This is a genomic window from Citrobacter sp. RHB21-C05 (assembly GCF_013889015.1).
Lineage (GTDB): Bacteria > Pseudomonadota > Gammaproteobacteria > Enterobacterales > Enterobacteriaceae > Citrobacter_A > Citrobacter_A sedlakii.
Window position 1 is genome coordinate 3383693 of record NZ_CP057611.1, and the last position, 57671, is coordinate 3441363.

At 56.7% G+C, this 57671-nt stretch carries 51 protein-coding genes and 1 pseudogene (1 of these 52 cut by a window edge); 20 read left to right on the top strand and 32 right to left on the bottom strand.

The window, feature by feature from the left end:
- Positions 1-39: the start of a fructokinase gene (gene mak, locus HVX72_RS16230; RefSeq protein ID WP_042286021.1), read on the bottom strand. It extends 870 nt beyond the left edge of the window; 39 of the gene's 909 nt are visible here — the first part of the coding sequence; the start codon lies at positions 37-39; its stop codon lies off the left edge, out of view.
- A gap of 127 nt (positions 40-166) precedes the next feature.
- Here mak and rdgC point away from each other — a divergent pair, with 127 nt between their 5' ends.
- Positions 167-1078 (top strand): recombination-associated protein RdgC, encoded by a 912-nt coding sequence (gene rdgC / locus HVX72_RS16235; RefSeq protein ID WP_042286024.1) that lies wholly within the window; start codon positions 167-169, stop codon positions 1076-1078.
- 66 nt (positions 1079-1144) lie between these two features.
- Here rdgC and ppnP read toward each other — a convergent pair whose 3' ends face one another.
- The 5 genes from ppnP to HVX72_RS16260 form a co-directional block, all read right to left on the bottom strand.
- Positions 1145-1429 carry a pyrimidine/purine nucleoside phosphorylase gene (gene ppnP / locus HVX72_RS16240; RefSeq protein ID WP_042286027.1) on the bottom strand — a complete coding sequence of 95 codons (285 nt, stop codon included), beginning with the start codon at positions 1427-1429 and terminating at the stop codon, positions 1145-1147.
- A 70-nt stretch (positions 1430-1499) separates the two neighbouring features.
- Entirely contained in the window at positions 1500-2177 is a 678-nt protein-coding gene (locus HVX72_RS16245; protein ID WP_042286031.1) for an AroM family protein, read from the bottom strand.
- Positions 2178-2436: 259 nt separating this feature from the next.
- On the bottom strand, positions 2437-2628 hold the full coding sequence (gene yaiA, locus HVX72_RS16250; protein ID WP_042286035.1) for a protein YaiA: 192 nt from the start codon (positions 2626-2628) through the stop codon (positions 2437-2439).
- A 27-nt stretch (positions 2629-2655) separates the two neighbouring features.
- Positions 2656-3201, bottom strand: coding sequence for a shikimate kinase AroL (gene aroL, locus HVX72_RS16255; protein WP_181821885.1), 546 nt, complete (start codon positions 3199-3201; stop codon positions 2656-2658).
- Between the two features lie 192 nt (positions 3202-3393).
- A complete protein-coding gene (locus HVX72_RS16260) occupies positions 3394-3843 on the bottom strand; it encodes a YaiI/YqxD family protein (protein ID WP_042286041.1) in 450 nt (149 codons plus the stop codon).
- A 148-nt stretch (positions 3844-3991) separates the two neighbouring features.
- On the opposite strand from HVX72_RS16260, the gene proC reads away from it, so the two are divergent.
- Entirely contained in the window at positions 3992-4801 is an 810-nt protein-coding gene (gene proC / locus HVX72_RS16265; RefSeq protein WP_042286044.1) for a pyrroline-5-carboxylate reductase, read from the top strand.
- A gap of 15 nt (positions 4802-4816) precedes the next feature.
- On the opposite strand, the gene adrA is transcribed toward proC, so the two are convergent.
- The 5 genes from adrA to HVX72_RS16290 form a co-directional block, all read right to left on the bottom strand.
- Positions 4817-5917 carry a diguanylate cyclase AdrA gene (adrA, locus tag HVX72_RS16270; RefSeq protein ID WP_181821886.1) on the bottom strand — a complete coding sequence of 367 codons (1101 nt, stop codon included), beginning with the start codon at positions 5915-5917 and terminating at the stop codon, positions 4817-4819.
- 114 nt (positions 5918-6031) lie between these two features.
- Positions 6032-6352: a phosphate starvation-inducible protein PsiF gene (gene psiF, locus HVX72_RS16275; protein ID WP_060569081.1), complete on the bottom strand. Its 321-nt coding sequence runs from the start codon at positions 6350-6352 to the stop codon at positions 6032-6034.
- Between the two features lie 546 nt (positions 6353-6898).
- The gene (iraP, locus tag HVX72_RS16280) at positions 6899-7159 is read right to left on the bottom strand and encodes an anti-adapter protein IraP (protein ID WP_042286052.1); all 261 of its coding nucleotides are present in this window, start codon (positions 7157-7159) and stop codon (positions 6899-6901) included.
- 254 nt (positions 7160-7413) lie between these two features.
- The gene (locus HVX72_RS16285) at positions 7414-8619 is read right to left on the bottom strand and encodes a multidrug efflux MFS transporter (protein WP_181821887.1); all 1206 of its coding nucleotides are present in this window, start codon (positions 8617-8619) and stop codon (positions 7414-7416) included.
- 167 nt (positions 8620-8786) lie between these two features.
- Positions 8787-9470, bottom strand: coding sequence for an extensin family protein (locus HVX72_RS16290; protein WP_042286057.1), 684 nt, complete (start codon positions 9468-9470; stop codon positions 8787-8789).
- 105 nt (positions 9471-9575) lie between these two features.
- Between HVX72_RS16290 and ddlA the strand changes: the two genes are divergently transcribed.
- On the top strand, positions 9576-10670 hold the full coding sequence (gene ddlA / locus HVX72_RS16295; protein WP_181821888.1) for a D-alanine--D-alanine ligase: 1095 nt from the start codon (positions 9576-9578) through the stop codon (positions 10668-10670).
- Positions 10671-10724: 54 nt separating this feature from the next.
- Here ddlA and HVX72_RS16300 read toward each other — a convergent pair whose 3' ends face one another.
- Positions 10725-10943, bottom strand: coding sequence for a DUF2754 family protein (locus HVX72_RS16300; RefSeq protein WP_042286062.1), 219 nt, complete (start codon positions 10941-10943; stop codon positions 10725-10727).
- Positions 10944-11201: 258 nt separating this feature from the next.
- On the opposite strand from HVX72_RS16300, the gene HVX72_RS16305 reads away from it, so the two are divergent.
- Positions 11202-11510: a YaiY family protein gene (locus tag HVX72_RS16305; RefSeq protein ID WP_012904778.1), complete on the top strand. Its 309-nt coding sequence runs from the start codon at positions 11202-11204 to the stop codon at positions 11508-11510.
- A gap of 36 nt (positions 11511-11546) precedes the next feature.
- Here HVX72_RS16305 and HVX72_RS16310 read toward each other — a convergent pair whose 3' ends face one another.
- Both HVX72_RS16310 and sbmA read right to left on the bottom strand, forming a co-directional pair.
- Positions 11547-12641, bottom strand: coding sequence for a DUF1615 domain-containing protein (locus tag HVX72_RS16310; RefSeq protein WP_181821889.1), 1095 nt, complete (start codon positions 12639-12641; stop codon positions 11547-11549).
- Positions 12642-12655: 14 nt separating this feature from the next.
- Positions 12656-13876, bottom strand: coding sequence for a peptide antibiotic transporter SbmA (gene sbmA / locus HVX72_RS16315; protein WP_042286065.1), 1221 nt, complete (start codon positions 13874-13876; stop codon positions 12656-12658).
- A gap of 342 nt (positions 13877-14218) precedes the next feature.
- Between sbmA and ampH the strand changes: the two genes are divergently transcribed.
- The gene (gene ampH / locus HVX72_RS16320) at positions 14219-15376 is read left to right on the top strand and encodes a D-alanyl-D-alanine-carboxypeptidase/endopeptidase AmpH (RefSeq protein ID WP_042286067.1); all 1158 of its coding nucleotides are present in this window, start codon (positions 14219-14221) and stop codon (positions 15374-15376) included.
- Here the strand turns inward: ampH and iprA are convergent, their stop codons facing one another.
- Positions 15377-16003 carry a hydrogen peroxide resistance inhibitor IprA gene (iprA, locus tag HVX72_RS16325; protein WP_181821890.1) on the bottom strand — a complete coding sequence of 209 codons (627 nt, stop codon included), beginning with the start codon at positions 16001-16003 and terminating at the stop codon, positions 15377-15379.
- A 91-nt stretch (positions 16004-16094) separates the two neighbouring features.
- Positions 16095-19016, bottom strand: a pseudogene (ehaB, locus tag HVX72_RS16330) (autotransporter adhesin EhaB).
- A gap of 512 nt (positions 19017-19528) precedes the next feature.
- On the opposite strand from ehaB, the gene hemB reads away from it, so the two are divergent.
- Together hemB and HVX72_RS16340 are read left to right on the top strand one after the other, a co-directional pair.
- Positions 19529-20503 (top strand): porphobilinogen synthase, encoded by a 975-nt coding sequence (hemB, locus tag HVX72_RS16335; protein WP_060569091.1) that lies wholly within the window; start codon positions 19529-19531, stop codon positions 20501-20503.
- A 120-nt stretch (positions 20504-20623) separates the two neighbouring features.
- Entirely contained in the window at positions 20624-22324 is a 1701-nt protein-coding gene (locus tag HVX72_RS16340; protein ID WP_042286075.1) for a GNAT family N-acyltransferase, read from the top strand.
- 9 nt (positions 22325-22333) lie between these two features.
- On the opposite strand, the gene tauD is transcribed toward HVX72_RS16340, so the two are convergent.
- From tauD to tauA, 4 genes are read right to left on the bottom strand one after another with little or no spacing between them, the layout of a single operon-like run.
- Positions 22334-23185, bottom strand: coding sequence for a taurine dioxygenase (gene tauD / locus HVX72_RS16345; RefSeq protein WP_042286076.1), 852 nt, complete (start codon positions 23183-23185; stop codon positions 22334-22336).
- Positions 23182-24009, bottom strand: coding sequence for a taurine ABC transporter permease TauC (gene tauC / locus HVX72_RS16350; RefSeq protein ID WP_060569094.1), 828 nt, complete (start codon positions 24007-24009; stop codon positions 23182-23184). Before tauC ends, tauD begins: the two co-directional genes overlap by 4 nt.
- Complete coding sequence (gene tauB / locus HVX72_RS16355; protein ID WP_181821891.1) at positions 24006-24773, bottom strand: taurine ABC transporter ATP-binding subunit; 768 nt, start codon at positions 24771-24773, stop codon at positions 24006-24008. The genes tauC and tauB overlap by 4 nt, the downstream gene beginning before the upstream one ends.
- 11 nt (positions 24774-24784) lie before the next feature.
- Positions 24785-25747 carry a taurine ABC transporter substrate-binding protein gene (gene tauA, locus HVX72_RS16360; protein ID WP_060569096.1) on the bottom strand — a complete coding sequence of 321 codons (963 nt, stop codon included), beginning with the start codon at positions 25745-25747 and terminating at the stop codon, positions 24785-24787.
- Positions 25748-26008: 261 nt separating this feature from the next.
- Between tauA and HVX72_RS16365 the strand changes: the two genes are divergently transcribed.
- From HVX72_RS16365 to fbpC, 6 genes are all read left to right on the top strand, one after another.
- On the top strand, positions 26009-26638 hold the full coding sequence (locus HVX72_RS16365) for a response regulator transcription factor (RefSeq protein ID WP_042286212.1): 630 nt from the start codon (positions 26009-26011) through the stop codon (positions 26636-26638).
- Positions 26638-28179, top strand: coding sequence for an MASE1 domain-containing protein (locus HVX72_RS16370; RefSeq protein WP_181821892.1), 1542 nt, complete (start codon positions 26638-26640; stop codon positions 28177-28179). The genes HVX72_RS16365 and HVX72_RS16370 overlap by 1 nt, the downstream gene beginning before the upstream one ends.
- 83 nt (positions 28180-28262) lie before the next feature.
- Positions 28263-29567: an MFS transporter family glucose-6-phosphate receptor UhpC gene (gene uhpC, locus HVX72_RS16375; RefSeq protein ID WP_181821893.1), complete on the top strand. Its 1305-nt coding sequence runs from the start codon at positions 28263-28265 to the stop codon at positions 29565-29567.
- Positions 29564-30595: an ABC transporter substrate-binding protein gene (locus HVX72_RS16380; RefSeq protein ID WP_181821894.1), complete on the top strand. Its 1032-nt coding sequence runs from the start codon at positions 29564-29566 to the stop codon at positions 30593-30595. Before uhpC ends, HVX72_RS16380 begins: the two co-directional genes overlap by 4 nt.
- Before the next feature lie 74 nt (positions 30596-30669).
- On the top strand, positions 30670-32748 hold the full coding sequence (locus HVX72_RS16385; RefSeq protein ID WP_181821895.1) for an iron ABC transporter permease: 2079 nt from the start codon (positions 30670-30672) through the stop codon (positions 32746-32748).
- Between the two features lie 11 nt (positions 32749-32759).
- Positions 32760-33806, top strand: coding sequence for a ferric ABC transporter ATP-binding protein (gene fbpC / locus HVX72_RS16390; protein ID WP_042286092.1), 1047 nt, complete (start codon positions 32760-32762; stop codon positions 33804-33806).
- Positions 33807-33842: 36 nt separating this feature from the next.
- On the opposite strand, the gene mmuM is transcribed toward fbpC, so the two are convergent.
- The 9 genes from mmuM to HVX72_RS16435 all read right to left on the bottom strand — a co-directional run bounded on the left by mmuM (position 33843) and on the right by HVX72_RS16435 (position 43778).
- Positions 33843-34775: a homocysteine S-methyltransferase gene (gene mmuM, locus HVX72_RS16395; protein ID WP_181821896.1), complete on the bottom strand. Its 933-nt coding sequence runs from the start codon at positions 34773-34775 to the stop codon at positions 33843-33845.
- On the bottom strand, positions 34762-36165 hold the full coding sequence (gene mmuP, locus HVX72_RS16400; RefSeq protein WP_181821897.1) for an S-methylmethionine permease: 1404 nt from the start codon (positions 36163-36165) through the stop codon (positions 34762-34764). Before mmuP ends, mmuM begins: the two co-directional genes overlap by 14 nt.
- Positions 36166-36242: 77 nt before the next feature.
- Positions 36243-37442, bottom strand: coding sequence for a 3-(3-hydroxy-phenyl)propionate transporter MhpT (gene mhpT / locus HVX72_RS16405; protein WP_181821898.1), 1200 nt, complete (start codon positions 37440-37442; stop codon positions 36243-36245).
- A 69-nt stretch (positions 37443-37511) separates the two neighbouring features.
- A complete protein-coding gene (mhpE, locus tag HVX72_RS16410) occupies positions 37512-38525 on the bottom strand; it encodes a 4-hydroxy-2-oxovalerate aldolase (RefSeq protein ID WP_181821899.1) in 1014 nt (337 codons plus the stop codon).
- Positions 38522-39472 (bottom strand): acetaldehyde dehydrogenase, encoded by a 951-nt coding sequence (gene mhpF, locus HVX72_RS16415; protein WP_181821900.1) that lies wholly within the window; start codon positions 39470-39472, stop codon positions 38522-38524. Before mhpF ends, mhpE begins: the two co-directional genes overlap by 4 nt.
- Positions 39469-40278: a 2-keto-4-pentenoate hydratase gene (mhpD, locus tag HVX72_RS16420; RefSeq protein WP_181821901.1), complete on the bottom strand. Its 810-nt coding sequence runs from the start codon at positions 40276-40278 to the stop codon at positions 39469-39471. The genes mhpF and mhpD overlap by 4 nt, the downstream gene beginning before the upstream one ends.
- A 9-nt stretch (positions 40279-40287) precedes the next feature.
- Complete coding sequence (gene mhpC / locus HVX72_RS16425; protein ID WP_181821902.1) at positions 40288-41154, bottom strand: 2-hydroxy-6-oxonona-2,4-dienedioate hydrolase; 867 nt, start codon at positions 41152-41154, stop codon at positions 40288-40290.
- 16 nt (positions 41155-41170) lie between these two features.
- Positions 41171-42115, bottom strand: coding sequence for a 2,3-dihydroxyphenylpropionate/2,3-dihydroxicinnamic acid 1,2-dioxygenase (gene mhpB, locus HVX72_RS16430; RefSeq protein WP_060569105.1), 945 nt, complete (start codon positions 42113-42115; stop codon positions 41171-41173).
- Between the two features lies 1 nt (position 42116).
- Positions 42117-43778, bottom strand: coding sequence for a bifunctional 3-(3-hydroxy-phenyl)propionate/3-hydroxycinnamic acid hydroxylase (locus HVX72_RS16435; protein ID WP_181821903.1), 1662 nt, complete (start codon positions 43776-43778; stop codon positions 42117-42119).
- A 190-nt stretch (positions 43779-43968) separates the two neighbouring features.
- On the opposite strand from HVX72_RS16435, the gene HVX72_RS16440 reads away from it, so the two are divergent.
- The 7 genes from HVX72_RS16440 (at position 43969) to lacA (ending at position 52977) form a co-directional block, all read left to right on the top strand.
- Positions 43969-44781 carry a DNA-binding transcriptional regulator gene (locus HVX72_RS16440; RefSeq protein WP_072014967.1) on the top strand — a complete coding sequence of 271 codons (813 nt, stop codon included), beginning with the start codon at positions 43969-43971 and terminating at the stop codon, positions 44779-44781.
- 168 nt (positions 44782-44949) lie between these two features.
- Positions 44950-45726 (top strand): MBL fold metallo-hydrolase, encoded by a 777-nt coding sequence (locus tag HVX72_RS16445; protein ID WP_181823286.1) that lies wholly within the window; start codon positions 44950-44952, stop codon positions 45724-45726.
- A gap of 18 nt (positions 45727-45744) precedes the next feature.
- On the top strand, positions 45745-46698 hold the full coding sequence (locus HVX72_RS16450) for a helix-turn-helix domain-containing protein (protein ID WP_181821904.1): 954 nt from the start codon (positions 45745-45747) through the stop codon (positions 46696-46698).
- A 27-nt stretch (positions 46699-46725) separates the two neighbouring features.
- Positions 46726-47811 carry a LacI family DNA-binding transcriptional regulator gene (locus HVX72_RS16455; RefSeq protein ID WP_131729027.1) on the top strand — a complete coding sequence of 362 codons (1086 nt, stop codon included), beginning with the start codon at positions 46726-46728 and terminating at the stop codon, positions 47809-47811.
- A gap of 125 nt (positions 47812-47936) precedes the next feature.
- Positions 47937-51020 carry a beta-galactosidase gene (locus HVX72_RS16460; RefSeq protein ID WP_181821905.1) on the top strand — a complete coding sequence of 1028 codons (3084 nt, stop codon included), beginning with the start codon at positions 47937-47939 and terminating at the stop codon, positions 51018-51020.
- Between the two features lie 51 nt (positions 51021-51071).
- Positions 51072-52325: an MFS transporter gene (locus HVX72_RS16465; protein WP_042286109.1), complete on the top strand. Its 1254-nt coding sequence runs from the start codon at positions 51072-51074 to the stop codon at positions 52323-52325.
- Positions 52326-52353: 28 nt separating this feature from the next.
- Positions 52354-52977, top strand: coding sequence for a galactoside O-acetyltransferase (gene lacA / locus HVX72_RS16470; RefSeq protein WP_060569110.1), 624 nt, complete (start codon positions 52354-52356; stop codon positions 52975-52977).
- Positions 52978-53041: 64 nt separating this feature from the next.
- On the opposite strand, the gene prpE is transcribed toward lacA, so the two are convergent.
- Genes prpE through prpC form a run of 3 tightly spaced genes read right to left on the bottom strand, consistent with a single transcriptional unit; the run spans position 53042 to position 57627 of the window.
- Entirely contained in the window at positions 53042-54928 is a 1887-nt protein-coding gene (gene prpE / locus HVX72_RS16475; RefSeq protein WP_181821906.1) for a propionate--CoA ligase, read from the bottom strand.
- Positions 54929-54968: 40 nt separating this feature from the next.
- Positions 54969-56420: a bifunctional 2-methylcitrate dehydratase/aconitate hydratase gene (locus tag HVX72_RS16480; RefSeq protein WP_181821907.1), complete on the bottom strand. Its 1452-nt coding sequence runs from the start codon at positions 56418-56420 to the stop codon at positions 54969-54971.
- A 37-nt stretch (positions 56421-56457) separates the two neighbouring features.
- Positions 56458-57627 carry a 2-methylcitrate synthase gene (gene prpC / locus HVX72_RS16485; protein ID WP_042286116.1) on the bottom strand — a complete coding sequence of 390 codons (1170 nt, stop codon included), beginning with the start codon at positions 57625-57627 and terminating at the stop codon, positions 56458-56460.
- Positions 57628-57671 lie beyond the last annotated feature (44 nt).

The window sequence follows — 57671 nt, forward strand, 5'->3', positions numbered from 1 at the left end:
TTCCGTTTTGGTACCGCCAAGGTCAATACCTATACGCACAGGCCACTCCTTATTTTTTTCGGCAATATCAATAGCGTAGAGTCGGGCTTTCGCTTAAGCAATGCAAGGCCGCCGACAATTCGCTACTATACGCGCTGGATTTAACGACAAGGCCGTGGAAATTATCATGCTGTGGTTCAAAAATTTAATGGTTTACCGTCTTAGCCGCGATATTTCGTTGCGCGCTGAAGAGATGGAAAAACAGCTAGCCTCAATGACGTTTACCCCTTGCGGTAGCCAGGATATGGCCAAAATGGGCTGGGTGCCGCCAATGGGATCGCACAGCGATGCACTTACGCATGCCCACAACGGCCAGATCCTGATTTGCGCGCGTAAAGAAGAGAAGATCCTGCCTTCGCCGGTCATCAAACAGGCGCTGGAAGCGAAGATCGCCAAACTGGAAGCCGAGCAAGCGCGTAAGCTGAAAAAAACGGAAAAAGATTCGCTGAAGGATGAAGTGCTGCATTCTCTGTTGCCGCGCGCCTTCAGTCGCTTCAGCCAGACAATGATGTGGATCGACACGGTTAACGGGCTGATTATGGTGGACTGCGCCAGCGCCAAAAAAGCGGAAGATACGCTGGCGCTGCTGCGTAAATGCCTCGGTTCGCTGCCGGTGGTTCCGCTGGCGCTGGAAAATCCGATCGAATTGACGCTCACTGAATGGGTGCGTTCCGGCACCGTGGCTCAGGGCTTCCAGTTGCTGGACGAAGCCGAACTGAAAGCGATGCTGGAAGATGGCGGCGTGATCCGGGCGAAAAAACAGGATCTGGTGAGCGACGAAATCGCGGTGCACATTGAAGCCGGTAAAGTGGTGACCAAGCTGGCCCTCGACTGGCAGCAGCGCATTCAGTTTATGGTTTGCGATGACGGTTCGATTAAGCGTCTGAAATTCAGCGACGAACTGCGCGATCAAAACGAAGATATCGATCGGGAAGATTTCGCCCAGCGTTTCGACGCTGACTTTATCCTGATGACCGGAGAGCTGGCGGCGTTGATCCAGAATCTGGTGGAAGGCCTGGGTGGAGAAGCCCAGCGCTAAAGCGCGGTTGCTGCGCAAGGAAAGGCCGGACAAGACGCTTTTGTGTCGCTATCCGGCCTTTCTCGTTTACAGATAGCGGCAAAGGTAGGAGGTCGGCTCCGCCACCTGCAAATGGAACTCACTGTGGCCAGGGACGTTAAATACCTCGCCGGCGGCATACACTTTCCATTCGGTTGCGCCCGGCAACAGGACATTCAACGCGCCGCTCACTACCGTCATTTCTTCCGGCTCTGCGGTACCAAACGTGTATTCCCCTTCCAGCATCACGCCAACGCTGGCGCGGCCAGTGCTGCTGCTGGTAAAGCCGATCGATTTCACTTTGCCGGAAAAGTATTCGTTACTTTGAAGCATAAACTGACCCTGTCTGGTGATTAAATTCACTCCCAATATAGGGTCCTGACCTTTCGCCTGTCACGCAAAATTAAACCAGCAATTCAGAAGCCAGCCGTGCAATCAATACATTAGAGAGCAAGACCGGCACATCCAACGACTTTTGCAGCACATCGCGGTGACGCTGATGAAATCCCAGGCAATCCAGCATAATCACATCCGCGCCCTGCTCAAGCAGCGCTTTGCCGGCGTCGATCAACTGCTGGACGCTGCCATGCACCGGATTCGCCAGTGAATAAACCGGCGGCGACGCCAGCACCTGCCACTTTTCCGCCTGGGCAGACATAAGCTCCTCGACCGGCACGATAACGCCCACCTGATGTCCGTCAACGATAGAGGCCACCAGCGGCGGGATAATTCGTCGCGGCTCCAGCAGAATACTGTTACGCGCGGTCATACTTCTGATGCTCGCGGTGCTCATCAAAAGAATAATGTCGTAACCCTGGTTATCCAGCACCTCAATAACGCTTTGCAGATCGCGTTCGACTTTTTGTTTAGAGACATGGGCCGGTTGATTATCGCTAAGCAGGGTTAATAGCGGTGCTTCTCCTGCGTCAATTTTATAATCCGTGAGCACATCTTCACGGTTCATTTTTCCAAGCAGGCTGTGATGGGTAATGTGCTGTTCGTCGATGTACTCCGTCAGGAGCGGCAGGATTTCGCTCGTGGGTACAACGCCGATAGTGAGAATTGCCAACGACGCGCTCATTTTTGCCACCTTTTTATATTTCGTCGTTTATTTGCGAACAAATGCTCTACGCCACTGCCGACATTTGCCTGATGCAAATTCAAATGCAAAAAAGCGTAGCAGGAGATGGGCAAAGTATTATGTAAAGATTCCAGATGATTCCAGTAAAATATTGTTATCGTTTAATGTTCGTTTTTTGAAACAAAATGTCATCTGCGAAATATGTGATGCAGCTTCGGTTTAGGGATAACTCAGAATCCATTCCGAGTCGCTTGTGGCGTCAGCTTTTTTCAGGATCTTCGTAACGCTTTTTCGCATCCATCGCTTCTTGCGCCGTCGGATGCTCGCTGATTAACGAGTCGGGTTTCGGGTGATCGGCACGCAACTGATACCAGGTCACGGTCTGACCCGGTGCGCCTTTCTCAATGGTGACAATATACGCTTCCCGTGGATAAGGAGGTCTGGTCGGCATGGCTCTTCCTTTTTGTCAGAATGAACCTTAAGTATAGACGCCGCCTTGTTTACGCTGCGTAACCTGCGCCAGCGCGCCCCGAATTTCAGAAATCACCTGGTCGGGCGCGTTTGACGCATCAATGATGAAATGGGCCGCCTGGCGATACAATATGTCGCGCTGGGCAAGCACCTCTCGCACCTCTTCACTGAGCGGTTTGCCGGTTAGCGCCGGGCGCAGTTCTTCTTCAGGCGACGCTTCCAGGCGTCCCACCAGCGTGGACACCGGCGCGCTTAAATAAACGACAATGCCGTTTTCGCGCATGAAGTGACGATTGTATTCCGTCAGAATAATGCCGCCGCCCGTAGCCACGACCGTCGCAGGGGCAGTGACCGCTTCCAGCGCGGCGGTTTCCCGGGCGCGAAACCCAGGCCAGCCTTCCCGTTCAACGATCTCCGCCACTGTCATTTGCATCTGCGACTGTAGCCATTGGTCGGTATCGACAAAGCGGCAGTTAATTGCCGACGCCAGCGCCATGCCAACCGTTGTCTTTCCACATCCACGCGGACCCACAAGATAAAGCGGTTGCGTCATACCGGGAATTCCCCAAAAAGCCGCGACGTTGCGGAATAAAATGTCGTGAAAGTAATAATCATACCACCCAATGCGTAGACAGCCCAAAGTGTAAACATTAATTTCCACCTCGAACTAAAAATAACAATATATCCCTACTATAACAAGAAACAGTGCTGAGAAAACTGTAAAAAATAAATTACATCATCCTTTTCAGCGCTGAGCTTCCCGCCACCACTTCTCCAGCTCAGCCGCGAAGTGCTGGCGGTCACGCGGCGAGAGGCTGTCCGGCCCGCCGGTCTGGATGCCGCTGGCGCGGAGGGTATCCATAAAGTCGCGCATGGTCAGACGCTCGCGGATCGTCGACTCGGTGTAACGCTCCCCGCGCGGGTTGAGCGCTGCGGCGCCTTTCGCCAGCACTTCCGATGCCAGCGGAATATCCGCGGTGATCACCAGATCGCCTGCTGCGCACTGGCGCACGATTTCGTTATCCGCCACATCAAAACCGGCGGGCACGCGCAGCGTGCGGATAAACGGCGACGGTGGAACGCGCAGGGTCTGGTTCGCCACCAGGATCAACGTCTGTTGCATTCGCCCGGCGGCGCGAAAAAGGATCTCTTTAATTACGTTCGGACACGCATCCGCATCAACCCAAATCGTCATACTGTTTCCCGTTAAGAGGCAATTTTCTATTGTCGCGTGCTTTTGCCCTGCGGCAAAGTGCTGTTTGCCCTTCATGGCTCTTTCATAACGCGTTAAGCTAGGCTTTATCAGTCAAAACAACAATTATCACGCAATAGGGAGTGACGAGATGGATAAGAAAATCGGTTTTATCGGCTGCGGTAATATGGGTAAAGCGATCCTCGGCGGCCTGATTGCCAGCGGTCAGGTGCTCCCCGGCCAGATTTGGGTTTACACGCCTTCCCCTGAAAAAGTCGCCGCGCTGCGCGACCAGTACGGCATTAACGCTGCGCAATCCGCCCAGGAAGTGGCGCAGATCGCTGATATTGTTTTTGGCGCCGTGAAGCCCGGCATCATGATCAAAGTGCTGAGCGATATCACCTCCAGCCTGAATAAAGAATCGCTGGTGGTGTCGATTGCCGCGGGCGTTACGCTGGATCAGTTGGCTCGCGCGCTGGGACATGACCGTAAAATCGTTCGTGCGATGCCAAACACGCCGTCGCTGGTCAATGCCGGGATGACCTCCATTACGCCAAATGCGCTGGTGACGCCTGAAGATACTGCTGACGTACTGAACATTTTCCGCTGCTTTGGCGAAGCGGAGGTCATTGCTGAGTCGATGATTCATCCGGTTGTCGGGGTCAGCGGCTCCGCGCCTGCCTATGTCTTTATGTTTATCGAAGCGATGGCCGATGCCGCCGTGCTGGGTGGAATGCCGCGCGCCCAGGCCTATAAATTTGCCGCCCAGGCGGTGATGGGTTCCGCAAAGATGGTACTGGAAACCGGTGAGCATCCGGGGGCGTTGAAAGATATGGTCTGCTCGCCGGGCGGTACCACCATCGAAGCGGTACGCGTCCTCGAAGAGCGCGGGTTCCGGGCTGCGGTGATCGAAGCGATGGCGAAGTGTATGGAAAAATCAGAGAAGCTCAGCAAGTCCTGAGCAGGCAACCGGACGTTACGCCGCCACTTCGGTGCGGTTACGTCCGGCGTGCTTTGCTTTATAGAGCGCCAGATCGGCGGACTTCAGCCATTCGCGATAATGGCTAAACTGCGGTGTCAGCGGAGCAACGCCAACGCTGATATGCACCATCACCTGCGGAGCGCAGGGCAGACGTAATGCGCGAAGTCCTTCGTGAACCCGCGACATCGCCGCAATGGCATTGCCGGCTGGCGTCCCATGCATAATGACCGCAAACTCATCGCCGCCAAAGCGGCCTATCAGGTCGCTGCTACGCAGGGTCATCCGTAGCTGTCGGGTCAGCGCCTGAATGGCCTCATCGCCGACGTCGTGTCCCCAGGTGTCATTAATTCCCTTGAAATGGTCGATATCAATGATCAGGAGCGTGCAGTCGCAATGCTGCCGGCGACAGCGTTCAAACTCCGCGCGCAGTAGCATCTCCCAGTGGCGCCGGTTAAAGACCCCTGTCATCCCGTCATGGGTGCTCATGATCTTTAGTCGTCGCTTATGCTCCGCCAGCGTTGTCGCGGTCTGGTAACTTACCCAGGCAAATAAAAGCGGATAGAGGATGATAATAGGCAGCGTTAGTCCCCCTTCAAGCGGCGTGCTGGAAAACGACACCACACCGCCGGTCAGTTGCAGTGTCAGCAAGGTGGATAATGTCATCAGCACCGTTCCGGCGAAAAACAACCGCGAACCGCCCGCGCCCATCAGATTCATCCCCATCATCATCAATAGCGCGCAGGAAGGCAGCGCGTTAACGCCAGTCAGCCCAATCCACACGCCAGCGAAGATCGCATCTATTTTGAAATTGCTGAACTCGCGATGCAGCGGATCGCTTGCCCTGCTGGCAATCTGCCAGGCCAGATGCGGCCAGACGAACGCCCAGCCAACCAGCGCTAACCACCAGCCCCCTGCTACCGGCTGGCTGACCAGGGTTGCCGCAAGGGGGAAGAACATTCCGCCCAGCGCCACCGCGCGCGGCAGCCTGACGCGCCGGGCGAATCGCAGTCCGGAGCGCTGAAGATCGTGCTGCAAAGAGATGTAACCACCCTCATCCGGCGCGATGTGATTTTTGTAAAAATTATCGTCATTCATTATTTTTTGGGAACATTTAGAAATAATTTCCCAAATTATAGAGACGAGCGTGGCGGGGAAAGTATGAGATTTCGGGTGAGCGATGCCCTCGGCTCACCCGTTAGCACTACGCGCTTAGGCCGCTTTCTTCAGGCAGGCGCTCATAAACTTACTGCGATCGTCACCTTTCAGCGACTGCTGTGTCGCCTGAGAATTGCACTCACGCATTTTCTGCTGCTGCGGCGTCAGGCTTTTCTCATTAGGATCGGATTGACTGTTTTTAAGGCAATTACTCATGTACGTCTTGCGGGCATCCCCTTTTAGCGCCTGCGCTGTCGCCTGCTGATTACAGGTGGTCATACGCTGTTGTTGTGGGGTGAGTGTTTTCTCGGCAGCACCGACTGTCGTTAAAAAGACCAGACCAAATAATAGCGTTACCAGTAATGTTATTTTCATAGCACCATCCTTTTTTGAACCAGGACACAGTCGAGCGTTTCGCGAAATGCGTTGCCATGCCGGATGGCGACGATCCGCGAACCTGATTTCGTACTGATGTCATTAAGTCTGGTCGCTAACCTCAAAAAAGCCACCCGACAGCAGTTATTTCGTCATGACGCCATAGCGTCATGACGGGAATTTCAACGCGTCCGGCTGGAATGAACATCAGCGGTAACAACGCAAGGGTTTTACCGCTTCGCTTCATTTTATATTCTCCATGTAAAATACTCACTTACCTTAAATAACAGACCTTGCAGGAAGGCGACAAATGAATGAATCCCGCTGAGCGTAGAAAACGCATTGAGTTATATGCGCCAACGCTACAACACACTTTTAACGGATGTCTTCAGGGTAAAATAATAAAAACAAAGCGACTATAACGTTATGTCGTGACAGGTTTATGACAATGTGTTCTTGCTTATAGCCAAAACACATTCGCGTTGCCGGACAGGACAAAAGCGCCCTGGTCAATTTCCGCCAACGCGTCTGTCACGAAGAATAACGTTAGTAACGAGGGTGTTTCAGGAGTTTTTGGACATACTGGCGCAGCAGTTCTTTATCGTCATCAGAAATGCTGGCATCCGGCTTTACCCCGTCAAGAGCCCCTTCCACCTGTTGAATCAGGATATCCTGCTCTTTTTTCGCCATATTACGCAGCATCGCCGTGACGATAATCTCTAACGCCTCTACCTGAGCAACCAGTTCCTTCGATTCTTCTTCTTTCTGGGCAAGCTTAAGCAACAACTCAGCAATGAGATTTTTCATGACTGTATTCCCTTATCTAAAGAAGCCTGACGTTATCACTGTGAACTCATGCTGCCTAGAGGTGAAGGGTAGTATTTTTAAAAGAAAGAAATGACTTTGCGTAAATAATCACAAATTAACGATAGCGAAACGTTTCTCGCCAGCAGTGAGGAAGACTGAAATTAAAGAAAGCAAATAAATAATCACCTCCAGCCATAATCTAAAGTTATGATAAAAATGCATGGATTTAACTTAAGTCACTTTCTTTTATTAATTCAACCCGTTGTACGACCTTTTTCCCGCTGGCGTAACGTCAGCATTAACTGAACAATGTTGATTAGCACAATGACCGCGGTGGCAATAAATACCCAGCGGAAACCGGCCATTGCCGAGACCGTCGCGCCCATTAACGGCCCCGCAACGTTGCCAAGATACATAAACGACTGATTATAACCAAAAATACGTCCAGTAATTTGCTCACTGGAGTATTTCACCAGCAGCGTTTGTACCGCAGGCAGCATCGCGCCATCGGCAAACCCGAGCAGAAAACGCAGTACGCCAAGCTGAAAAGGCGTAGTGACCCATGACATAGCGAAAAACAACACCACCGCACAGATAAGCGTCGCCATTAAAATGCGCTCCGTGCCGATCCGATCGCCCAGCTTTCCCAGTCGCGGCGCAGAGATGAGTGCGGAAATACCTGGCACCGAGGCAATTAATCCGCTCAGAAAAGCGATGTTATTGCTGTCCGGCGCCATCGACTTAATAAACAACGCCAGAATCGGACTAATGGAGCCATTGCACAGTTGAATGACCAGCGTGGTGAAAAACAGGCTAATAACTAACGCCGGGTACGGGAGCGAAGCAAAAACCGCCCTGCCGCTCAGACGTTCACTCTTTTTCAGTGTCGGACGCACGCCTTCTTTGATTAAAAAGAAGGTCACCAGAAAGCTCACCATCAACAGCATTGCGGTAATAAAAAAGACGGGTCGTAGCCCGACATGGTCGGCAATAAAGCCGCCCATCAGCGGGCCGCCAATCACGCCGCTGATTTGCGCGGTCGCCAGCGTACTGAGCGCCCATCCGCTTCGTTCGCGCGGAACCTGCGACGCGACCAGCGCCATCGCATTAGGAATATAGCCGGAAGTGAGCCCCATAATGCCGCGCAGCAAAAACAGCTGCCAGACGTTTGTGGCAAATGCCTGTAGCAGAATCGCTATCGCCATGCCTAAGGACGCGCGCAGCAGCATCAGCTTACGGCCCTTGCGATCGGCGAGACTGCCCCACAGGGGCGAGACAATGGCGGAGATAAGAAAGGTGATACTGAAAGTCAGACCAGACCACATCGAGAGCGCTTCGTGGGAGGAAACCCCTAACTGTGAAATATACAACGGCAAGAACGGCAGGATTTGACTGATTGCCAGACCGGTGAAAAAGCAGCCGAACCAGACGGAAATGAGGTTAACTTTCCAGGATTCCATAAATACTCGTTGTGATAACGTACTGAAAACGCAGCACAGTTTAGCAATAATGCAGCCGCGGAATGGTTCAAGAGATGCGATGGGTCTGAGTTTGCTATTTTATCTTCCCGTTCATCAGATTTGTGAAACAAATCACATAAATGACCCCCACATGCAGCGCGTTATGCTTAACGACAAAGGCCGTATCCGCGCATGCCGAGGTGAAAATGGTTAGCGTGCGCGGCGTTATACTCCGGACCCAACCCGTTACCAAAGTACTGACAGCTCGCGCTGAGCATCGTGCGCAGCCAGGGGGCGCTTTCATCCTGCTTCCAGCCGCGCAGCACGCTTATGTTTCGCCCGTCGGCAAGGCGAAAGCCGCTGATATCCAGCGCCTGCGCGCTGGCGTGTTCGCTTCGGCGCGCGTCGGGACGGTGGTAGATATTGCGGCAGGCGAAGCTGCCCAGGTGATCGATACGCGTCAGCCTGCTGGCCATAAACTGCTCGGTTAACGGCCGCGCCTGCTGTTCAACAAACAGCGCTGCGCTGAGCGCCAGCGGGCAGGAAGCGAGAAAGCTGCTGCTCAGTTTGACCGCGCCGAAATCCCTGACGCGCACCACGTCGGTTAACGGACAGTCGCCCGCACTGTCGGCCACCGGCTGCGAGGAGATCAGCTTTCGCTGGTTCGCCTGTTGCAGCAATGTCTGACATTGATCTTTCGTCAGCCGCTGAAGCTTGAATTTGGTCAGCCAGTTGGGCGGATCGGTCAGCCCGAGCGGCGTAAAGGGATTGTAATATGACGGCAGATACCGGTACCCCACGCCCCCCGCCACGCCCAAGAGAATAATAAACAGCCAGCCTTTACCTTTCACGCCCCCTCCTTTGCGTTTCTGCTTAACATTATGGCAGAAGCCCGCGAATCCCTCGTTTTGTCGTGGTAATGTATACGCTTTGCGTTCGATGGAATGGGTTTTAAGATGGCAAAATTGCGGGTAGGAATCGTATTTGGTGGGAAATCAGCGGAACATGAAGTGTCATTGCAATCGGCAAAAAATATTGTCGATGCCATCGACAAGACCCGCTTTGACGTTGTGCTTTTAGGCATTGATAAACAAGGGCAGTGGCACGTCAGCGATGCCGAAAATTACCTGCTCAACGCCGACAATCCGGCGCGCATTGCGCTGCGCCCTTCCACTACCAGCCTCGCGCAGGTGCCGGGTAAACATGAGCAGCAGCTGATTGACGCGCAAACCGCGCAGCCGTTGCCGACAGTTGACGTAATTTTTCCGATCGTTCACGGCACGCTGGGCGAAGACGGCTCATTGCAGGGCATGCTGCGGGTGGCGAATTTGCCGTTTGTCGGTTCCGACGTGCTGGGCTCCGCGGCATGTATGGATAAAGACGTCACCAAGCGTCTGCTGCGTGATGCCGGGCTGAATATCGCGCCCTTTATCACCCTCACCCGTGCCAACCGTCACGCTATCAGCTTTGCCGACGTAGAAGCGCGTCTTGGTCTGCCGCTTTTCGTGAAGCCTGCCAACCAGGGCTCATCCGTGGGCGTCAGTAAAGTCACCAGTGAAGCGCAGTATGCGCAGGCGATCGAACTGGCGTTCGGATTCGATCACAAAGTGGTGGTGGAACAGGGGATCAAGGGTCGCGAGATCGAATGCGCGGTCCTCGGCAACGATCATCCGCAAGCGAGCACCTGCGGCGAGATCGTGCTGAACAGCGATTTCTATGCCTACGACACCAAATACATTGACGACAACGGCGCGAAGGTTGTGGTGCCTGCGGCGATCGCGCCTGAGGTTAACGACAAGATCCGTGATATCGCGATCCAGGCTTACCAGACGCTGGGCTGCGCCGGTATGGCGCGGGTGGATGTCTTTTTAACGGCGGATAACGAGGTGGTGATCAATGAGATCAACACCCTGCCGGGATTCACCAATATCAGTATGTATCCGAAACTGTGGCAGGCCAGTGGGTTAGGCTACACCGACCTGATCACCCGGTTAATCGAGCTGGCGCTGGAGCGTCACGCGGCGGATAACGCCCTGAAAACGACCATGTAATCTGCACTTTTGATTGCCCGGTAGCGTCAGGCTTACCGGGCGCTCAAATGCACATTATTTGACTGACGCAGCGTCGTCATCTTCCACACGACGACGAATGATCAGCCCCGCCAGCCAGAAGCTCATCACCCAGGTGACTGCGCCCACTGCATAGGTTTGCCAGCCTTTAGCTTCAAATCCCAGCAACCCGACGACACCGTTAAGAATAAAAATAAGCCCGATGGCGAAGGCATAGTAATGCCAGTCGCGGCGGATTTTTACAGGCAAATTCATAGCGTCTCCCGCACGAAAAAAAGCATAGTGGCATAGTACTGGAAACCCGTCTGTGCCGTATGCGGAATTTCTTAAATGTTGCAAAATTTAAATTAAGGTAATGTATTTGTGACAAGCGGCAAAAATCTGCATTCCAGGACTCATCCCAGGCTTAATTTACCATCATTCTGATATTGACAAACGCGATGACCTGTCAGACTCACACTACGTTCCTGGCAGATGTCAGGCAGAAAGCAGAAATTCCCGCGGAGGTCATTTATGGCTGATTTCACTCTCTCAAAATCCCTGTTTAATGGGAAACATCGAGAAACCTCCTCTACCCCTGGCAACATCGCGTATGCGGTGTTTGTGCTGTTTTGTTTCTGGGCTGGCGCACAGATCCTGAACCTGTTGGTTCACGCGCCGGGTGTATATGAGCATCTGATGCAGGTTCAGGAGACGGGACGTCCGCGCGTCGAAATCGGGCTGGGCGTCGGTACAATATTTGGCCTGGTGCCGTTTCTGGTCGGCAGTCTGATTTTCGGCGTGATTGCCGCCTTCCTGCACTGGCGGCATCGCCATCACTAATCTTTCCTGTCGGGTGGGATTCCCTCACCCGACCCGCTACAGCTTCATACATCTCGCCCGTCGATCGTCTACCCGTTTTGCGAACCACGCCGTCGTCAGATTACGGGTAATCTTGGGACTTTCCAGTTGAATACCCGGCAGCATCTCTCGCGGTAATGCTTTACCCGTTTTCTTCTCGGCGAGAGCGTAGACCCCTTTGTACAGATCCGTCTCTTCGAACGCCAGGCTGTCACCTTTTTCCAGCTGTCGACGGATAGCGCTTTCACTGAGATCCAGTTTGTTCGCCAGCTTACGCACCGCCAGCTCGGTTTTGCCCGCCGCCTTGCTGCCATACGCGATCAAATCGCCGTCCAGCGCCAGTTTTACGCCGCTGGCTTTGCTGACGGCATTCTGGAAAGCGGCATTACGGCTGGCATACCATCCGGCATTAAAGTCGGCAAAGCGGAAAATTGGCGCGCTGTAGTTCGCCGGATAATTGAGCAGATGGTAGGTCCCAAACCACAGTCCGCCGCGACGGGTGAAGACTTCCTGACGCACCGTTCCGTCCATCGTCCACGGGTAACCGTTGGCGTGCTGCTCGGCGAAAGCGATGCTGACCTGCATCGGACCGCCCGTATGAACCGGATTCAGCGAGCCAAACAGCGTCTGCCCCATCGGCACCATATTGATGAAATCATCAAAAATCGCGCTAAGTTGTTTTTCGGTTTTTACCGTATCAAGGCGATCGCTGTAGCTCTTGCCATTCGGGGAGTTGATTTTAAGCGCGGTATGCACCAGAAAAAGCGGAATATGCATGCGCCCGGCGCGGCGGTCAATCTCCTGCCAGGCGATTTTGCTCAGCCCCGGCACGGTGGGATCGGCTGTGTAGTTAGACTCCTGCTGTGCGACCGCCAGCACCGAACAGACGTTTTCCTCCGTCGGGGCGATCTTCTGGCTCTCAAAGGTTTTCGCCAGGTCTTTGGCCCAGCTATCGCGGTCTTTGACGCTGGCTGGCATTTTCTGGCGCACCACGCTCGCGACGTCGACGGCTTTCTCCCCTTTTTTTAGCGGCTGCGCCGTCTGGGTACTGCATCCAACAAGAACCAGCCCGGCCAGTAATGACAAAGGGGAAAAACGAGACGCCGCCGACATAATGCTTCCTTATATTAACCAAGAGTGTGGGTGACAGCCTGAATATCGTTGTCGTCCAGTTCGCGCTCAAAGCTACGCAGACGTTTGTAGATAGACATCAGCTCCACCAGCGTGGTCCATGAGTTTATCAGATACTGAAAAGCCCCACGTACCTGGCTAAACACATTGGTGATTTGCGTCATCAGGCCGAGCGTAATCGTACCGGCAACGATCGACGGAAACAGCAGGAACAAGCCGAAAACGTTATCCACCTGCAGGTACAAAATGCGTGCGATATTAAAATACATGTAATGGAAATAGAGACGGAAATAGTTCTGGCGCACCGCGTTGAACAATTCACGAACCGTTGGCGGCGTGGCGCGGTTGGCGTCGTCTTCGCCATACACCAGCTCTTTACGATAAGCCGCTTCGACGCGCTGATTTTTGAACTCCAGCCCCGGCAGCTTGATCCCAACCACCGCCAGCAAACCGGTGCCCATCAGCGACCAGATAATCGCGGCAATCACCAGACCGTAAGGCACATGGCCGACGATCGGCAGTTCCGGTACGTGTGGAGAAAGCGCAATCAGCACTGGCAGAAAAGCGATTAAGGTCATAATCGCCTTAATAAAGCTCACGCCCATGCTTTCCAGCGTGGAGGCAAAACGCATGGTATCTTCCTGCACACGCTGGGCGGCGCCTTCGATATGACGCAAATGCTGCCACTGCGCCATGTAGTATTCGTTCATCGCCGTACGCCAACGGAACACATAGTGGCTGACGAAAAAATTGTTCAACACGCTTATCACCACGGCAATCAGCGCGATCCCCAGAAAGATACCTAACTCATTGTAGAATTGCGCCATTGTGACAGTATGAGGAGCGCTAAGCGCTTTCTGAATCAGATCGTAAAAGGGCGCATACCAGGCATTGACGGCCACCCCAACTTCAACCAGAAACCAGGTCACAAAGACAATCAGCGACGTGCCGAGAATCGACCAGTACTGCCAGCGGTGCGGGCTGTAGATAAACCAGAACAGGGCAAATACCCCCACGCAAAGCACGTAATAAGCATAAAAGATCAGGTAGTTCAATGACCAGAAACGCGCGGCGCTAATGGGCACGTCGTCCGTTGCGCCGGTGAAATGCGCAACCCAGTCTCCCCCACCCGCCTGCCAGAAAATGACGGCAGCGACTGCCCAAATAAACGCCGAGAGAAAAAAGGGTCCCGGCTTCGGGAAAAATGACTTGAACATAATGCTCTCCTGCTAACTTCTTATCGTTATGACAACGGCTGTGCTGAAGAAAGTAAAAACGTCACACCAGCGAAACCGCCATTGTGACCAGAATGGCGGCGCTTAGTTCGTCTGCCATTGCTGAAATATTGTTTCGACGGATTACAGCCTCCCGCACAAAAACGACGGCTACTATACGCTCAGGATCACAAAAGCGAACTTTCTTTCGCCGCAAAAAACGTGGATTTACTCGTCGTTACGTTTTTATAACTATCCTTGCTTTAAATAGCGCTTTGAAAAAGAACGCGCCGTAGTATAAATACGAACTGTCTTCTTCCTTTTATTCATGCATGGACACCACCGTTGAAACGTAGTCTGCTTTTTTCCGCCGCGCTGTGTGCGGCGTCATTGACCTCAGTCCAGGCGGCGCAGCCTATCGCTGAACCGGTTTTCGCATCTGATATCGTTGAACGTTACGCCAATCATATTTTTTATGGCAGCGGCGCAACGGGAATGGCGCTGGTTGTGATCGACGGCAACCAACGGGTCTTTCGCAGCTTCGGCGAAACCCGCCCAGGTAATAACGTGCGCCCACAGCTGGACTCGGTTATCCGTATTGCCTCGATAACCAAGCTAATGACCAGTGAAATGCTGGTGAAGCTGCTCGACCAGGGCACAGTCAGGCTGGACGATCCGCTGAGTAAATACGCTCCTCCAGGCGCATATGTTCCGTCGTATCAGGGCAAACCGATTACCCTGGTGAACCTGGCGACGCACACCAGCGCCCTGCCTCGCGAACAGCCTGGCGGCGCGGCGAAACGTCCGGTTTTTGTCTGGCCGACGCGTGAGCAGCGCTGGCACTATCTTTCTAACGCCACGCTAAAAGCCGCGCCGGGTTCGCAGGCGTCATATTCCAACCTGGCGTATGACCTGCTGGCGGATGCGTTGGCTACCGCCGCCGGTAAGCCTTACACCCAACTCTTTGAAGAAAAGATCACCCGGCCTTTGGGCATGAAAGACACGACCTATACGCCGTCCCCCGACCAGTGCAAGCGTCTGATGGTGGCGGAAAAAGGCGCCAGTCCGTGCAATAACACCCTTGCAGCGATTGGCAGCGGCGGCGTCTATTCAACGCCGGGCGATATCATGCGCTGGATGCAGCAGTATCTGTCCTCTGACTTTTACCATCGCAGTCGTCAGGCCGACAGGATGCAGACGCTGATCTATCAGCGTGCGCAACTCACCCGCGTGACGGGCATGGATGTGCCGGGTAAAGCAGATGCGCTTGGCTTAGGCTGGGTATATATGGCGCCGAAAGAGGGCCGTCCGGGCATTATTCAAAAAACCGGCGGCGGTGGTGGATTCATTACCTATATGGCGATGATTCCTCAGCAAAACGTCGGGGCGTTTGTGGTCGTGACGCGCTCACCGCTGACGCGTTTCAAAAATATGAGTGACGGTATTAACGATCTGGTCGTCGAACTGAGCGAAAATAAACCGTTAGTGGTTCCGGCGTCCTGATCAGTATTCTGAAGGCAGACGGTTAATTCCCACCAGTTTGCCTTTATTCATTTCGATATAGCCGCCCTTACGTAATGCCGCCAACACTTCCGCTACCACCGAGCGGGATATACGCGTGCGCTGGTGTATATAATTCATGACGCCCACCCGTGCGCGTAATCCTTCCTCCCATTCATTCATTGAAAACAGGGTCGAACGAATTTGTTCATAGGAGTTGTTGCCGATCAGTTGCAGATCGCGCTGTTCAAGAATGCGGTTCAGCCACGCCAGCCAGCAAAATGCATCACGCCACAGCTGGCACTCTTCGATAAGAGTCACGGTTTGCGATGAAGGCAGAAAATAACCGGAACAAGTTCCATCAGAGATCAGCTCATACGGCACGTTGTTTTCCATCACGCCGTTAGCAAGACCCATGATAAAAGGCGCCTGCCCTATGCCGACCAAAATGTGTTCCTGCCGTCTTAATGAAATGATGCCATCAAGGATAACTACGGTGTTATCACGATTCACATCACTGGAATAAAGAGTCTGTTTCTCATTACGGGAAAACTCAAAACGCGTTCCATATTTTGATAAACATGCGTCGAGCCGAGCGAATTCGGTTAATGGTTTACTGACAGGCAACATATTAGCGTTCCTTGCATTAATGCCCGTCAAATCCTTGACGGGCATTGTTTACCAATTTAAATACGCTTACATCTGTTCCACACGGGAACGATTACCAGGTGTATTTAACGCCGACGTTAGCAGACCAGTCCTGGTCGACATCGCCGCCACCGAGGTAGTTAGCATCGGTGTATGCGCTGAAGTTTTTGGTGAAGCTGAACTGTGTACCCAGACCCACGCGAACGGCGGAACCTTCAGTGCCGTTATCGATGGAGTCACCGTTTACGTCAGCATCGTTATTGGCATCGTCATAGACATAGGCCAGTTTGAAGTATGGCGTCAGCGCCTGATCTTCGCTGTAAGCGAAGGTATAACCTGCGTCAACACCCAGTTCATAACGCATGCTGTCGTAAGACTAACCGTCAACCTGCAGATTGTTGCTCAGCTGGTAGTCGTCGCCAGACTGGAACAGGCCAGACACGCTGCCGTACGGCGTCAGGTAACCCGCATCGCCCAGTTTCCAGTCATAACCCAGTTTCAGACCGAAGCCCCAGGCATCCGTAGACGCGCTGCCATCAACATACTGTCCATTGCTCATGTTGGCGGACAGATCGTTGTTGAAGTGCGAGTAGCTCATGTTGCCATCAACAAAGATGTTGTTTGCAAAACGCGCGGAAGAGTAGATGTACGCGGACTGGCTGTCCTGATCCACCTGACCGGTATGGTCGCTCATGTCGCCTTTGCCGAAGCCTGCCGCGGCACCGACGATCCATTTCGCGTTGTTACCATCAATTTTGGTATCAACACCGACCATGATGCCGTTAACATCCTGATCGTAGTTAATGGTGCCGTTGTCGCCGCTGAAGCTGCCGCCGAAGTAGCTCACCCATGCGCCGCCGTTGTCGGCCAGACCGTGACGCGCGTTGGTCAGACGAGTCCCTACGGTGTCCTGCTCCAGATTCCAGATATTATTGTTAGCAGACGGGATGCTCAGCGCCATGTTCGCATAGTCTGTCAGCTCCATCTGCTGCAGAACAACGGTATTGCCTTCCTGCTGCGCCTGATAGGTGTAGGCACCCAGATCGGCTTTGTTAGCGGCGGAGAAGGTGGCAGTGCTGTTCTTATCGTTTACGTAGATCAGCTCTTTGCCCTGATAATCCGCAACAGCGCCTTCGCCCGTCGCGTTGTCGATACGCACTTTGTAGTTGCCGGTTGCAGCCGCAACGCCATCACCCGCATTATCAACTTCAGCCAGGTCCGCGCTATACGCATCGCCGTTACCGTTAATGGTCAGGTGACCATCAGAGTTCATGGCGATAACGCCGTAGCCGTAGTTAGACTGGCTGTTGTCCCAGGTACGATCGTTAGTCAGATCGGCGTCCAGCACAAAACTGTTGCTGTGAACATCAAAGACACCGGCGTGTACATTGCCGTTGGCGTCGGTATAACTGGTCAGGTTCAGGGTATCCGCTTGCAGTGCATACGCGGTGCTATTGCCCACGTCCAGTACGCCGTCGTTGGTCACCGTGATCGAGTTGGCATACAGTGCCGCATCATTAGTGCCCCAGCCCGCAGAAACATCATCAGCAATGGTCACGGTACTGTTGTCGATGGTCAGCGCATCGGTCGCAACATGACCATCTTCATTGATATTCAGCGCCGCGCCGCCGGTCAGTGCGATGGTGTCAGAAACCAGTGAAGAATCTGCAACATTCACGACAGAACCGCTGTTGATGTTCAGGGTATCGATCAGAGAGGACTTCGTCGTATCCCACTGAGAACCATTATTCAGCGTGACGTTGAATAAACCGCTTTGATATACGTTGTTGCCAATGACGTGACCATCTTCACCGTAGGCAGTGTCGCTGTTATCCACGCCATAGGTTGACCACGGCCACAGGCTGTTAGCGGCGATATCAATCAGCGTAGAGGTTGCGTCAGTACCTGCAGCAACGCTGTCGTAAATACCGTCGCCATCGGTATCCGTCTGATGAACAGACATCGCCGCGCCAACCCACTTAGTGCCGTTGTCCAGCGTCAGATCCAGGCGATCGGTGCCATCCCAGCCGTTAGTGTCCACGTGGTCGTCAGTATCGCGATAGCTGTCCGCACCGTTCGGGAAGAAGTTCTCGTCAAAGTTGCTGGAGAAGACCACATCCCCCATCAGCGAGGAATTGCTCAGATACGCAGTGGTTTGCATTGCATTATCGGCTGCCGGCGTGGCAACCACGGCTAAGGCGACGTCATCCGCACTGTATTCGCCACTGTAATCGCTGGCATTGTTATTGTTGCCAAACCAACCTGACGTGCCTTCGTCGGAGAGAGACCCTGAGGTCACAGTAGAATCGGTAACGGTAATTGTGTTGTTGAAAATTTCGCCGCTGTTAACGCCAGTGCTGACCGTATTGTCGTCAACATCTTGCCACTCGTATCCCTGAGTCAGCGTAATACCCGCCACGTGAGAATTATTGGCGATAGTCAGATCAACTTCCTGATCCAGGGTAATCGCGGTGCCCATATTATACACGTCGACAACATGGGTATCCGCTGTGCCGTCGGTATAGGTGCCGTTGTAGGTATAGTGTTCGTAGTTATCGTCGATGGTCGAGTTATCAACGGTGAGCGTCAGGCGGTCGTAAACATACCCCGTGGTGTCACGGCCCACACAATCGGTGGTCATGCATTCCGAGGTGATCATACCGTGAACGGTACTGTTTTTGATCGTCAGGCTGTTGTCATTGGTGTTGGTGCTCAGACCATCATCCAGGTAATACGTTGAAATGACGCCATTAACGGTTGCATTCTTGATAACCGGGTAAATATCTCCGTTGTATACGCTGTCCGTAGCGTAGTTATTCCAGCCGACATAACCTTCAAAATAGACGCCGTCAGCGTAAGAGGAATTATCATAGTGCACAAACGTATTATACGTTGTGCCGGAGATATCCGTTGAAGCATTCGCCTGAGAAGTGATTGCCAGAGTGCAAGCCAATGCTAATTGTGAGACTACAAGTTTCTTTTTCCAGGAGTGCATTTGTCATCCCTCCTCAGGGACGTAATAGTGTTGATCCATCAATTATTAATGCATAGAAAACAATTTTGTTTCGCGAGGAGGATTATGCGATGCCTTTACGGAAAGGTTCAATTAAACTTTGTTTTCCGTCCGGAATCGGACATTAATAATAACATTAAAAATGCATTAACAGCATCAAATAAAAAGAATCACAAAAACAAGCAATTACAATATAAGCAACTCTAAAGGCATACAGAAAATAAATGCAACACAGCATTATCAACACGATACTGAATGAATAATCCTGTAATCACCTCAGACCGCTAAAAAATAAAATCAATTAGTATTCAAAATACAGCCGCAAGAATTAATTTCATTCTCGTATATGAATAATGAGCTATGCATAACAATTTATTGTTCAGATATTTCTTTAAATTGACGTACAAACCGCGCTTAGCGCCAACTTTCGTAAAACACGGATGACCAGATTCAGGTATACTAGCGACTTCGTTTTCACAAACATCAGGCATCCCATGACAGACTTAATCCACCGCCCTCGCCGCCTGCGCAAATCCGCTGCGCTGCGCGCCATGTTTGAAGAGACAACACTGAGCTTAAACGACCTGGTGTTGCCGATCTTTGTTGAAGAAGAACTCGACGACTACAAGGCTATTGAGGCCATGCCCGGCGTTATGCGCATTCCGGAAAAGCATCTGGCGCGCGAGATCGAACGCATCGCGAACGCGGGCATCCGTTCCATCATGACCTTTGGTATCTCTCACCATACCGATGACACCGGCAGCGATGCATGGAAAGAAGACGGTCTGGTGGCGCGCATGTCACGCATCTGCAAGCAGACTGTGCCTGACATGATCGTGATGTCAGACACCTGCTTTTGCGAGTACACCTCCCACGGCCACTGCGGCGTACTGTGTGAGCACGGCGTTGATAACGACGCGACGCTGGCGAACCTCGGCAAGCAGGCGGTTGTTGCCGCAGCCGCGGGCGCTGACTTCATCGCGCCGTCCGCGGCAATGGATGGACAAGTACAGGCCATTCGCCAGGCGCTGGACGCCGCGGGTTTTACGGACACCGCGATCATGTCCTACTCCACCAAGTTCGCGTCATCGTTCTACGGCCCGTTCCGTGAAGCGGCAGGTACCGCGCTTAAAGGCGATCGTAAAACGTATCAGATGAACCCGATGAACCGCCGAGAAGCGATCCGTGAATCCCTGCTCGACGAAGCACAGGGCGCGGACTGCCTGATGGTGAAACCCGCTGGCGCGTACCTTGACGTATTGCGCGATATCCGTGAACGCACCGAATTACCGCTCGGCGCGTATCAGGTCAGCGGCGAGTACGCGATGATCAAATTTGCCGCCATGGCGGGCGCAATCGATGAAGAAAAAGTGGTGCTGGAAAGCTTAGGCGCGATCAAACGCGCGGGCGCGGACCTGATCTTCAGCTACTTCGCCCTGGACCTGGCGGAGAAAAACATCCTCCGCTAAGGTTCCTGCTTTTTGCCGGATGGCGTGCCCATCCGGCCTTTCCCCAAAACGTCACCCGACCGTCATACAAGCGACACTTACGCCTTCTACTGTCTGCTCAGGACAGATGGAGGGGATGCTATGTTTAGTCTCGAGAACGTACTCAACGACCTTTGGCCCGAGGCGAGGACCACGCCGTGGCAGAAGTCATTATTACAGCGTCTGCTCTATGAAAAAGAGTTTCAGCAGTTTGCGACACGCCATCCCCATCTCAAAGGGGTGGATATGGTCGAACAGGTCCTTGAACATCTGGAGATTCGCTGCGAGATCCCCGAACATCACATTGAAAATATTCCCGAATCGGGTCCCCTGGTGGTGATTGCCAACCATCCCACCGGCACGCTGGACGGACTGGCGCTGATCTATGCCCTCTCCCGCGCCCGACGTGATATCAAAGTCGTGACGAATCGACTGCTTTCGCACCTTACCCCGCTCCGCTCGTTGTTCATCCCGGTAGACAATATTCATGGCCGTACGCCGAAATCCTCGTTGCAGCAAATGGATGCGCATCTGCAGGCGGGTGGCGCACTGGTGTTTTTTCCCGCCGGAGAAGTTTCCCGCCTGACCCTGAAGGGGATAGCGGAGCGGCACTGGCATTCCGGGTTCATCAGAATGGCGGAGAAGTACCGCGCGCCGCTGCTGCCCGTTTACATTCACGCACGTAACAGCCCGCTGTTCTATGCCTGCGGCCTTATCTCCGCGCAGGCCTCGCTGCTGCTGTTAATGCAGCAAATGTTTCGTCGCCGTGGCAGCACCCTGCCCGTGCGTATCGGACAGCAGATTGCCTGGACGCAGTGGTCCGCCCCCCAACGCACCGTTCGCGAGTTGGCCGGGAAGTGCCGTGAGCACGTCATTGCGCTGGGCCAGAACCGGGCTGGCGTGTTTCGCACCGAAAGCACCATCGCGCCGCCAGAGAACAGAGCGCGGTTGAAACGCCAACTGGCAAACGCGGAGTGTCTGGGCCGTACAGCAGATGGCAAAATCATCTATCTCTGGCAACGTAACGGGCAAGAGGACGCGACCATCCTGCGCGAGCTGGGACGGTTACGGGAAATCGCTTTTCGCGCGGTCGGTGAAGGCAGTGGTAAACGCCGCGACATCGACCGTTACGACGATGAATACCTGCACCTGATTTTATGGGATGAAGACGATCTGGAGATTGTTGGCGCGTACCGCTTTGCCCCCTGCGCTCTGGTGCAACAAAAACAGGGGCTTGACGGTCTGTATAGCCACAGCCTGTTCGACTACGATGCGCGCATGGCGGACATTATGCAGCAAGGTATTGAACTGGGGCGCAGCTTTATCCAGCCGCGCTACTGGGGACGACGGGGGCTGGACTATCTGTGGTCCGGCATCGGCGCCTGGCTCGCGCGCAATCCGCAGTACCGTTACCTGTTCGGACCGGTGTCGATCTCCGGCGGACTGCCTCCCGATGCCCGGGATCTGCTGGTGGCGTTCTATCGTCTGTGGTTCCCGCCCACGCATCCGCTGGCCGTCTCCCGCCAACCCTGTCCGGCATCGCTTCCCGATGTGCTGGCGCAGTTTACCGGCAACGATTACGCCGAAGATCTCACCCGTCTGAAATCGCTGTTGGGCAATCTCGGCTGCGGGATCCCGCCGCTGTATAAGCAATATTCCGAGCTGTGCGAACCGGGCGGCGTGCAGTTTATCGATTTTGGCCGTGACCCGGATTTCAACAACTGCGTGGACGGGTTGGTCCTGGTGGATTTAACCCGACTGAAGGCCAACCGCTACGCGCGTTATATCGGCGCGCATACGTAGCGCTTTAATTTAACCTGCCCGGAAGAACGGCTTATCCCCGAGAACAGTGGCCCGGTGCATAATTCGTCGCTGCGGCAGGTAATCGGCGTTGGCGTAATGCTGCGTCACCCGGTTATCCCAAATCGCCACATCATTCGGCTGCCAGCGCCAGCGCACCTGGAACTCCGGTTTCGTCATGTGGGCGAACAGGAAACCGAGCAGCGCCTCACTCTCTTTCTCTGTGACATCGACAATTCGCGTGGTGAATCCCTCGTTGACGAACAGCGCTTGTTTACCGCTTACCGGATGGGTGCGAATCACCGGATGCAGCAGCGGCGGATGTTTCGCCACGGCTTCCCGCCAGCGCTGATGCTCCTCCTCCGTCCGGCGGTATTTATACTCAGGGAAAGATTTGCGAAAGTCGTGCTCCGCCCGTAGCCCGCGCAATAACAGTCGAAATGGTTCAGAAAGCGCGTCATAGGCGGCAATACCGCTGCTCCACACCGTATCGCCGCCGGTATCGGGTAACGTTTTGGCAGCAAGTATCGCCCCGGCTGGCGGCGTCTCAATAAAGGTAACGTCAGTGTGCCAGTTGTCGTTATCCGGTGGATTATCGTTGTGCGTATCCAGCACGATAATCTCATCCACCCCGTCGGCATGGGGATAAACAGGATGAATATGCAGATCGCCAAACCGCAGAGCCAACGCGCGCTGCTGCCGGGGCGTGATGGCCTGCCCGCGCAAAAACACCACCTGATGGCGCAGTACCGCATGGTAAAGCTGCTCGAACTGATTATCGCTTAGCGGACGGGTCAAATCCGCGCCGGAAATCTGTGCGCCAATAAACGGCCCCAGCGGGGTAATTGCTAAACGTTCACTCATTGGACTTCTCCATACCAGGGCGTCAGGCGGCGCTGAAGCGCGCGCAAACCCAGTTCTAAAATAAAAGCGATAACCGCAATGACCGCGATCCCTGCCAACACGACGTCGGTCGCGAGAAATTCCCCTGCCGACTGCACCATAAATCCTAAGCCCCGCGTCGCGGCGATCAGCTCCGCCGCCACCAGCGTCGACCAGCCGACGCCAAGTCCGATACGCAAGCCGGTCAGGATCTCCGGCAATGCTCCCGGCAGGATCACGAACCAAAGTACCTGAAGCCGGCTGGCGCCCAACGACTGCGCCGCGCGAATGCGCACCTGCTGTACGCTTTTTACCCCGGCCATTGCCGACATCGTCACTGGCGCAAAAATCGCGAGATAGATCAGTAAGATCTTCGAGGTTTCGCCGATGCCAAACCAGATCACCATTAGCGGCAGATACGCCAGCGGCGGCACGGGCCGATACAGCTCAATGATCGGATCGAGCATGCCGCGCACCGTCGGGCTAAGCCCCATCGCGATCCCCACCGGAATACCGACAGCGACTGCCGCCAGCAGCGCCAGCACGATGCGGCTCAGACTGGCTGCCAGATGCTGCCACAGCGTGGCATCCATAAACCCCTGCGGCCCGGCAATAGCAATCAGCTTTTTCAGTACCTGCTCCGGCGGCGGCAGGAACAAAGGACTCACCAGTTGCATCGCCGCCACTGCCCACCACGCGAGCAGGATCGCCGCCAGCGTGGCAATGCTCAGCGTGAACTGGCGGGAGAATGGCCTGCGCCATTTCAGCGCGCGCGGGCGCGGTTTATCGTTAATCAACACGCTCATGAAAAGGCCTCCCGCTCGGCGAAAACGCGCTGCAAAACATACTCGCGGGTGTCGATAAACTGTGGGTCGGACTTGATACTACGCCCGCTTTCCCCCGCGACAACGCGCCGGGAAAAGTCGAGCGGCAGCCGTTCCAGCACCCGCCCTGGTCCGGGAGAGAGCAACAGCAGTTCGGTGGCCATAAATACTGCTTCTTCAATATCATGGGTAATGAGCAGCACCTGTTTTCCCGTCTCATGCCAGAGCTTAAGCAGCAGGATTTGCATCTGCTCGCGGGTAAACGCATCCAGCGCGCCAAAAGGTTCGTCGAGCAGCAACAGTTGCGGGTTTGCCGCCAGCGCGCGGGCAATACCCACGCGCTGGCGTTGCCCGCCGGAAAGCTGCCAGATGTAACGCTGGCCGGCCCCGTCCAATCCGACCTTCCTCAGCATCGCCTGCGCAATGTCATCACGCCGCGCTTTTTTCACGCCCGCCAGTTGCAGACCCAACGCGACGTTGTCCTGCACGTTGCGCCACGGCAGCAGTCCTTCCTGTTGAAACACCACGCCTCGCTCCGCCCCCGGTCCGTCAACACGGTTCCCTGCCAGTTGTATCGTCCCGCGCTGATACGGCATAAACCCGGCGATCAGATTCAGTAGCGTGGTTTTACCGCAGCCGGACGGGCCCAGCACGACCAGCAGTTCGCGGCTGTCCAGCGTCAGACTGATATCTTCCAGCGCGGGCTTTCCGCCGTAATCGGCGTATAAATGAGAGATTTGCAGCATCCTCGCCTCCTTTACGGTATAAAGCGATCGGTAACGAACTGGCTGTAGTCGCTTGCCACGGCGGGAACTTTGCCCTGCGCTTTCAGGAACTGCGCCGTGTCGATAATTGCTTTATTCACCGGCCCATTCAGTTCCGCTATCTGCTGCTGCGCCGTCAGGTAAGAATTACCCTTCACCAGACCCGGCACATCGGCTTCTGGCACGCCGCTTAGGCGCGACAGCTTGCGGAGGTTCTCCGACTGCTTCAGCCACGCGTCCGGATCTGCAATATAAGGCTGCTGCGCGTCGAGCGCGCTTTTGGCGAAGGCTTTCACGACTTCCGGATGTGAATCGGCAAAATCTTTCCGCACCACCCAGACATCAAGCGTCGGCGCGCCCCATTCCCCAACCTGAGCGGAGTCGGTCAGTATCTTGCCCTCTTTTTCCAGCGTATTAACCGCGGGCGCCCAGACATATGCGCCGTCAATATCCCCACGTTGCCAGGCGGCAATAATTGCCGGTGGCTGCAGGTTTATAATCTGTACCTGATCAGGCTTTATTCCCCAGTGCTTCAGCGCCGCCAACAGGCTGTAATGGGTGGTGGAGATAAACGGTACCGCAATACGTTTGCCGATCAGATCCGTGGGCGTGTGGATATTCTTCTTCACCACCAGCGCTTCGGAACTGCCGAGTTTAGAAGCGAGCAGGAAAACTTCGACAGGCACCTGCTGGCTGGCTGCGACCGCCAGCGGGCTGGAACCGAGATTACCAATCTGAACGTCGCCCGAGGCCAACGCGCGTACGATGCTCGCCCCGCTGTCGAACTTGCGCCAGTCGACGGTTGCGCCGCTCGCATTCTCAAACGTGCTGTCCGCCTGGGCGACTTTTGCCGGTTCAGCGGAGGTCTGATACGCGACGGTGACGTTAACCGCCTGCGCCTGAAACGCGATGAATGCCAGAACGGCAAGAAGTGAATAATGCGATGAACGTGCCATAGGTCTGCTCCCTTGTCTTGTTATAGAGGCAGTATTTCGTCGCAAAAGAAATTGATAAAGGAATTAAAAAGTCTTGCTAATAGCAAAGCGTTTTTAGAAAAAAATCGGCAATGGTTAGTGATTTCGCGCATTACCCCAAACGACGTCGCTGTCAGGTTGCATGACGTTTTTGTTACATCCATTCCATAACTACGCCTGATTGATTGCCAGCGCAGCGGCGGCAGGCATCATAGCGATATGATCCGGCAAGAGAGCAAAAAGATGATACGTGTGGTGCTGGTGGACGACCATGTGGTGGTGCGATCCGGTTTTGCGCAGCTACTGAGTCTTGAAGACGATCTGGACGTCGCGGGCCAGTACAGCAGCGCGGCAGAAGCGTGGCCTGCGCTGCTGCGCGAGGAGGTCAACGTGGCGGTGATGGATATCGCCATGCCGGATGAAAACGGCCTGAGCCTGCTGAAGCGACTGCGGGCGCAAAAACCGCAGTTCCGCGCCATTATTCTCAGTATTTATGACTCGCCGACCTTTGTGCAAAGCGCGTTGGATGCAGGCGCCAGCGGCTATCTCACCAAGCGTTGTGGACCGGAGGAACTGGTTCAGGCCGTACGTTCCGTCGGCATGGGCGGGCACTATCTCTGCGCCGATGCGCTACGCGCGCTGCGCGGCGGGAAACAGTCATCACCGGTCCTGGAAGCGCTTACGCCACGCGAGCGCGAGGTATTCGACCTGCTGGTGAAGGGCGATAGCGTGAAAGCGATCGCCTTTAAGCTCGACCTGAGCCATAAAACGGTACATGTGCATCGCGCCAACGTGCTCGGCAAGCTGAACTGTCACAGCACCATTGAGCTGGTGCATTTTGCGCTCGACCACCAACTGCTGGCGGGGCACTGATGTCGCGCGGCGTTCGCCACGTCGTCATTTCGCTGTTTATCCTGCTGGCCTGGGGAACGGGCTGGCTGATGCTGTGGACGCTCAGTTTTTACCTGACCCACAACGGTCAACAAGCGGCGCTGTTTTTACCGCACGGCGTTTATCTGGCGCTGCTGATCCTGCTTTCGCGTCGTTACTGGCCCGCGCTGGTCTTACCCCCCATAGCGATGCTCTTCTGGCTGCACAGCGAACACTTACTGAATGGCTATCTGCTGACGACCGCACCGTTGATCGGCCTGCTTCCCGCCAGCCTCGCACAGCAGTACTGGCGCCGTTTCCCACTTTACTGGCAGCGACTCACCCTGCTGCTGGCGACGGTCACCGTCGCTTCTCTTCTGAATACTGTCCTGCTTTCTCCGTTTGTGAAAAGCCCGGCATTACTGCTCGGGCTGGCTTCATTTACTGGCGGCGTACTGCTGACGCCGTTTGTTTATCTGATTTTTGAATTTCTTCGCCAGCAGCACCGTTATCATCTGCTGGGGCTGGACACCACTAATCCACCGCTGCGCACCTCGCTGATTATCTGGTGCAGCCTGTTTTTTATCATTGGCATCGGTACCCAGATGGTGCTTTCGCCGGAAATTGAACGGCTGCTGCTGATTGTGGTCTTTCTCCCCAACGTCGTGATGGCATGGAAATTCGGCTGGCAGGGCGGCGTGCTTTCTGGCCTGCTCGGCAGCATGATGATCACCCTCGCCCGTCAGGTTGGGGTTGGATTCAGTAACCTGATTGAGCTGGAGATCTTCCTCGCCACCCAGTCGCTGCTGGGCATCGGGCTGGGGATCGCCATCAGCCGTCAGCAGCATCTGGCGCAAAACCTGCACCATTACCGGCAACGGCTGGAGGCCGAACTGGCGGCGCGACGGGCGCTGACTGAAAAGCTGATCCATACAGAGGAGGACACGCGTAAAAATCTGGCGCGCGAGCTGCACGATGAAATCGGCCAGAACATTACCGCCATACAGATCCAGTCACAATTAGTAAAACGGGCGCGCGATCCGGCGCAAACCCAGGCCGCCGCCAGCCAGATTAACGAACTGGCCCGGCGCATTCACCACTCTACCCGTCAGCTTCTGCGCCAGCTTCGACCGCCCGCGCTGGATGAACTGTCATTCAAAGAGGCGCTGCATCATTTGCTCAACGAGTTTGCTTTTCAGGAGCGCGGTATCCGCTGCCGGTTTGACTATCAGTTGCCCTCCACGCCCGAAAGCGAAACGGTGCGCTTTACCCTCTACCGTCTGTTGCAGGAACTGCTGAACAACGTCTGTAAGCACGCCGCCGCCAGTGAGGTCTCGATTGTTTTGCGCCAGCGCGGTGAGACGGTGTATCTGGACGTAAAAGACAACGGCGTGGGCATCGACGTGGCGCGCATGTCTGGCTTCGGTATTCAGGGAATGCGCGAACGCGTCAGCGCGCTCGGCGGTGAACTGACCCTGGAGTCCCGGGACGGCACGCGGGTGAGTGTTAACTTGCCCACAAATTTGCAACAAATCGCCTTTTAACCAGGAAAAAGTCTTAGTCACTCCGGACTTTCTCTCATCCCCTTTCGGTTTCATTTTTTTATAGTCAGAAAAACGGAGACGGTATGCACGCACGCCCAGCGATTGACATTGAACAACGTTACCGGACGCTGCGCCCGAGATTACTGCTGTGCATGGTGATTGGCTACGCGGCGTTCTACCTGACGCGCAAAAGCGTGAACTATGTGTTACCTGCGTTACAAACCGAGCTGGGGCTGGATAAAGGCGATATCGGTCTCCTGGGATCGCTGTTTTACCTCAGCTACGGGCTGTCGAAATTCACCGCCGGACTGTGGCACGACAGCCACGGACAGCGTGGATTTATGGGCGCGGGACTTTTCGCTACCGGCGTGCTGAACGTCGCGTTCGCGTTTGGCGAGTCACTGACGCTTCTTCTTGCTGTCTGGACGCTGAACGGATTTTTTCAGGGCTGGGGCTGGCCGCCGTGCGCCCGTCTGCTGACCCATTGGTATTCACGCAATGAACGCGGTTTCTGGTGGGGCTGCTGGAACATGTCGATCAACATCGGCGGGGCGATTATCCCGCTGATTAGCGCCTTTGCCGCCCACTGGTGGGGCTGGCAGGCGGCGATGCTGACGCCGGGGATCATCAGCATGGCGCTGGGTATCTGGTTAACACTGCAACTGGCGGGAACGCCCCGCGAAGAGGGATTACCGTCAGTCGGCGCCTGGCGTAACGACCCGCTGGAACTGCGCCAGGAGCAGTTAAGCCCGCCGATGGGGCTGTGGCAGATGCTGCGAACCACCATGTTGAAAAACCCGATGATTTGGTTGTTAGGCGTGTCGTATGTGCTGGTGTATCTCATCCGCATCGCCCTGAACGACTGGGGCAACATCTGGTTGACCGAGAGCCACGGCGTCAATCTGCTGAGCGCCAACGCCACGGTTATGCTGTTTGAAGTGGGCGGACTGCTCGGCGCGCTGTTTGCTGGCTGGGGGTCAGATTTACTGTTCAGCGGCCAGCGGGCGCCGATGATTTTGCTGTTCACGCTGGGGCTGATGGTGGCCGTCGCCGCGCTGTGGCTGGCGCCGGTGCATCATTACGCGCTGCTGGCGGTCTGTTTCTTTACGGTGGGTTTCTTTGTCTTTGGCCCACAAATGCTGATCGGTCTTGCTGCGGTGGAGTGCGGACACAAAGCAGCGGCCGGGTCGATCACCGGGTTTCTCGGCCTGTTCGCCTATCTGGGAGCAGCGCTGGCGGGCTGGCCTCTGTCGCTGGTCATAGAACGCTACGGCTGGTCGGGGATGTTCAGTTTGCTCTCGATCGCCGCGGTATTAATGGGTTTACTGCTGATGCCCCTGCTGATGTCGGGCATCACCACCCCACTCAGTCAAAGGATAAAACAATGAAAATGACCTTTACCTCTACCCTTATTGCCTCTGCCGTGGCGCTGGCAACACTTTCCGGCGCGGCGCAGGCGAAAGGCCGTCTGGTGGTCTATTGCAGCGCTACCAATGAAATGTGCGAAGCAGAAACCAAAGCTTTTGGGGAAAAGTACGACGTGAAAACGTCATTCATCCGCAACGGCTCGGGCAGCACGCTGGCGAAAGTCGATGCCGAAAAGAAAAACCCGCAGGCTGACGTCTGGTACGGCGGTACGCTTGATCCGCAGTCTCAGGCTGGGGAAATGGGTCTGCTGCAACCGTATAAATCGCCCAACCTTGAGCAGGTCATGGCACAGTTCCGCGACCCTGCCAAACTGAAAGGAAATTATTCGTCGGCGGTGTATGTGGGCATTCTCGGCTTTGGCGTTAACACCGAACGCCTGAAAGAGAAAAACCTGCCGGTGCCAAAATGCTGGAAGGATCTGACTAAACCAGAATACAAAGGCGAAATTCAAATTGCCGACCCGCAAAGTTCCGGAACGGCGTACACCGCACTGGCGACTTTTGCGCAACTGTGGGGGGAAGATCAGGCCTTTGATTACCTGAAACAGCTAAACAGCAACGTTTCTCAGTACACCAAGTCCGGCATCGCCCCGGCGCGAAACGCCGCGCGCGGTGAAACGGCTATCGGTATCGGCTTCCTGCACGACTACTCGCTGGAAAAAGAACAAGGCGCACCGCTGGAGCTGATCTCCCCGTGTGAAGGCACCGGCTACGAAATCGGCGGCGTCAGCATTCTGAAAGGCGCGCGCAATCTCGACAACGCCAAACTGTTCGTCGACTGGGTGCTGTCGAAAGAGGCGCAGGAACTGGCATGGAAGAAAGGTAAGTCTTATCAGATCCTGACCAATACCACCGCGGAAACGTCACCTAACTCACTGAAACTCGACGGCCTGAAGCTGATCAATTACGACATGGATAAATATGGCTCAACGGATGTTCGCAAAGCGCTCATCAATAAATGGGTCAGCGAAGTGAAAATGGGTAAATAAGCCCACTTTTGCGGTCATGCCGGGTGGCGGCTACGCCCTACCCGGCCAGGATCTCCCTCAACACCGGAACCGCTATGTCACACACACTTGCACGCCATTCCGTGAAAAAACGGGATGCGGTATTCCTTTGGGTATTGCTGAGCTGGCTGGCATTTGCGCTGCTGCCGAGCTGGAGCCTGGATTATGGCCTGCTGGAGTCGACGCGCGATGAGATTGTCGACGCCTACGGCTGGTCGCAGGTTAATGTTAGCTGGCTGTGGTATCTGCTGCCAGGCCTGCTGCTGATACGTCCTTTTCAGGAAGCCACGCGGGAGCAGCGCAACCGCCATTACCTCGACGCAGGCTGGTCGTTATTCTGTATGGCGTTTGTCGTCATCAGCGCCACTGTGGAAGGTCGCGGCTTAGGCTACGCGACCCTCGTGCTGTTTGTGGCGCTGGGCGCGATAATGACCCTGGCGCTGACCCGTCTGGAATGGCTGGGCGGCGACCGTTTCGTCATCGGCTCGCTGGTCGCCATCGTGGCGTTGATTGGCGTGTTTATCGTCTGGCCAAGCATCGCTATTTTTATTCCGATGTTCACCGGCGATACCGGTGAATTCGCGCCGCTGGCGTTTATGACCGTGCTGTCACAGGCACACATCATTCAGGTCATTATCAACTCTATCGCGCTGTCGATAGCGGTGGGCGTCGGCTGCACGTTTTTTGGTCTGGTGTTGGCGATTTACACCACCCGTATCGCCCGCCGCAGCGCCATTATTGGCCGTATTTTTTCAATATTGCCGATCGTCACCCCGCCGTTCGTTGTGGGGCTGGGGGTGACGCTGATGATGGGCCGTTCCGGCTATGTCACTGAATGGATGGTCGACTGGTTCGGGCTGACCAACACCAACTGGCTGTACGGTTTTACCGGCATCTGGCTGGCGCAGGTGCTGGCGTTTACCCCAATGGCGTTTATGATCCTCGATGGCGCGATTAAAACCATTCATCCATCGCTGGAAGAGGCCTCCTATACCCTGCGCGCCAGCCGCTGGCAGACGTTTAACGGCGTGTTTGTGCCGCTGCTCAAACCGGCGCTGGCGAACGCGTTTCTGATCGTCATTGTGCAGTCATTGGCCGACTTCAGTAACCCGCTGGTTCTCGGCGGTAACTTCGACGTTCTGGCCACGCAAATCTACTTTTACATTACCGGTTCACAACTGGATTATCAGGCCGCCAGCACCCTCGGCGCGTTCTTGCTGCTCTTTTCGCTGCTGGTGTTCTGCGTCCAGTACATGTGGATCGGTAAGCGCTCCTATGTCACCGTGTCCGGTAAATCGTATCGCGGTGATGTGCAACCGCTGCCGGTGACGCTCGTGTGGAGCGTGGTGGTGATCCTGGCGGTGTGGGTGGCCTTTAACGCCCTGCTCTACGGCAGCATTTTCTACGGCAGCTTTACCGTTAACTGGGGCGTGGACTACACCCTGACGCTGGATAACTTTATTAAGCTGTTCGGCCAGGGCATGAGTGACGGCGCATGGCCTTCGCTACTGGATACCCTGCTTTACGCCGGGATTGCCGCGCCAATCACCGCCGCCTTCGGGTTGCTTATCGCATGGATCGTGGTGCGCCAGCAGTTCAAAGGCAAGAAGACCATCGAGTTCACCACCATGCTGTGCTTTGCCGTACCCGGCACCGTGGCGGGCGTGTCGTACATTCTCGCCTTTAACAGCGCGCCAGTGTATCTCACCGGTACGGCGGCGATTGTCATTATCTCAATGGTGATGCGGAATGTGCCGGTAGGGATTCGCGCCGGAATTGCGGGTTTAGGACAAATCGATAAATCGCTGGATGAAGCTTCGCTCAGTCTGCGCGCCGGGAGTTTACGCACCATTACCCACATTCTGCTGCCGCTGCTGCGCCCGGCGATCCTCTCAGCGCTGATCTACAGCTTTGTGCGCGCCATTACCACCGTCAGCGCCATTGTGTTCCTCGTGACGCCGGACACCCGGGTGGCGACGGCCTACATTTTAAACCGCGTAGAAGACGGCGAATACGGGGTGGCGATTGCCTACGGTTCGATTCTGATCGTGGTGATGCTGGCAATCATTTTCATCTTTGACTGGCTGATCGGGGAAGCGCGTATCTCCCGTTCGAAAGCGAAAAATCAGGCGTAATGGAGCGCACTATGAGTCAGAAAAATTTTGTTGAACTGCGCAACGTCACCAAACGATTCGGCAGCAACACGGTGATCGACAATATCACTCTCACGATTCCGCAGGGACAAATGGTGACGCTGCTCGGTCCCTCCGGCTGCGGTAAAACCACTATTCTGCGTCTGGTCGCCGGGCTGGAAAAACCGAGTGAAGGGCAGATTTTTATCGATGGCGAAGATGTTACCCACCGTTCCATTCAGCAGCGCGATATCTGTATGGTATTCCAGTCCTACGCTCTGTTCCCGCATATGTCGCTGGGAGAAAATGTCGGCTACGGCCTGAAGATGCTCGGCGTCTCACGCCAGGAAGTCAACGCCCGGGTGAAGGAGGCGCTGGCGATGGTCGATCTTGACGGCTTTGAAGCGCGCTATGTCGATCAGATCTCCGGCGGCCAACAGCAGCGCGTGGCGCTGGCGCGCGCCTTGATCCTCAAACCAAAGGTGCTGTTGTTCGATGAGCCGCTGAGTAACCTCGACGCTAACCTCCGGCGCAGCATGCGTGACAAGATCCGCGAACTGCAAAAGCAGTTTGATATTACCTCACTGTACGTCACCCACGATCAAAGCGAAGCCTTTGCCGTTTCCGACACCGTGCTGGTGATGAACAAAGGACATATCATGCAGATCGGTTCGCCGCAGGAACTGTACCGCCAGCCCGCGTCACGTTTTATGGCGAGCTTTATGGGCGATGCCAACCTGTTCCCGGCCACCTTCACCCCGGAAGCGGTGAATATTTACGGTTATCGCCTGCCGCGCCCCGCGCACTTTGTGGCTGAAGGCGCCGGGACCGTGGGCGTGCGTCCGGAAGCGATCACCTTAAGCGATCGTGGGGAAGAGAGTCAGCGTTGCGCCATCCGGCACGTGGCCTATATGGGGCCACAGTACGAAGTAACGGTGGAGTGGCACGGGCAGGAGATTTTATTACAGGTCAACGCTACGCGCTTACAGCCGGACGTCGGCGAGCAGTACTACCTCGAAATCCACCCGTACGGCATGTTTATGTTAGCGGACGCGGCGTGATCGTTGCCGGGTGGCGCGACGCCACCCGGCGCACCCTCAGCGACGGGCGTTTAATTCGGCAATATCCTTTGGCGTTGTCCGGCAGCAGCCGCCTATCAGCTTCGCCCCCGCCGCTAACCACTGCGGCAAATAATCCGCCAGCGTCTCGCACGCTTCACCATGATGATGCCAGGTTTTGCTCACCGCATCGTAATGCTCACCCGAATTCGGGTAAATCACCAGCGGCAGCGCCGTTACGCCGCGCAAATGCTGTAACGCGGCGGTGGTGTTTTCCAGCGCGATGCAGTTAATGCCAATCGCGACCACCTGCGGATAATGATTAAGCCACTCGGCCACCTCCTGCAACGGCGTGCCGTCGCTCAGATGTTCACTGTCGCGTAGGGTGAAAGAGAACCATGCGCGGGCGCGCGGGTAGTCGGTCAACAGCGCCGCCAGCGCCTGAATCTCAACAAAGTTAGGCAGCGTTTCACAGGCCAGCAGATCGGCGCCAGCATCCAGTAGCGCCTCAACGCGCGGACGGTGGAAGGCCTGAAATTGCTCGGGGGTGCGCACGTAGTCACCGCAATATTCCGACCCGTCCGCCAGGAACGCGCCATACGGGCCGACCGATCCCGCCACCAGCAGCGTGCCCGCCTGCGGATTTTCCGCCAGCCAGGCTTCGCGAGCTTTACGCGCCAGCTCCACGCTTTTGCCGATCAGCGCTTTGGCCTGCGCTTCATCCAGTCCGCGCGCCGCGAACCCTTCCGGCGTGGCCTGGTAGCTGGCGGTAATCGCGCACTGGGCCCCGGCGCGAAAATAGTCCAGATGCACTTCGCGGATCAGCTCCGGGTTTTCTACCAGCACCCTGGCTGACCACAAACTGTCGGTAAGATCGCACCCCCGCGCTTCCAGCTCCGTCGCCATTGCCCCGTCCAGCAACAGAAAATCGTGCTTTTCGAGAATGGCGCTTAACGGATTATTCTGCGACATGTTCAGACTCCTGTTGTTTATCTCGCGATTGAGTAAGGAAATAAACACCATAACACAGCGCCACAAACGGTAAACCGCACCACAGCGCAATTCTCTGACTCGGATCGAAAGCCAGCCCGATACAGGCCACCAGGCAAAGGACGAACCCGGACACGGGCACCAACGGATACCAGGGGGCGCGATACTGTAGCGCATCAAGCGTTTTGCCCTGCTGAACGTGACGACGACGAAAAACAAAGTGTGACGCGCAGATACTCAGCCACACCGCCACCACAGCAAAGCCGGAAATCGCCGACAGCGCGACATAGACCGTATCCGGCGCGACCACGCTGGAAAACAGCGCCAGCACGCCGCCGAGCATACTCACCGACAGCGCGGTAAGCGGCACGCCATTGCGGGTCACCCGCGCAAAACAGGCGGGCAGCGTGCGCTCGTTAGACAGCGACCACAGCATCCGCCCGGACGCGTACAGCCCGGAGTTTGCCGCCGACAGGATCGCAGTCAGGATCACGAAGTTCACAATATCCGCCGCGTAAGGAATGCCCACCTTCTCAAACACCAGCACAAACGGGCTTTTTTCAACCCCCGCCTGCTGCATTGGGATCAGCGCCGCCAGCACGAACACGGTGCCGATAAAGAAAATGATCAGCCGGGCAATGGTGGTACGAATCGCCACCGGGATGACTTTTTGCGGGTTTTCCGTTTCACCGGCGGCAATGCCGATAAGCTCTGTGCCGGAAAAGGCGAAATTCACCGCCACCATGGTCATCAGAATCGGCAGGCCGCCGTGCGGGAACCAGCCTTCGGCGGTGATATTGCTTAACCCCGGCGCGGGAGAACCGTCCTGCATCGGAATGATACCGAAAATCGCCGCTCCGCCAAGAACAATAAACGCGATGATGGTGATCACCTTCACCAGTGAAAACCAGAACTCGCCTTCGGCAAAAAAGCGGGTGGACACCACGTTCAGGCCAAATATCACCAGACAGAAAATGACACACCAGATCCAGACGGGTACCTGGGGAAACCAGTACTGCATACAGAATCCTGCGGCGGTAAAGCTGGAGCCGAGCGCCACAGTCCAGGTTAGCCAGTAAAGCCATGCCACGGTGTATCCCGTCGCCGGACCGAGGTAGCGCGCGGCATAGACGTGAAACGCCCCGGTTTCCGGCATCGCGACCGACAGCTCGCCAAGGCACTGCATCACCAGCCAGACCACCAGCGCGCCAATCAGATAAGCCAGCAGCGTCCCTGCCGCCCCGGTGGTCGAAATAATGTATCCGGTATTAAAAAATAAGCCGGTACCGATTACGCCGCCCAGAGACAGCATAATCAGATGGCGGGTTTTCATGGTGCGCTTCAGTGGCGCATGTTGTTGTGTTGTTTGCATATAACCTTCTAAACGTATGGACATCTAAACATCCAAAGAAGGTTTGTTATACCGTGTTTACGGGCGGAATGCAAAACTCAACCAGCCGCCAGGCGGCGCGATGTCCGGCTCATCAGTACAAACACCGCCAGTCCCGCCAGCAGGATCCCTGGCGCTGACGCCGCCATCACGCCAACGGTACCGGTGCCGAGCGCCAGCATTTTCCCGGCCAGCAGCGGCCCGCTCATCGCTCCGAGGCGCCCGACCGCCACGGCGGTGCCGACCCCTGTCGCCCGAATGTCGGTACTGTAGAACAGCGGCGCCAGCGCGTAGAGCACGCTTTGCCCGCCGGTGGCGAACAGCCCGGCGATGAATCCGGCCATCAGCATACCGCTGAAGGAAGAGACGGTGCCCAGCGCCAGCAGCGAGGCCAGCATCCCGCTATAGATCAGAAGCGACATGGCCAGCGGCCGCAGCTTGTCCATCAACGCCCCGAGGATCAGCGTGCCTGCCGCCGCGCCGATTTGCAGGGAAAACATCACCCGCGCCGCCTGCGAAGGCTGGAATCCCTGTTCCACCAACAGCATCGGTAACCAGTTGATCAGCATGTAGACCACCAGCAGGGTGAAGAAATAGCACAGCCAGAGCAGCAGCGTGGCGCTGGCCGTCGCCGGGGCAAACAGCGCGCGCAACGGTGGCGCGCCCGGGGTTTGACCGGCAAATACTGCCGACTCGGGCAGCCAGCGCATCAGCAACGGCACCAGCAGCAGCGGAATCACGCCGCCCACCCAGAAGACGGTCTGCCAGGCCGTTGCGACACCGGCAAAACCGAGCATTGCCGCCAGCGCGGCGCCAATAGGCACCCCGCAGTACATCAGGCTGACCGCCGTGCCGCGAAAGCGTGGCCCCGCGGCTTCGGAGGTGAGCGCAATCAGATTCGGCAGCGCGGCGCCCAGGCCCACGCCGGTCATCAGGCGGGCAAACACCAGCGTGAAGAAACTCCACGACAGGGCGGTCGCCAGCGAAAACACGCCGAACAGCGCCACGGAGGCGATCAGGACGCGCTTGCGTCCATAACGATCCGCCAGCATGCCACCGACCAGCGCGCCGGGTAACAGGCCGAGGATCCCGGCGCTGAAGATCCAGCCCATTTGCATGCTATCCAGCGAGAATGCCCGGGCGATGCCCACGGCGGCGATACCGGCGGCCTGGAGATCGAGCCCTTCCATCAGGGCGACCAGAAAACACAGCCCGATGGTCAGCATCAGGCGCGATGTAGCGTAGGGACGAGGATGCATAAGATCTCTCTCTGAGTTCACGGGGCAGGTGAATGGCGGCTGATACGTTGCCAGCCGCATCATTCTTATTTATTGACTGTTGCGCAGATCCAGCGCCACATCGACGATCATGTCTTCCTGGCCGCCCACCATCCGGCGTTTCCCCAGTTCGACGAGGATGTCGACCGCGCTCAGGCCGTAGCGTGCCGCCGCCACTTCGCAGTGACGCAGGAAGCTGGAGTACACGCCGGCATAGCCCAGCGCGAGGGTTTCGCGATCCACGCGCACCGGGCGGTCCTGTAACGGGCGCACCAGATCGTCGGCGGCGTCCATCAGCGCATACAGATCGGCGCCGTGCTGCCAGCCGAGCTTATCGGCCGCGGCAATAAAGACCTCCAGCGGCGCGTTGCCCGCTCCGGCTCCCATTCCCGCCAGGCTGGCGTCAATGCGGTCACAGCCCTCTTCCACGGCGGCGATCGAATTCGCCACCCCAAGACTCAGGTTGTGATGCGCGTGCATGCCGGTTTCTGTTTCCGGCTTCAGCACCGCTTTCAGGGCGCGGAAGCGATCGCGAATGTCCGTCATGTTCATTGCGCCGCCGGAGTCGACCACATAGATGCAGGTCGCGCCGTAGCCTTCCATCAGCTTCGCCTGCCTGGCCAGATTTTCCGGCGTGGTCATATGGCTCATCATCAGGAAACCGACGGTGTCCATTCCCAGCTCACGGGCAGAGTGAATATGCTGAGCGGAGACGTCCGCCTCGGTGCAGTGGGTCGCCACGCGCACCACCCGCGCCCCGGCCTGATACGCATTTTTCAGGTCGTGAATCGTGCCGATCCCCGGCAACAACAGCGTGGCGATTTTGGCATGTTTCACCACCTCCGCCGCCGCTTCAATCCACTGCAAATCGCTGTGCGCGCCAAAGCCGTAGTTGAAGCTGGAGCCTTGCAGGCCGTCGCCGTGGGCGACCTCAATCGAATCCACCCGCGCGTCGTCGAGCGCTTTCGCAATCTGGCGCACGTTTTCCAGTGAATACTGATGACGAATGGCGTGCATGCCGTCGCGCAGGGTCACGTCCGAGATGTAGAGTTGTTTACCGTTCATGCTGCTTCTCCTGCCCGACGCGTCAGCGACTGCGCCATCTTTTCAGCGGTCGCCAGCGCGCTGGAGGTCATAATATCGAGATTGCCCGCATACGCTGGCAGGTAGTGCGCCGCCCCTTCCACTTCCAGATACACCGCGGTTTTCAGCCCACAGAACTGTCCGATGCCCGGCAAATTCACTGGTTTATCCTCAGGAATGACCTCAAACTGCACGCGCTGCTTCAGGCGATAGCCCGGCACGTAAGCCTGCACTGCGGCCGCCATCTCGTTGATGGAAGCTTCCACTTCCGCCTGCGAGGCGGCGTCGCTCAGCACATAGACGGTGTCGCGCATCATCAGCGGCGGTTCGGCCGGGTTAAGCACGATAATCGCTTTTCCCTTCGCCGCACCGCCCACCGCCTCAATGGCTTTCGCAGTGGTTTCGGTGAACTCGTCAATGTTTGCCCGCGTTCCCGGTCCGGCGGATTTACTGGCGATCGAGGCGATAATCTCGGCGTAATGCACCCGCGCCACGCGGGAGACCGCCGCCACCATCGGGATGGTCGCCTGCCCGCCGCAGGTGACCATGTTGACGTTCTGCTGGTCGACGTTGGCCGCGAGATTGACCACCGGCACGCAGTACGGGCCAATGGCCGCAGGCGTCAGGTCAATCAGGCGAATGCCCGGCTTCGCTTCGCGCAGGGCGGCGTCGTTTTTGACATGCGCCCCCGCGCTGGTGGCATCGAACACAATATCAATGTCGGCAAATTCCGCCATCGCCATCAGCCCTCGTACCCCGTCGTGGGTGGCGACGACGCCCATGCGGCGGGCGCGGGCCAGTCCGTCCGATTCAGGGTCGATACCGACCATCACCGCCATCTCCAGATGCTGACCGTGACGCAAAATTTTAATCATCAAATCGGTGCCGATATTGCCGGAACCGATAATGGCAACCTTACACTTACTCATGACTGACTTCCTTCTGTGGTCGCCGCGGAAAACGTGACGGCAACCGAACCAATACCTGCAATATGGGCGGCAAAGGTGTCGCCCGCGTTGACCGCGACCATCGGCCCCAGCGCCCCGGTCAGAATAATGTCGCCGGCGCGCAGCGGCTCGCCGAGGCTGGCCATTTTGCGCGCCAGCCAGACGGCGGCGTTCAGCGGATGCCCCAGGCATTCGCTGCCGCGCCCGCTGGACACCTCTTCGTTATTGCGCGTCATGTGCATGGCGCAGTTTTTCAGATCGACTCCGGCCAGACGCTGCGCCGGGCCGCCGAGCACATACACGCCGCAGGAGGCGTTGTCCGCCACGGTGTCGACAAACTGAATCGACCAGTCGCGGATGCGGCTGCCCACCACTTCCAGCGCGGGCAGCACCCATTCAACGGCGCCAGCCAGTTCATCAAAGGTGGTGTCAACGTGCGGCAGATCCCGGTTAAGCACCAGCGCGATTTCCGCTTCGATGCGCGGTTGCAGCACGCGGGAAAACGGGATGGTCTCGTTGTCGCCGTAGCACATGTCGGCGAACAGGGTGCCGAAGTCCGGCTGACTCACCCCCAGCTGCTGCTGGACTTTCGGGTGCGTCAAGCCGACTTTGCGTCCGACTACCCGGCGCCCCTGCGCCACGGCGTGTTCAACATTGATGCGCTGAATGGCATAGGCGGCTTCCGCACTCTCCACGCCCGGCCATTCACGCACCGGCGCAATGGCTTCGCCCTGCTCTTCTGCACGCCGCAACGCTGCGGCGATTGGTTCAAGGATAGTGTTCGACATAACCGTTCCTTATGGGCGCGCGAGGAAATTGAGCACCAGTTGGTTAAAGGCGTCCGCATGTTCCCACTGCGCCCAGTGGCCGCAGTCGCGATAGATATGCAGTTCGGCACCGGCAATCCCGGCGAGCAGGCGCAGACCGGCGTCCATCGGCACAAAGCGGTCGTTGCGCCCCCAGACAATCAGGGTCCGGGCGGTGATTTCGCTCAGGCGCGGCGAGAAGTCGGGGAATTGCTTCGGGTTCGCCTCCAGACTTTTAATAAAGTTGTCCAGATGATCGCGGCGCGACAGCATATTGTTCAGCCGCGCTTCAAACAGCGCGTCGGTCAGGTCGCGGGGGTCATGGACGAAGATGTTCATCATCTGTTTCAGATTGTCGATGGTCGGCTCGCGGTAAAGCTGATTCAGCCGCTTAATGCCTTCCGTCGGCATTGGCGTGAACAGGCTCATACCGCCGGTTCCCCCGCCCATCAGCACCAGCCTGCCGACGCGCTCCGGCCAGCTCAGGGTGAAGGCGACGGCGCTGTGGCCGCCCATTGAGTTGCCCAGCAGGTGGACGTTCTGAATGTCCAGTTGGTCGACCACGCTTTTCAGAATGCGGGCATTGAGATCGGATCGTGACCCGGTATTGACGATCGAATCGCTCTTGCCCCAGCCCGGGCAGTCGAGCAGGATCACGCGATAGCCCGCTTCCACCAGCGGATCGATATTGCGGCTGAAGTTGGCCCAGCCCGTGGCCCCCGGGCCGGAACCGTGCAGCAGAACGACGGTTTCGTCGCCTGCGCCGCAGTCGTTGTAATGGATGCGTAGCGTTTTACCGGCTTCCTCAACGTTGAGAAAACGGCTGGTCGCGGCTTCGGTTTGCGGTTGATAACTCATGATGTTCTCCTGCCTTTCAGTTCAGTGTTCTGGCGCTCAGCGAGCCAAATCCGGCGATCCACTCCGGGATCGGGCGATAGTAACGACCTTCGCTTCGCCAGGCGCCAAAGGCGGAAATGGCGGCGAAAGCGGCAACCCAGGTTTTAATTTCGTGGGTGGATTTGCCCGCGATCGCGGACAGCTCTTCATTGCTGACGGCATCCAGTTCGGCAATACGACCCTGTTCGAGCAGCGACATAAACCGGTTGTCCCAGATGGGGTTCAGCGGGTGCAGCGTTTTCTGATCTGCAACAAACTTCTCGGCGGCGCCGATCACCCGCTGCTGACGCAGCTCACGCTCCCCGGCAGGCAACTGTTTGCCACTGCCCAGCAGGCGATCGCGCATATGGGCGTCGGCTTTCGCCAGCTCCGGCACCGGCGGCTGGTGCGACAACCCGCCGGACCCTAAAAACAGCACCCGCTTATTAAGCGTGCTGGTGAAACGACCAATCGCTTCCCCCAGCATCCGGGTACGCTGAAAGCCCGGCAACGGCGCGGCGACGCCGTTGATAAACACCGGCAGCACCGGCACGTTGTCCAGCCCGCCGAGCAAAAACTCCAGCGGCTGGGCAAAGCCGTGATCGACCTGCATGCAATACGAGACGGCGAGATCGATGCCGTTTTTCATCACCGCGTGGGCGCAGGCTTCGGCCAGTTCAGTCGGTACCGGCAGTTCCCCCGCCGCGCTACCAAAATCGCCAATCGCCGTCGCGCCGACGCCTAAACAAAACGGCGGCATGACGTCATAGAAAAACCCGTTGTAGTGATCCGGAGCGAACAGCACCACCAGTTCGGGATCAAACGCGGCGATCCGCGCGCGGGCACTGGCGATAACGCCGTTGACCTCGTCCAGCACGGCCTGCGCCGGGTCGACATAGCCCACCAGCGGCGAGTGGGAAAGACAGTGAAGATAAGCGTGCATATCAGGCCACCTTTTCGACAGGAAGATTGGCATCCGCGCGGGTCAGCGTCATCACTGACGCCAGGGTATTGAGCGTGGCGCCGAGGGTTTGAGGAATGGCGACAGCAGCGACAAAGCGGTCCGGGCGCATCACCACCAGCGAGACGTTATGCCGTGCGAACCACTCGCGCAGACGCCCCTGCGCGTCGCCGATACGGATCACCCCGTCGTGGCGGTCCTGCGGGGTGCCAATCTGCACCTCCGGCACCACCTGAATAAAGCGCGTGCCGGTGGCGCGCCACTGCCGAATCTGCGCTTCGCTCATCCCCCACAGCGGGTTACAGCCCCAGCCGATCACCGCGAAGTTCGCGCCGATGACGTTATCCAGCAGCGTCACCTCTCCCGTCTCCAGCGTGACCTTCGGCTGAATAAACATCTTGCCGACGGGGGACGTTGCGACCTCGCCTTCACGCACCAGCGCGCCGTCGTGATACTGCGGCATCGGCTTGAAGCGCATTTCGAGAAAGTAGCGTTTCACCGGCGGCAGGTAGTTCAGCAGCCAGGAGGCGCCGTCACGCACCGTGCCATGCCAGCGCTTCGGCGGCGCCAGCACGTTGCCGGCGGTCACTGAGAGGTCAATCATCGCTTTTGCGTGATCGCGGCGTTCCTGCTGGTAGGTATCGAGCAGCGCGTCACTCGCTTTGCCGTCGATCACCAGCGCCAGCTTCCAGGCGAGGTTAAAGGCGTCGCGCATGCCGCTGTTATAGCCCTGCCCCTGCCAGACCGGCATGATGTGCGCCGCGTCGCCGGCCAGCAGCACGCGATCGACGCGGAAGCGATCGGCAAGACGGGCGTTATGGGTGTAGACGCGCTGACGGATCAGCTCGACGTTGTCCGGGTTCGGCAGTACCTTGCTTAACAGCTGACGCATGTTTTGCGGCTCGCTGAGCTGCGCCTCGGTCTCCCCTGGCATCACCATAAATTCAAAACGCCGCACCGCGTGGGGTAGTGCGGCGGAAACGTAAGGCCGCACCGGATCGCAGCACAGATAGACATGCGGCGTGCTGAGCGGATCGTTGGCAATATCGACCACAATCCACTGGTTCGGCGCGGTTTTCCCTTCGAACGGCACGTTCAGCGTGCGGCGCACCAGGCTCGCTCCGCCATCGCAGGCCACCAGCCACTGTGCTTTGACCGTTTCCCGTTGCCCCTGCGCCGTTTTCAGGTTGAGCGTCACCTCGCCATCCTGCTGGCTGAAGGCTTCCAGCTCGCGAGAGAACAGACAGCGCACATTGGGAAAGCGCGACAGCCCCTCAAGCAACACCGCATCCACCTGCGGCTGGATAAACGCGTTGCGCCGCGACCAGCCGAACTCATCGGTCATCGGCTGAATATCAGCAAAGCAGCGGCCTTTTGGCGTAAGAAAGCGCATCGCGTGGTGTGGCGTGGTATGTGGCAACACCTTCTCCACCAGCCCGACGGACTGCATGGTGCGCAGCGCCTCATCGTCAATGCCGATGGCGCGGGGATAGTCGATGAGCTTATCAAGCTTTTCCACCACCAGCACCTCGATGCCCATCTGACCAAGATAGTTGGCCATCATCAGTCCGACCGGCCCCGCACCGGCTATGGCGACCTGAACGGTATGGTTGACGGCGGGTTGAATATCAGGGGTTGTTGACATGTTGTACCTCACGATTCGGACAAAACGGCGGGGCTGAGTCAGTTAGCCATCGCACTTTTTTGTTAAAAATATGTGAATACTTTTTTATAGTGTTGTCAGTATAAGAAGGGCTTTTTGCGCTACAATCAAAACATGTCAGAACGTGCACCAGGTGCACATCTTTGTTTTAACTATAAATATGTCAATAAACATGAAGAATGATGAGCAGACGGAATACAAAACCGTTCGCGGTTTAACGCGCGGCTTAATGTTATTAAATATGTTAAATAAACTCGATGGCGGGGCCAGCGTCAGCCTGCTGGCGGAGCTGAGCGGCCTGCATCGCACCACGGTGCGCAGGCTGCTGGAGACATTACAGGATGAGGGATACGTCCGGCGCAGCCGGTCTGACGACAGCTTCCGCTTAACCATTAAAGTGCGCCAGTTGAGCGAAGGATTTCGTGACGAACAGTGGATTTCTGCACTGGCGGCGCCGCTGCTGGGCGATCTCCTGCGCGAAGTGGTCTGGCCGACCGACGTGTCGACGCTGGACGTTGACGCGATGGTGGTACGGGAAACCACCCACCGCTTTAGCCGGCTGTCGTTTCACCGCGCGATGGTCGGGCGGCGCCTACCGCTGCTGAAAACCGCTTCTGGCCTGACCTGGCTGGCGTTTTGCCCGGAAAACGAGCGTCAGGCGCTGATAGCGATGCTGGCGGCGCGTCCGGGCGAAGAGTACCAACTGGCCCGCGAACCCCGCAGGCTGGACGCCATTCTTGCCCGCACCCGCCAGGCGGGCTACGGGCAAAATCATCGTGGCTGGGATGAAGAGGAGAAAATCGCCTCTATCGCCGTACCGCTGCGCAGCGAGCAGCGGGTGATTGGCTGTCTGAACCTGGTGTATATGGCCAGCGCGATGAGTATTGAGCAGGCGGCAGAGCGGCATCTTGCGGCGTTACAACAGGTGGCGCGACAAATTGAGGAAGCCGTAGAGTCGCAGGCGATTCTGGTGGCCGGACGGTGAAACGGGTCACATTTTTACCTCGACCCTGCGCCTGTTGACCGGAACGCGCGCGCGCTCATCCAGTAGGTCATCTGGCCCAATCTCATCGCTATTCGCCCATTTGCCCACATTTTTTCCTCGCGCCCTCTATTACGCTGTCTCCACTGACCCTCACGTGGAGTACCGATGATGAACATTACGCAAATTCGCAACGCCACCCAGTTGATTACGTTTGGCGGCAAAACATTTCTCATTGACCCGATGCTGGCGCCGAAAGGCGCGTGGCCGGGCTTTCCCGGCACCGCCCGCGCCGATATTCGCAACCCCACCGTGGAGCTTCCCTGCGATATCGACACGCTGTTACAGGCCGACGTGCTGATCGTCACCCATCTGCATGAAGACCATTGGGACGACGCCGCGTCCGCATGCGTGCCGAAGGATAAGCCGATTTATGTGCAAAACGAGCAGGATGCGCAGACGCTGCGCGAACAGGGTTTTACCGCGCTGACGGTGCTGACGGAAGAGACCATTCTCGGGGCGATCACGCTGCGTAAAACTGGCGGCCAGCACGGCTCCGATCGTCTGTATGCCGTTCCCGAAATGGCGGCCCGGCTGGGCGAAGCCTGCGGGCTCATCTTGACCCATCCGCAGGAAAAAACGCTGTATCTGGTGGGCGATACCGTCTGGCGCGACGAGGTCGAAGCCAACATGATCCGCTATCAGCCTGATGTGGTGGTATTGAACGCCGGTTTCGCGCACGTCATCGGTTTTGGCCCGATCATCATGGGCGCGGAAGATGTGCTAAAAACTCATTTCACCCTACCGGACGCGCAGATCGTGGCAACGCATATGGAAGCCATCAATCACTGTCTGTTAACGCGCGCGGCGCTCAAAGACTACGCACGTGACAACCAGATTGCAGAATATGTGCATGTGCCGGAAGATGGGGAAAACCTGACGTTTTAACCGCCATCGAGGAGAACTATGCGCCCCGTTACCGTCGCCATTGTCGCCGTGGACGATTTCAGCCCATTTCACTTTTCTGTGCCCTGCATTCTGTTCGGGGAAAAGGTGGCAACGCAGAAGCGCTTTACGGTGAAGATCTGCGCCGAAACGCCGGGTACGGTCAACTCGCAGGACGGGTTTTCGTTGCACGCCGCCTACGGTTATGAGGCGCTCATCGACGCGGATATTGTGATGATCCCCTACTGGGGCGCCACCGCCCAGCGTCCTCCCCAGACGCTACTGGATACGCTGGTGCAGGCCCGGCAAAACGGCGCGCAAATTGTTGGCCTTTGTCTGGGGGCATTTGTTCTGGGCTATGCAGGCCTTCTGGACGGCAAACGCGCCGCCACGCACTGGGAATTTGAGCAGGATTTTCAGGCGCGTTTTCCGGCGGTGACACTTGATATCAATGCATTGTATGTTGATGACGACGGGATCATCACCTCTGCGGGCACGGCGGCGGCTCTCGACTGCTGCCTGTATTTGATTCGCCAGCGCTTTGGCAGCGTAGTGGCGAACCAAATCGCCCGGCGGATGATTGTTCCGCCACACCGTGAAGGCGGCCAGGCGCAATTTATCGCCCAGCCGGTGCCCAAAACCACGCGCGATGCGCGCATTAACGGACTGCTGGACTATTTGCGCCAGACAATCCGCGACCCCCATGACCTTGATTCGCTCGCCAGTCGGGTCATGATGAGTCGTCGCACGCTCACCCGTCATTTTATGAAGGCGACAGGGTGTAGCGTCGCCGAATGGCTGATCCGTGAACGCCTGCGCCTCAGCCAGACGCTGCTGGAATCCAGCCAATTGCCCATCGAGCGCATCGCCAGTGAAGTGGGTTTTCAGTCTGCTGTGACCTGGCGTCAGCATTTTAAATCCCACTTCGGCGTCAGCCCGGCTGAATGGCGAAAAACCTTTTGCGGTATGGCATGATAGCGCGCGGAAAACGTGGAAATCAGGGTGATGAATGTGAAACCGGTAACGCTTTACGATGTGGCAGACTATGCTGGCGTCTCTTATCAGACCGTCTCGCGGGTGGTGAATCAGGCCAGTCACGTCTCGGCGAGAACCCGCGAAAAAGTGGAAGCCGCCATGGCGGAGCTGAACTACATTCCTAACCGTGTCGCCCAACAGTTAGCCGGCAAACAGACGCAGCTGATTGGCGTTGCCACCGCCAATCTGGCGCTGCACGCACCGTCGCAGATTGTCGCCGCCATTAAATCCCGCGCCGACCAGTCCGGGGCCAGCGTGGTAATTTCCATGGTAGAGCGCAGCGGCGTCGACGCCTGTAAAGCGGCAGTGCATAACCTGCTTGCGCAGCGGGTAAGTGGGCTTATCATCAACTATCCCCTCGACGAAGACGACGCCATTGCCGTTGCCGCCGCCTGTGGCAACGTGCCGGTACTGTTCCTTGACGTGTCGGACCAGTCGCCCATCAACAGCATTATTTTTTCCCACGACGACGGCGCGCGCCTCGGCGTGGAGCACCTGGTTCAGCACGGCCACCAGCGCATCGCCCTGCTGGCCGGACCGCAAACGTCGGTTTCCGCGCGCCTGCGTCTGGCGGGCTGGCATAAGCACCTCGCGCGTTATCAACTCCAGCCGGTGGCGCAGCAGGAAGGCGACTGGAGCGCGATGTCCGGTTATCTCCAGACCCAACGGATGCTTAACGCGGGGACGATCCCCGGCGCGATGCTGGTCGCCAACGACCAGATGGCGTTAGGCGCAATGCGCGCCATAAGCGAGTTCGGTCTGCGCGTGGCGACCGATATTTCCGTAATCGGCTATGACGATACCGAAGACAGCGCCTGCTACATTCCCCCCCTTACGACCATCAGGCAGGATTTCGCGCTGCTTGGACAAACCAGCGTCGACCGCCTGATCCAGCTTTCTCGCGGGGCATCAACCGGGGGCAATCAGTTGCTGCCGGTCACGTTGGTGGAGCGCAAAACCGTGCAGCCACCTGGGACACAGGCCGCCTCTCCACAAGCGTTGGCCGACTCGCTCATGCAGTTGGCGCGTCAGGTCGCCCTGTTAACGCGCTAAATCCTGCACACGAAAATGTGTGAGACAGTTCACCCATTAGCCTCAACAGACTTTACAGTTTTCTGGCTCTGCCCGTATGTTGTCTAAAATTGTGAGCGGATAACAATTCACGACAGGACATAGCCATGACATTGACCACGGATTCACTCGCCGCCGTACTGGCGCGCCGCGACTGGGAAAATCCCGGCGTAACCCAGCTTAACCGTCTGGAAGCCCACCCGCCATTTTCCAGCTGGCGCAGCGCCGAAGACGCCCGGGATAATACCCGTTCTCCCCAATTGCGCAGCCTCAACGGCGACTGGAAATTTGCCTGGTTCGCCTCGCCGGAGGCGGTGCCGGAAAGCTGGCGGCTAAACGATCCGGAAAATGCCGACACTATCCCCGTACCGTCAAACTGGCAAATGTACGGCTACGACGCACCGATTTATACCAACGTCACCTACCCAATTCCGGTCAATCCGCCTTACGTACCCGCAGAGAACGCTACAGGATGTTACTCGCTCACATTTGATATTGACGAGGCAGCACTCCACGACAGCCAGACGCGGATCATTTTCGACGGCGTCAATTCGGCCTTTCATCTCTGGTGCAATGGACGCTGGGTCGGCTACGGCCAGGACAGCCGTCTGCCTTCGGAGTTCGATCTCAGCGATTTTCTGCGCGGCGGCGAGAACCGTCTGGCGGTGATGGTGCTGCGCTGGAGCGACGGCACATACCTGGAAGATCAGGACATGTGGCGCATGAGCGGTATCTTCCGCGACGTCAGCCTGCTAACCAAGCCCGCTACGCAAATCAGCGATCTGCGGATTTCCACCCGCTTTAATGATGATTTCAGCCGCGCCGAACTGGCCGCCGAAATCAGAATGCACGGTGAACTGCGCGACGATCTGCGCGTCACCGTGCAGTTGTGGGATGGCGACGTCCTGGTCGGTGAACAGACGGCCCCCTTTGGCGGCGAAATTGTTGACGAGCGCGGCGCGTATCATGACCGCGCCACCCTGCGCCTGAAAGTCGATAACCCGTCGCTGTGGAGCGCCGAAACGCCGCATCTGTACCGCGCGGTTGCGCAGTTGCATACCGCTGACGGCGAACTGATTGAAGCCGAAGCCTGTGACGTCGGCTTTCGCCAGATCAGCATTGATAACGGCCTGCTGTTACTGAACGGCAAGCCGCTGCTGATTCGCGGTACGAATCGCCACGAACATCACCCGAAGCACGGTCAGGTAATGGACGAAGCGACGATGGTACAGGACATCATCCTGATGAAGCAGAACAATTTTAACGCCGTGCGCTGCTCCCATTACCCAAACCATCCGCTGTGGTACACGCTGTGCGACCGTTATGGGCTGTACGTCGTGGATGAGGCCAACATCGAAACCCACGGCATGGTACCGATGAACCGCCTGACCGATGACCCAACCTGGCTTCCCGCCATGAGCCAGCGGGTGACGCGCATGGTACAACGCGACCGCAATCACCCGAGCATTATTATCTGGTCGCTGGGCAATGAGTCCGGGCATGGCGTCAACCACGACGCGCTGTACCGCTGGTTGAAATCGGAAGATCCGTCGCGCCCGGTGCAATATGAGGGCGGCGGCGCAGACAGCGCGGCGACGGATATTATCTGTCCGATGTATGCCCGCGTCGATCAGGATCAGCCGTTCCCGGCGGTGCCGAAATGGTCAATCAAAAAATGGCTGTCAATGCCGGGCGAACAGCGCCCGCTGATCCTCTGCGAATACGCGCACGCAATGGGCAACAGCCTCGGCGGTTTCGCCAAATACTGGCAGGCGTTTCGGCAGTATCCGCGCCTGCAGGGAGGCTTTGTCTGGGACTGGGTCGATCAGTCGCTGATTAAATATGATGATGAAGGTAACCCATGGTCAGCCTACGGCGGCGACTTTGGCGACACGCCGAATGACCGCCAGTTCTGCATGGACGGTCTGGTGTTTGCCGACCGTACGCCGCATCCGTCACTGTACGAAGCCAAACACGCGCAGCAGTTTTTCCAGTTTACCCTGCTGCCCGGCGCGGAACGTAACATCGAGGTGACCAGCGAATATCTGTTCCGCCATAGCGACAATGAGATCCTGCACTGGTCCCTTGCCCTGGACGGTAACCCCATTGCAGCGGGGAACGTCGTGCTGGACATCGCCCCGCAGGGACGCCAGGTCATTACCCTTCCCGACGTTGCTGCCCCCAATGCAGCAGGCCAGCTATGGCTGACGGTGCGCGTTGAGCAGCCGCAGGCCACCGCGTGGGCGCCAGCCGGACACATCAGCGCCTGGCAGCAGTGGCCGCTGGCGGAAAAACTGAGCGTGGCGATCTCCTCGCCTGTCGGTTGTGCGCCACGGCTTGAGGCGGGAGAGACGCATTATCTGGTCACGGTGAATCATCAACGCTGGCAGTTCTGCCGCCAGCAGGGTGTATTGACGCAGTACTGGATCGGCGAGGACGCGCAGCTGCTGACCCCGCTTCGCGACCAGTTTACCCGCGCGCCGCTTGATAACGATATCGGCGTCAGCGAAGCCACGCGTATTGACCCGAACGCCTGGGTTGAACGCTGGAAAGCCGCCGGGCATTACCGCGCAGAAGCGATGCTGTTGCAGTGCGAAGCACAGACGCTCACCGACGCGGTGATCATCACTACCGCCCACGCCTGGCAGACCCAGGGGGAAACGCTGTTTATCAGCCGTAAAACCTGGCGCATTGACGGAGATGGCGAACTGACGATCACGGTGGATGTGGATGTCGCCCGCGGCACGCCACACCCGGCGCGCATCGGACTGACCTGCCAACTGGCCCAGGTGGCGGATCGCGTGAACTGGCTGGGATTAGGTCCGCATGAAAACTACCCGGACCGCCTCTCTGCCGCCTGCTTTGATCGCTGGGACCTGTCGCTCGACGACATGTATACGCCGTACGTTTTTCCGAGCGAAAACGGGCTGCGCTGCCACACCCGCGAACTGCGCTATGGCGCCCACTGCTGGCGCGGCGACTTCCAGTTCAATATCAGCCGCTACAGCCAGCAACAACTGATGAAGACCAGCCATCGCCATCTGTTGAAGGAAGAGGCCGGTACATGGCTGAACCTTGACGGCTTCCACATGGGCGTGGGCGGCGACGACTCCTGGAGCCCGTCGGTGTCGCCGGAATACCAGCTCAGCGCAGGTCGCTATCACTACCAGATCGTCTGGTGCCTGAAATAACAAAAAACGGGCAGGTTAACGCCTGCCCGATATTCGCATAAGGACGTTCACATGCATTATTTGAAAAATACTAACTTCTGGATGTTCGGCTTTTTCTTCTTCTTTTATTTTTTCATTATGGGTGCTTACTTCCCCTTTTTCCCGATCTGGTTACATGATATCAACCATATCAGCAAAGGCGATACCGGTATTATCTTCGCCTGCATCTCGCTATTTTCACTCTTGTTCCAGCCCATTTTCGGCCTGCTCTCTGACAAGCTCGGCCTGCGCAAGCATCTGTTGTGGGTCATTACCGGTATGCTGGTGATGTTCGCGCCGTTCTTTATTTACGTTTTCGGCCCGCTATTGCAGGTCAATATTTTGCTCGGTTCGATTGTCGGCGGGATCTATCTGGGGTTTATTTATAACGCCGGCGCGCCCGCCATTGAGGCCTACATAGAAAAAGCCAGTCGCCGCAGTCATTTTGAATTTGGCCGCGCGCGGATGTTCGGTTGCGTCGGCTGGGCGCTGTGCGCGTCGATTGCCGGCATTATGTTTACCATTAATAACCAGTTTGTCTTCTGGCTGGGCTCCGGCTGCGCGGTGATCCTGGCATTGCTGCTGTTCTTCTCGAAAACGGAAGCGCCCTCATCGGCAAAAGTGGCCGATGCGGTTGGCGCGAATCACTCGGCATTTAGCCTGAAACTGGCGCTGGAATTATTTAAACAGCCGAAGCTGTGGTTTCTGTCGCTGTATGTTGTCGGCGTGTCCTGTACCTACGATGTGTTTGACCAGCAATTCGCTAACTTCTTTACCTCATTCTTTGCCACTGGCGAACAGGGTACCCGCGTGTTTGGCTACGTTACCACCATGGGTGAACTGCTGAACGCCAGTATTATGTTCTTTGCGCCGCTGATCGTGAACCGCATTGGCGGTAAAAACGCCCTGCTGCTGGCGGGCGCGATTATGTCAGTGCGGATCATCGGCTCGTCGTTTGCCTCTTCGGCGCTGGAAGTGGTGATCCTGAAAACCTTGCATATGTTTGAGATACCGTTCCTGATTGTCGGTTGTTTTAAATACATCACCAGTCAGTTTGAGGTACGCTTCTCTGCCACGATTTACCTGGTGTGCTTCTGCTTCTTTAAGCAACTGGCGATGATTTTCATGTCGGTTTTCGCCGGCAATATGTATGAAAGCATCGGTTTTCAGGGAGCATATCTGGTGCTCGGGCTGATCGCGCTGAGCTTTACGTTGATTTCGGTATTTACCTTAAGTGGTCCGGGGCCGTTTACCCGCCATGTCAAACCTGTCTGTAAACAAGCATAAACCCCACCACAAGGATGAAATTTCACACATGACTATGCCAATGAGAGAAAGAATAAAAGCAGGCCAATTGTTTACAGATATGTGCGAAGGTTTGCCGGAAGAGAGATTGCGCGGAAAGGAATTGATGTATGAGTATAACCATTCGCGTCCGTCAGAAGTTGAAAAAAGGAAAAGCTTGATTAAATCCATGTTTGGCTCAACGGGAGAAAATGCATGGATAGAGCCGCCCATTTATTTTTCCTACGGTACCAACATCCATATCGGTGACAACTTTTATGCTAATTTCAATTTTACCATCGTAGACGACTATACCGTCACGATTGGCGATAACGTTCTTATTGCGCCAAATGTCACCCTCTCCGTGACCGGGCATCCTGTTCATCATGAATTGAGGCAAGCGGGAGAGATGTATTCCTTTCCGATCACAATTGGCAATAACGTCTGGATCGGCAGTAACGTGGTTATCAATCCAGGTATCACGATAGGAAATAACACCGTGATTGGCGCAGGTAGCGTGGTCACAAAAGACATTCCTTCAAATGTCGTTGCCGCGGGCGTTCCCTGTCGGGTTATCCGTGAAATAAACGACAGAGATAAAGAATATTATTATAAAGACCGCAAAGTAGAGCGTTCCCTTTGCCACCAGGCATGACGCCGGGCGCTCTACAACAATGCAGACCGTAGGCCCGGTAAGCTTGCGCCACCGGGCGCTACCGCTACTCCTCAATGATCTGGCGGATTTGCTGCAACGCGGCGGGATCGTCGAGGGTGGTGAGATCGCCGGGATCGCGACCTTCGCAGATGGCCTGGATCGTCCGGCGCAACATCTTACCGGAGCGCGTTTTCGGCAACTGCGAGACAAACCAGACGTGGGCGGGACGGCCAAAATTGCCAATCTGGCTGTCCACCAGCGCCATAATCGCTTTTTCTTCCGCCTGCGCCACATCACGATCTTCCAGGCTGTCGCTCTGTTTCGGGATAACAAACGCCACCGCCACCTGCCCTTTCAGCGCGTCTTTTACCCCCACGACCGCCACCTCGGCGACGTTAGGATAGCTGGAAATGCTCTCCTCTATCTCGCGGGTGCCAAGACGGTGGCCGGCAACATTTATCACGTCGTCGGTACGTCCGAGGATAAAGTAATAGCCGTCGGCGTCGCGAATGCCCCAGTCGAAGGTGGCATACACCTGACGGCTGAACAGCGACCAGTAGGTGTTAACAAACCGTTCATCGTCTCCCCAGATAGTCTGGATACAGCCCGGCGGCAGCGGCCCCTCAATCACCACCATCCCCTTTTCGTTCACGCCGCAGGGTTCGCCGGTCACTTCATTGAGTAACTGCACGTTATAACCGTACATCGGTACGCCCGGGCTACCGAGCCGCGACGGTCTGTCGTCAAGCTGGCGGGCAAGCGCCATAATCGGCCAGCCGGACTCCGTTTGCCAGTAATTATCGATAACCGGCACCTCCAGCGTCTGGGTGACCCACGCGGCGGTGGGTTCATCCAGCGGTTCTCCGGCCAGATACAGCACCTCCAGCGAGGAGAGATCGTGATTGCGGATCTGGGCGGTTGGAAATTTCTTCAGTACGCGAATGGCGGTCGGCGCGGAAAACATCCGGTTCACCCGGTACTTCTCGACAATTTTCCACCACACCCCGCAGTCCGGGTACGTTGGCAGCCCTTCATAGACAATCGTCGCCATCCCCGCCAGCAGCGGCGCGTAAACGATATAAGAGTGACCGACAACCCAGCCGATATCCGACGCGCAAAAAAAGACGCCACCCGCTTTGCCGCCAAAAATGGTGTCCATTGAGGTTGCCAGCGCCACCGCGTAGCCGCCGACGTCGCGCTGCACGCCTTTGGGTTTTCCCGTGGTGCCGGAGGTGTAAAGAATGCAGGAGGTCTCGTTAGATTCCAGCCACGCTACCGGCACCCGCGCGCCTGCGTGTTGCTGACGCAGGGCGGCATAATCAAGATCGCGTCCGGCCACCCGCGCCATTTTCGCCAGCCCTCGGTCCACCAACAACACGTGCTGCGGCTGATGCTGCGCCTGCGCGATGGCGTCGTCGAGCAGCTTTTTATACGGCAGGATCTTTCCTCCGCGCGCCCCGGCATCCGCCGAGACGATCAGCACCGGTCTGGCATCGTCAATTCTCGCCGCCACACTGTGTGAGGCAAAACCGCCGAATACGACCGAATGAATCGCCCCAATGCGTGCGCAGGCCAGCAGCGTCACGTGCGCCTCGGCAATCATCGGCATATACACCAGCACCCGATCGCCGCGCCGGACGCCCAGCGACAGCAGCATCGACGCCACTACGTTCACCTCGTCATACAACTGGCTGAAGGTGTAGGTGCGCTCCTCTTCGGTTTCGGAAGAGACGGCGATCAGCGCCAGCGCGTCCGGCTGTTTGTCCAGCCAGCGATCGATGGCGTTATAACACAGATTGGTGGTGCCGCCGCAGAACCAGCGGGCAAACGGCGGGCGGCTATGATCCAGCGTCCGGGTAAACGGCGTCTGCCAGTCGATGCGCTTTGCCTGCTCTGCCCAGAACAATTCCGGTTGCGTAATCGAACGCTGATAAAATTCGCGAAAAGACATGAGGCTCTCCTGTTGAACTTATGCCCTATTGCTATCTGTTTCAGATAACGAACAAGTCGAGGTACTCGTTAACCGGCATCTGCTCCAGACGGGTTCGGTCCAGGGAGGCTTCCAGAATGCGCTGCTGCTGACGGGCCGGGAACTGACGCGCCAGGTTGATTTTGAATTTTTCGATAAGCTTTGGAATGCCGTCGGCGCGACGGCGGGCGTGGCCGATAGGGTAATCCACCACCACTTCATCAAACGCCGTACCGTCGGTGAACGCCACGGTGATGGCATTGGCGATGGCGCGTTTTTCCGGATCGTGATAGTCGGCGGTAAACTGCGGGTCTTCAAAACAGCTTATCTTCTCACGCAGAGCGTCGATGCGTTTATCCTGCGCCACGCCATCTTCATAATCCGCCGCCGTTAAACGTCCGAACAGCAGTGGGATGGCAACCATGTACTGAATGCAGTGGTCGCGATCCGCCGGGTTATTCAGCGGGCCTTTCTTGTCGATGATGCGAATGCAGGCTTCGTGAGTGCGAATGGTCACCTTCTCAATATCCGCCGCAGTTTTACCCACCGCCTGCATCTGCGCATGCAGGGTCATCGCCGCTTCTACCGCGGTCTGCGAATGGAACTCCGCCGGGAAGGAGATTTTAAACAGCACATTTTCCATCACGTAAGAGCCATAGGGACGCTGGAAGCGGAATGTTTCGCCTTTGAACGAGACGTCGTAGAACCCCCAGGTTTTCGCCGTCAGCGCTGACGGATACCCCATCTCGCCGGTTTTTGCCATCAGCGCCAGGCGTACCGCGCGGGAAGTGGCGTCGCCTGCCGCCCAGGACTTCCGCGTGCCGGTGTTCGGCGCATGGCGATAAGTTCGCAGCGACTGGCCGTCGACCCACGCCAGCGATACCGCGTTCAGGATTTCGTCCCGGGTCAGCCCCAGCATTTCCGCCACCACGGCGGTGGACGCCACTTTCACCAGCAGCACGTGATCCAGGCCGACGCGGTTAAAGGCGTTCTCCAGCGCGATGCAGCCCTGAATCTCGTGAGCTTTGATCATCCCGCTCAGCACCTCCTTCATGGTCAGCGGCGCTTTGCCTGCCGCCACCGCGTTACGTGACAGCCAGTCCGCCGTCGCCAGGATGCCGCCGAGGTTATCAGAAGGGTGCCCCCATTCGGCGGCAAGCCAGGTATCGTTAAAGTCGAGCCAGCGGATCATCGCGCCGATGTTAAACGCCGCCTGAACCGGATCGAGCTGAAACTGCGTGCCCGGCACGCGCACGCCGTTTGGCACGAGAGTACCGGGGACAATCGGCCCCATAAGTTTTTTGCACGCCGGATAGTCCAGCGCTTCGAGACCACAGCCGAGCGTATCCAGCAGGCAGTAATGCGCGGTGTCATACGCCACTGTTGAGGTGATGTCATAATTCATCACGTAATCGACGATATCAACGATTTCGCGGTCAAATTCCGGGCGGACGTTTAGTTCTTGTACGGACATAAAAGCGTTCCTGCATGTTAGGGTCAGAGGGAGTGAATCAGCAACGTTGGTCTAACGAGACGAACGGACGATCTTCCGGTCCGGTATAGTTGGCGGAAGGTCGGATAATTTTGTTGTCCTGACGCTGTTCGATGATGTGCGCCGCCCAGCCGGTGACGCGGGCGATAACGAACAGCGGAGTGAACATTTCGGTGGGAACGCCCATCATGTTGTAAGACACCGCCGAGAACCAGTCGAGGTTGGGGAACATCTTTTTGGTTTCCCACATCACCGTTTCCAGACGATCGGCGATGTTGTACATCTTCAGCGAGCCGCCTTCTTCAGAAAGCTGCTTCGCCACCTGCTTAATGACCTGATGACGCGGATCGGCCAGGGTATAAACCGGGTGCCCAAAGCCAATCACCACCTCTTTGTTTTCCACGCGTTTGCGGATATCGGCTTCCGCTTCGTCCGGCGTTTCGTAGCGCTGCTGGATCTCGAGCGACACTTCGTTTGCTCCGCCGTGCTTCGGCCCGCGCAGTGCGCCTATCGCGCCGATAATGGCCGAATAGACGTCCGACCCGGTGCCCGCAATGACCCGGCTGGTGAAGGTGGAGGCGTTGAATTCGTGCTCGGCGTAAAGCACCAGCGAAATGTGCATCGCTTTTTCCCAGCTTTTTGACGGTTTCTCGCCGTGTAGCAGATGCAAAAAGTGGCCGCCGATGGAGTCGTCGTCGGTTTCTGGCTGGATGCGCTCACCGTTGTGGCTGTAGTGGTACCAGTAGAGAAGAACAGAGCTGAGCGACGCTAACAGCTTGTCGGCGATATCCCGCGCCCCGGAGACGGTGTGGCCCTCTTTTTCTGGCAGGGTACAGCCCAACGCCGAGACGCCGGTGCGCATGACATCCATCGGATGCGACGCGGCGGGCAGCGCTTCCAGTACGGTGCGCACGTTGGCCGGTAATCCCCGCAGCGCTTTCAGTTTGATTTTATACGCGTGAAGCTCGTCGCGGGTCGGTAATTTGCCGTGGATCAGCAGATGGGCGACCTCTTCGAATTCGCAGTGCCGGGCGAGGTCCAGTATGTCGTAACCGCGATAATGAAGATCGTTGCCGCTTTTGCCGACGGTGCACAGCGCGGTATTGCCTGCCGGTACGCCGGACAGCGCAACGGATTTTTTCGGCTTAATGACATGTGTGTTGTTTTGCAGGATCGTCGAGTCTGTCATGTTGTCCTCGTCATTATTGTAATGTGCAGGATAGTGAGGCCTGG

Bases quoted from the DNA above. Each gene is read 5' to 3' on its own strand.
- rdgC (WP_042286024.1), top strand. From the start codon at position 167: ATGCTGTGGTTCAAAAATTTAATGGTTTACCGTCTTAGCCGCGATATT.
- ppnP (WP_042286027.1), bottom strand. From the start codon at position 1,429: ATGCTTCAAAGTAACGAATACTTTTCCGGCAAAGTGAAATCGATCGGC.
- HVX72_RS16245 (WP_042286031.1), bottom strand. From the start codon at position 2,177: ATGAGCGCGTCGTTGGCAATTCTCACTATCGGCGTTGTACCCACGAGC.
- yaiA (WP_042286035.1), bottom strand. From the start codon at position 2,628: ATGCCGACCAGACCTCCTTATCCACGGGAAGCGTATATTGTCACCATT.
- aroL (WP_181821885.1), bottom strand. From the start codon at position 3,201: ATGACGCAACCGCTTTATCTTGTGGGTCCGCGTGGATGTGGAAAGACA.
- HVX72_RS16260 (WP_042286041.1), bottom strand. From the start codon at position 3,843: ATGACGATTTGGGTTGATGCGGATGCGTGTCCGAACGTAATTAAAGAG.
- proC (WP_042286044.1), top strand. From the start codon at position 3,992: ATGGATAAGAAAATCGGTTTTATCGGCTGCGGTAATATGGGTAAAGCG.
- adrA (WP_181821886.1), bottom strand. From the start codon at position 5,917: ATGAATGACGATAATTTTTACAAAAATCACATCGCGCCGGATGAGGGT.
- psiF (WP_060569081.1), bottom strand. From the start codon at position 6,352: ATGAAAATAACATTACTGGTAACGCTATTATTTGGTCTGGTCTTTTTA.
- iraP (WP_042286052.1), bottom strand. From the start codon at position 7,159: ATGAAAAATCTCATTGCTGAGTTGTTGCTTAAGCTTGCCCAGAAAGAA.
- HVX72_RS16285 (WP_181821887.1), bottom strand. From the start codon at position 8,619: ATGGAATCCTGGAAAGTTAACCTCATTTCCGTCTGGTTCGGCTGCTTT.
- ddlA (WP_181821888.1), top strand. From the start codon at position 9,576: ATGGCAAAATTGCGGGTAGGAATCGTATTTGGTGGGAAATCAGCGGAA.
- HVX72_RS16300 (WP_042286062.1), bottom strand. From the start codon at position 10,943: ATGAATTTGCCTGTAAAAATCCGCCGCGACTGGCATTACTATGCCTTC.
- HVX72_RS16305 (WP_012904778.1), top strand. From the start codon at position 11,202: ATGGCTGATTTCACTCTCTCAAAATCCCTGTTTAATGGGAAACATCGA.
- HVX72_RS16310 (WP_181821889.1), bottom strand. From the start codon at position 12,641: ATGTCGGCGGCGTCTCGTTTTTCCCCTTTGTCATTACTGGCCGGGCTG.
- sbmA (WP_042286065.1), bottom strand. From the start codon at position 13,876: ATGTTCAAGTCATTTTTCCCGAAGCCGGGACCCTTTTTTCTCTCGGCG.
- iprA (WP_181821890.1), bottom strand. From the start codon at position 16,003: ATGTTGCCTGTCAGTAAACCATTAACCGAATTCGCTCGGCTCGACGCA.
- hemB (WP_060569091.1), top strand. From the start codon at position 19,529: ATGACAGACTTAATCCACCGCCCTCGCCGCCTGCGCAAATCCGCTGCG.
- HVX72_RS16340 (WP_042286075.1), top strand. From the start codon at position 20,624: ATGTTTAGTCTCGAGAACGTACTCAACGACCTTTGGCCCGAGGCGAGG.
- tauD (WP_042286076.1), bottom strand. From the start codon at position 23,185: ATGAGTGAACGTTTAGCAATTACCCCGCTGGGGCCGTTTATTGGCGCA.
- tauC (WP_060569094.1), bottom strand. From the start codon at position 24,009: ATGAGCGTGTTGATTAACGATAAACCGCGCCCGCGCGCGCTGAAATGG.
- tauB (WP_181821891.1), bottom strand. From the start codon at position 24,773: ATGCTGCAAATCTCTCATTTATACGCCGATTACGGCGGAAAGCCCGCG.
- tauA (WP_060569096.1), bottom strand. From the start codon at position 25,747: ATGGCACGTTCATCGCATTATTCACTTCTTGCCGTTCTGGCATTCATC.
- HVX72_RS16365 (WP_042286212.1), top strand. From the start codon at position 26,009: ATGATACGTGTGGTGCTGGTGGACGACCATGTGGTGGTGCGATCCGGT.
- HVX72_RS16370 (WP_181821892.1), top strand. From the start codon at position 26,638: ATGTCGCGCGGCGTTCGCCACGTCGTCATTTCGCTGTTTATCCTGCTG.
- uhpC (WP_181821893.1), top strand. From the start codon at position 28,263: ATGCACGCACGCCCAGCGATTGACATTGAACAACGTTACCGGACGCTG.
- HVX72_RS16380 (WP_181821894.1), top strand. From the start codon at position 29,564: ATGAAAATGACCTTTACCTCTACCCTTATTGCCTCTGCCGTGGCGCTG.
- HVX72_RS16385 (WP_181821895.1), top strand. From the start codon at position 30,670: ATGTCACACACACTTGCACGCCATTCCGTGAAAAAACGGGATGCGGTA.
- fbpC (WP_042286092.1), top strand. From the start codon at position 32,760: ATGAGTCAGAAAAATTTTGTTGAACTGCGCAACGTCACCAAACGATTC.
- mmuM (WP_181821896.1), bottom strand. From the start codon at position 34,775: ATGTCGCAGAATAATCCGTTAAGCGCCATTCTCGAAAAGCACGATTTT.
- mmuP (WP_181821897.1), bottom strand. From the start codon at position 36,165: ATGCAAACAACACAACAACATGCGCCACTGAAGCGCACCATGAAAACC.
- mhpT (WP_181821898.1), bottom strand. From the start codon at position 37,442: ATGCATCCTCGTCCCTACGCTACATCGCGCCTGATGCTGACCATCGGG.
- mhpE (WP_181821899.1), bottom strand. From the start codon at position 38,525: ATGAACGGTAAACAACTCTACATCTCGGACGTGACCCTGCGCGACGGC.
- mhpF (WP_181821900.1), bottom strand. From the start codon at position 39,472: ATGAGTAAGTGTAAGGTTGCCATTATCGGTTCCGGCAATATCGGCACC.
- mhpD (WP_181821901.1), bottom strand. From the start codon at position 40,278: ATGTCGAACACTATCCTTGAACCAATCGCCGCAGCGTTGCGGCGTGCA.
- mhpC (WP_181821902.1), bottom strand. From the start codon at position 41,154: ATGAGTTATCAACCGCAAACCGAAGCCGCGACCAGCCGTTTTCTCAAC.
- mhpB (WP_060569105.1), bottom strand. From the start codon at position 42,115: ATGCACGCTTATCTTCACTGTCTTTCCCACTCGCCGCTGGTGGGCTAT.
- HVX72_RS16435 (WP_181821903.1), bottom strand. From the start codon at position 43,778: ATGTCAACAACCCCTGATATTCAACCCGCCGTCAACCATACCGTTCAG.
- HVX72_RS16440 (WP_072014967.1), top strand. From the start codon at position 43,969: ATGAAGAATGATGAGCAGACGGAATACAAAACCGTTCGCGGTTTAACG.
- HVX72_RS16445 (WP_181823286.1), top strand. From the start codon at position 44,950: ATGAACATTACGCAAATTCGCAACGCCACCCAGTTGATTACGTTTGGC.
- HVX72_RS16450 (WP_181821904.1), top strand. From the start codon at position 45,745: ATGCGCCCCGTTACCGTCGCCATTGTCGCCGTGGACGATTTCAGCCCA.
- HVX72_RS16460 (WP_181821905.1), top strand. From the start codon at position 47,937: ATGACATTGACCACGGATTCACTCGCCGCCGTACTGGCGCGCCGCGAC.
- HVX72_RS16465 (WP_042286109.1), top strand. From the start codon at position 51,072: ATGCATTATTTGAAAAATACTAACTTCTGGATGTTCGGCTTTTTCTTC.
- lacA (WP_060569110.1), top strand. From the start codon at position 52,354: ATGACTATGCCAATGAGAGAAAGAATAAAAGCAGGCCAATTGTTTACA.
- prpE (WP_181821906.1), bottom strand. From the start codon at position 54,928: ATGTCTTTTCGCGAATTTTATCAGCGTTCGATTACGCAACCGGAATTG.
- HVX72_RS16480 (WP_181821907.1), bottom strand. From the start codon at position 56,420: ATGTCCGTACAAGAACTAAACGTCCGCCCGGAATTTGACCGCGAAATC.
- prpC (WP_042286116.1), bottom strand. From the start codon at position 57,627: ATGACAGACTCGACGATCCTGCAAAACAACACACATGTCATTAAGCCG.